General features: G+C 39.9%; 51 protein-coding genes and 1 pseudogene. 39 read left to right on the top strand and 13 right to left on the bottom strand.

Going from position 1 to position 48,022, the window contains the following annotated elements:
* The first annotated feature begins 222 nt into the window (after positions 1-222).
* Complete coding sequence (locus CES82_RS11155; protein WP_098826315.1) at positions 223-816, top strand: recombinase family protein; 594 nt, start codon at positions 223-225, stop codon at positions 814-816.
* Between the two features lie 121 nt (positions 817-937).
* On the opposite strand, the gene CES82_RS11160 is transcribed toward CES82_RS11155, so the two are convergent.
* From CES82_RS11160 to CES82_RS11175, 4 genes are all read right to left on the bottom strand, one after another.
* A complete protein-coding gene (locus tag CES82_RS11160) occupies positions 938-1,486 on the bottom strand; it encodes a cysteine hydrolase family protein (protein WP_045353555.1) in 549 nt (182 codons plus the stop codon).
* Between the two features lies 1 nt (position 1,487).
* Positions 1,488-2,927 carry a nicotinate phosphoribosyltransferase gene (locus CES82_RS11165; protein ID WP_098826317.1) on the bottom strand — a complete coding sequence of 480 codons (1,440 nt, stop codon included), beginning with the start codon at positions 2,925-2,927 and terminating at the stop codon, positions 1,488-1,490.
* A gap of 115 nt (positions 2,928-3,042) precedes the next feature.
* Positions 3,043-3,747 carry an NUDIX hydrolase gene (locus CES82_RS11170; RefSeq protein WP_098826319.1) on the bottom strand — a complete coding sequence of 235 codons (705 nt, stop codon included), beginning with the start codon at positions 3,745-3,747 and terminating at the stop codon, positions 3,043-3,045.
* 222 nt (positions 3,748-3,969) lie between these two features.
* On the bottom strand, positions 3,970-4,278 hold the full coding sequence (locus tag CES82_RS11175; protein WP_060463328.1) for a TetR/AcrR family transcriptional regulator: 309 nt from the start codon (positions 4,276-4,278) through the stop codon (positions 3,970-3,972).
* A gap of 19 nt (positions 4,279-4,297) precedes the next feature.
* On the opposite strand from CES82_RS11175, the gene CES82_RS11180 reads away from it, so the two are divergent.
* The 3 genes from CES82_RS11180 (at position 4,298) to CES82_RS11190 (ending at position 5,659) form a co-directional block, all read left to right on the top strand.
* Positions 4,298-4,498: a DUF536 domain-containing protein gene (locus CES82_RS11180; protein ID WP_225361824.1), complete on the top strand. Its 201-nt coding sequence runs from the start codon at positions 4,298-4,300 to the stop codon at positions 4,496-4,498.
* Positions 4,499-5,088: 590 nt separating this feature from the next.
* Positions 5,089-5,367 carry a plasmid mobilization protein gene (locus CES82_RS11185; protein WP_046871195.1) on the top strand — a complete coding sequence of 93 codons (279 nt, stop codon included), beginning with the start codon at positions 5,089-5,091 and terminating at the stop codon, positions 5,365-5,367.
* A complete protein-coding gene (locus tag CES82_RS11190) occupies positions 5,357-5,659 on the top strand; it encodes a type II toxin-antitoxin system YafQ family toxin (protein ID WP_003572735.1) in 303 nt (100 codons plus the stop codon). Before CES82_RS11185 ends, CES82_RS11190 begins: the two co-directional genes overlap by 11 nt.
* Positions 5,660-6,234: 575 nt before the next feature.
* Here the strand turns inward: CES82_RS11190 and CES82_RS11195 are convergent.
* Both CES82_RS11195 and CES82_RS11200 read right to left on the bottom strand, forming a co-directional pair.
* On the bottom strand, positions 6,235-6,915 hold the full coding sequence (locus CES82_RS11195; protein WP_046811108.1) for an ABC transporter ATP-binding protein: 681 nt from the start codon (positions 6,913-6,915) through the stop codon (positions 6,235-6,237).
* A 4-nt stretch (positions 6,916-6,919) separates the two neighbouring features.
* Positions 6,920-7,972 carry an ABC transporter permease gene (locus CES82_RS11200; protein ID WP_046811107.1) on the bottom strand — a complete coding sequence of 351 codons (1,053 nt, stop codon included), beginning with the start codon at positions 7,970-7,972 and terminating at the stop codon, positions 6,920-6,922.
* Positions 7,973-8,097: 125 nt separating this feature from the next.
* Between CES82_RS11200 and CES82_RS11210 the strand changes: the two genes are divergently transcribed.
* A protein-coding gene (locus CES82_RS11210) for an IS3 family transposase (protein ID WP_143466310.1) occupies positions 8,098-9,167 on the top strand; the annotation gives its coding sequence in 2 pieces (ribosomal slippage) (positions 8,098-8,326 and positions 8,326-9,167; 1,071 coding nt in all).
* A gap of 252 nt (positions 9,168-9,419) precedes the next feature.
* Here the strand turns inward: CES82_RS11210 and CES82_RS11215 are convergent.
* The 4 genes from CES82_RS11215 to CES82_RS11230 form a co-directional block, all read right to left on the bottom strand.
* Positions 9,420-10,091: a TetR/AcrR family transcriptional regulator gene (locus tag CES82_RS11215; protein ID WP_098826323.1), complete on the bottom strand. Its 672-nt coding sequence runs from the start codon at positions 10,089-10,091 to the stop codon at positions 9,420-9,422.
* 4 nt (positions 10,092-10,095) lie between these two features.
* Positions 10,096-11,343, bottom strand: a complete 1,248-nt coding sequence (locus tag CES82_RS11220; protein ID WP_098826325.1) for an ABC transporter permease — start codon at positions 11,341-11,343, stop codon at positions 10,096-10,098.
* Positions 11,321-12,064: an ABC transporter ATP-binding protein gene (locus CES82_RS11225; protein WP_003581836.1), complete on the bottom strand. Its 744-nt coding sequence runs from the start codon at positions 12,062-12,064 to the stop codon at positions 11,321-11,323. Before CES82_RS11225 ends, CES82_RS11220 begins: the two co-directional genes overlap by 23 nt.
* Positions 12,065-12,310: 246 nt before the next feature.
* Positions 12,311-12,778: a Dps family protein gene (locus tag CES82_RS11230; protein WP_003587210.1), complete on the bottom strand. Its 468-nt coding sequence runs from the start codon at positions 12,776-12,778 to the stop codon at positions 12,311-12,313.
* Between the two features lie 120 nt (positions 12,779-12,898).
* Here CES82_RS11230 and CES82_RS11235 point away from each other — a divergent pair, with 120 nt between their 5' ends.
* The 7 genes and pseudogenes from CES82_RS11235 (at position 12,899) to CES82_RS11265 (ending at position 17,969) form a co-directional block, all read left to right on the top strand.
* Positions 12,899-13,582, top strand: a complete 684-nt coding sequence (locus tag CES82_RS11235) for an IS6 family transposase (RefSeq protein WP_003589823.1) — start codon at positions 12,899-12,901, stop codon at positions 13,580-13,582.
* A 212-nt stretch (positions 13,583-13,794) separates the two neighbouring features.
* Positions 13,795-14,601 (top strand): ParA family protein, encoded by an 807-nt coding sequence (locus CES82_RS11240; protein ID WP_013729125.1) that lies wholly within the window; start codon positions 13,795-13,797, stop codon positions 14,599-14,601.
* Positions 14,602-14,614: 13 nt separating this feature from the next.
* Positions 14,615-14,863: a ribbon-helix-helix domain-containing protein gene (locus CES82_RS11245; RefSeq protein ID WP_002825834.1), complete on the top strand. Its 249-nt coding sequence runs from the start codon at positions 14,615-14,617 to the stop codon at positions 14,861-14,863.
* Positions 14,864-15,469: 606 nt separating this feature from the next.
* Entirely contained in the window at positions 15,470-16,549 is a 1,080-nt protein-coding gene (locus CES82_RS11250) for a replication initiator protein A (RefSeq protein ID WP_010014830.1), read from the top strand.
* A gap of 229 nt (positions 16,550-16,778) precedes the next feature.
* On the top strand, positions 16,779-17,060 hold the full coding sequence (locus CES82_RS11255) for a type II toxin-antitoxin system RelB/DinJ family antitoxin (RefSeq protein ID WP_010014831.1): 282 nt from the start codon (positions 16,779-16,781) through the stop codon (positions 17,058-17,060).
* Positions 17,061-17,106: 46 nt separating this feature from the next.
* Positions 17,107-17,292 carry a hypothetical protein gene (locus CES82_RS11260; protein ID WP_010620892.1) on the top strand — a complete coding sequence of 62 codons (186 nt, stop codon included), beginning with the start codon at positions 17,107-17,109 and terminating at the stop codon, positions 17,290-17,292.
* A pseudogene (locus CES82_RS11265) lies at positions 17,289-17,969 on the top strand (ATPase). Before CES82_RS11260 ends, CES82_RS11265 begins: the two are co-directional and overlap by 4 nt.
* Here CES82_RS11265 and CES82_RS11270 read toward each other — a convergent pair.
* Both CES82_RS11270 and CES82_RS11275 read right to left on the bottom strand, forming a co-directional pair.
* Positions 17,959-18,237, bottom strand: a complete 279-nt coding sequence (locus tag CES82_RS11270; protein WP_098826327.1) for a hypothetical protein — start codon at positions 18,235-18,237, stop codon at positions 17,959-17,961. The pseudogene CES82_RS11265 and the gene CES82_RS11270 sit on opposite strands and share 11 nt — an antisense overlap.
* 22 nt (positions 18,238-18,259) lie before the next feature.
* Positions 18,260-18,487 carry a hypothetical protein gene (locus CES82_RS11275; RefSeq protein WP_003555660.1) on the bottom strand — a complete coding sequence of 76 codons (228 nt, stop codon included), beginning with the start codon at positions 18,485-18,487 and terminating at the stop codon, positions 18,260-18,262.
* A 251-nt stretch (positions 18,488-18,738) separates the two neighbouring features.
* Here CES82_RS11275 and mobQ point away from each other — a divergent pair, with 251 nt between their 5' ends.
* The 19 genes from mobQ (at position 18,739) to CES82_RS11370 (ending at position 36,082) form a co-directional block, all read left to right on the top strand.
* Positions 18,739-20,799 (top strand): MobQ family relaxase, encoded by a 2,061-nt coding sequence (mobQ, locus tag CES82_RS11280; RefSeq protein WP_098826330.1) that lies wholly within the window; start codon positions 18,739-18,741, stop codon positions 20,797-20,799.
* A gap of 82 nt (positions 20,800-20,881) precedes the next feature.
* On the top strand, positions 20,882-21,211 hold the full coding sequence (locus CES82_RS11285; RefSeq protein ID WP_014216292.1) for a hypothetical protein: 330 nt from the start codon (positions 20,882-20,884) through the stop codon (positions 21,209-21,211).
* Between the two features lie 13 nt (positions 21,212-21,224).
* A complete protein-coding gene (locus CES82_RS11290; protein ID WP_098826332.1) occupies positions 21,225-21,839 on the top strand; it encodes a hypothetical protein in 615 nt (204 codons plus the stop codon).
* Between the two features lies 1 nt (position 21,840).
* Complete coding sequence (locus CES82_RS11295; RefSeq protein ID WP_024855764.1) at positions 21,841-22,176, top strand: CagC family type IV secretion system protein; 336 nt, start codon at positions 21,841-21,843, stop codon at positions 22,174-22,176.
* Positions 22,177-22,196: 20 nt separating this feature from the next.
* Positions 22,197-22,559: a hypothetical protein gene (locus CES82_RS11300; RefSeq protein WP_014216295.1), complete on the top strand. Its 363-nt coding sequence runs from the start codon at positions 22,197-22,199 to the stop codon at positions 22,557-22,559.
* Complete coding sequence (gene trsD / locus CES82_RS11305) at positions 22,528-23,187, top strand: TrsD/TraD family conjugative transfer protein (protein ID WP_003625639.1); 660 nt, start codon at positions 22,528-22,530, stop codon at positions 23,185-23,187. Before CES82_RS11300 ends, trsD begins: the two co-directional genes overlap by 32 nt.
* Before the next feature lie 11 nt (positions 23,188-23,198).
* A complete protein-coding gene (locus CES82_RS11310; RefSeq protein WP_098826334.1) occupies positions 23,199-25,214 on the top strand; it encodes a VirB4 family type IV secretion system protein in 2,016 nt (671 codons plus the stop codon).
* Positions 25,207-26,625 carry a conjugal transfer protein gene (locus CES82_RS11315; protein WP_098826336.1) on the top strand — a complete coding sequence of 473 codons (1,419 nt, stop codon included), beginning with the start codon at positions 25,207-25,209 and terminating at the stop codon, positions 26,623-26,625. The genes CES82_RS11310 and CES82_RS11315 overlap by 8 nt, the downstream gene beginning before the upstream one ends.
* Positions 26,626-27,780 carry a phage tail tip lysozyme gene (locus CES82_RS11320; RefSeq protein WP_098826338.1) on the top strand — a complete coding sequence of 385 codons (1,155 nt, stop codon included), beginning with the start codon at positions 26,626-26,628 and terminating at the stop codon, positions 27,778-27,780. It abuts the gene before it with no gap.
* Between the two features lie 14 nt (positions 27,781-27,794).
* Positions 27,795-28,412 (top strand): SadB/YajI family lipoprotein, encoded by a 618-nt coding sequence (locus CES82_RS11325; RefSeq protein WP_098826339.1) that lies wholly within the window; start codon positions 27,795-27,797, stop codon positions 28,410-28,412.
* Positions 28,399-28,767 (top strand): thioredoxin domain-containing protein, encoded by a 369-nt coding sequence (locus CES82_RS11330; RefSeq protein ID WP_098826341.1) that lies wholly within the window; start codon positions 28,399-28,401, stop codon positions 28,765-28,767. Before CES82_RS11325 ends, CES82_RS11330 begins: the two co-directional genes overlap by 14 nt.
* A 2-nt stretch (positions 28,768-28,769) precedes the next feature.
* Positions 28,770-29,240: a conjugal transfer protein gene (locus CES82_RS11335; protein ID WP_085764800.1), complete on the top strand. Its 471-nt coding sequence runs from the start codon at positions 28,770-28,772 to the stop codon at positions 29,238-29,240.
* Between the two features lies 1 nt (position 29,241).
* A complete protein-coding gene (locus tag CES82_RS11340) occupies positions 29,242-30,795 on the top strand; it encodes a VirD4-like conjugal transfer protein, CD1115 family (protein ID WP_098826343.1) in 1,554 nt (517 codons plus the stop codon).
* A 14-nt stretch (positions 30,796-30,809) separates the two neighbouring features.
* Entirely contained in the window at positions 30,810-31,184 is a 375-nt protein-coding gene (locus CES82_RS11345) for a hypothetical protein (RefSeq protein ID WP_098826345.1), read from the top strand.
* A 5-nt stretch (positions 31,185-31,189) separates the two neighbouring features.
* A complete protein-coding gene (locus CES82_RS11350) occupies positions 31,190-32,047 on the top strand; it encodes a conjugal transfer protein TrbL family protein (protein ID WP_098826347.1) in 858 nt (285 codons plus the stop codon).
* Between the two features lie 17 nt (positions 32,048-32,064).
* Positions 32,065-32,475, top strand: coding sequence for a hypothetical protein (locus CES82_RS11355; RefSeq protein WP_098826348.1), 411 nt, complete (start codon positions 32,065-32,067; stop codon positions 32,473-32,475).
* Positions 32,476-32,481: 6 nt separating this feature from the next.
* A complete protein-coding gene (locus CES82_RS11360) occupies positions 32,482-34,617 on the top strand; it encodes a type IA DNA topoisomerase (protein WP_098826350.1) in 2,136 nt (711 codons plus the stop codon).
* A gap of 121 nt (positions 34,618-34,738) precedes the next feature.
* Positions 34,739-34,954: a hypothetical protein gene (locus CES82_RS11365; protein ID WP_014564417.1), complete on the top strand. Its 216-nt coding sequence runs from the start codon at positions 34,739-34,741 to the stop codon at positions 34,952-34,954.
* Positions 34,955-34,957: 3 nt separating this feature from the next.
* On the top strand, positions 34,958-36,082 hold the full coding sequence (locus tag CES82_RS11370) for an ArdC-like ssDNA-binding domain-containing protein (RefSeq protein ID WP_098826352.1): 1,125 nt from the start codon (positions 34,958-34,960) through the stop codon (positions 36,080-36,082).
* Between the two features lie 156 nt (positions 36,083-36,238).
* On the opposite strand, the gene CES82_RS12815 is transcribed toward CES82_RS11370, so the two are convergent.
* Positions 36,239-36,328: a putative holin-like toxin gene (locus CES82_RS12815; protein ID WP_021353390.1), complete on the bottom strand. Its 90-nt coding sequence runs from the start codon at positions 36,326-36,328 to the stop codon at positions 36,239-36,241.
* A 358-nt stretch (positions 36,329-36,686) separates the two neighbouring features.
* Between CES82_RS12815 and CES82_RS11385 the strand changes: the two genes are divergently transcribed.
* The 8 genes from CES82_RS11385 to CES82_RS11420 all read left to right on the top strand — a co-directional run.
* Complete coding sequence (locus tag CES82_RS11385) at positions 36,687-37,241, top strand: hypothetical protein (RefSeq protein ID WP_042253476.1); 555 nt, start codon at positions 36,687-36,689, stop codon at positions 37,239-37,241.
* 2 nt (positions 37,242-37,243) lie between these two features.
* Positions 37,244-38,617 (top strand): N-6 DNA methylase, encoded by a 1,374-nt coding sequence (locus CES82_RS11390; protein ID WP_098826354.1) that lies wholly within the window; start codon positions 37,244-37,246, stop codon positions 38,615-38,617.
* A gap of 71 nt (positions 38,618-38,688) precedes the next feature.
* Complete coding sequence (locus CES82_RS11395; protein WP_098826356.1) at positions 38,689-40,215, top strand: type I restriction-modification system subunit M; 1,527 nt, start codon at positions 38,689-38,691, stop codon at positions 40,213-40,215.
* The gene (locus CES82_RS11400; RefSeq protein WP_098826358.1) at positions 40,205-41,371 is read left to right on the top strand and encodes a restriction endonuclease subunit S; all 1,167 of its coding nucleotides are present in this window, start codon (positions 40,205-40,207) and stop codon (positions 41,369-41,371) included. Before CES82_RS11395 ends, CES82_RS11400 begins: the two co-directional genes overlap by 11 nt.
* A complete protein-coding gene (locus CES82_RS11405) occupies positions 41,364-44,501 on the top strand; it encodes a type I restriction endonuclease subunit R (RefSeq protein ID WP_098826360.1) in 3,138 nt (1,045 codons plus the stop codon). Before CES82_RS11400 ends, CES82_RS11405 begins: the two co-directional genes overlap by 8 nt.
* A gap of 104 nt (positions 44,502-44,605) precedes the next feature.
* Positions 44,606-45,103 (top strand): TIR domain-containing protein, encoded by a 498-nt coding sequence (locus CES82_RS11410; protein WP_049176474.1) that lies wholly within the window; start codon positions 44,606-44,608, stop codon positions 45,101-45,103.
* Between the two features lie 79 nt (positions 45,104-45,182).
* Positions 45,183-46,655, top strand: a complete 1,473-nt coding sequence (locus CES82_RS11415) for an SIR2 family protein (RefSeq protein WP_098826362.1) — start codon at positions 45,183-45,185, stop codon at positions 46,653-46,655.
* 657 nt (positions 46,656-47,312) lie between these two features.
* Positions 47,313-48,022: hypothetical protein (locus CES82_RS11420; protein ID WP_143466311.1), on the top strand; the 710-nt coding region annotated here is incomplete at its 3' end.

Below are 48,022 nucleotides of genomic sequence, written 5' to 3' on the forward strand. Positions count from 1 at the left end.
AAAAAAAGAACGAGCTGAAAATTACATAAAAGAGATTATAAAAAAACAAAAAGAAAACATCAAAAAACAAAATATGACATCTACCACTATTACCACCACCACAACAACTACAAAATAATTAACAGTTAGGTCACTAGGGTATACCCTATTGGCCTTTTCTATTTCTGTGCTATACTAGGAATTACAAGTGTTCATTAGAACTGTCCAAAAGGAGAATTGGAAATGGCTAAAATCGGTTATGCGCGTGTGAGTTCCAAGGAGCAACATTTAGATCGACAGTTAGCGGCTTTAAAAGACGTTGATAAATTATTTACGGATAAATTAAGTGGGGCTAACACTAATCGGCCAGAACTGCAAAAAATGCTGGCCTATATTCGTGAGGGTGATATTGTAATGGTCACTGAATTAGATCGCTTAGGCAGAAACAACCATGATTTGACTAAGATCATGAACTCCATTCAAAATAAGGGTGCCACCCTAGATGTGTTGAATTTACCGTCCATAACAGGGATTGCTGACCCAAATTTACGTCAACTGATGACTAACTTGATTATTGAACTCTATAAGTATCAGGCCGAAAGTGAACGTAAGCGAATCATTGAGCGCCAGCAGCAAGGGATTGCCTTAGCTAAGCAGCAGGGTAAATATCATGGGCGCAAACCCCAATACACCCAAGATGATCCCCGCTTGCAACATGCTTTTAAGCTTTACCAGGCAGGCATGAGTGACATTGATGTGTCCCGAAATACAGGAATTAAACGGACAACCTTTATAAGGTATCGAAAGAAATTTAATGTTAAGGTAGATTGTATTTGAAAATAAAATGTTACCTTTTACCCTAGAAAGGTAACGCCAAAAGAAAAATTCCCAATGCATTTAGCAAAGGGAATTTTTTGTAATTAATTCGTGGTTTTTTTGATAATCATTTGAAAGTGAATTATCGAATTGTGGCCCCTAATACGTTTTTAAAATGATTCATCGCCCATTCAGCACCAGCTGGTGAGAACGTGGCCACGGCTGCTTGTGGAATCACAATGTGGTAATCCAGGTTGTAGGCACTGATTGCGGTGTGGAGGACACAAATATCAGTGCAGACACCAGCAATCCAGACTTCATCAATCCGCCGTTCCCGCAGGTAGTTATCCAAATTGGTGTTTTGGAAGGAGGAGTAACGGTTCTTATTGAATTTGTAGACATGGGAATCGTCATGATGTCGATCAAACCAGCTGCCGACTTGGCCGTATAGTTTCTGACCGGTCGTCCCAATAATATTATGGGCCGGATATAGTTTGGTTTCTGGATTGAATGGGTCATTAAGCCGGTGACCATCAGTGGGAAAGATCACATAATCATGCTGGCTTAAGAATTGATCGGCTAACCGCATAATTTCTGGGGCCAACGTCTGCGCTGGCTTGCCAACCGTTAGTGATCCCTTATCAGCCACAAAGTCGTTTGTATAGTCAATAATTAAGAGCGCTTTAGCCATCTTAATGTTCCTCCGTAAATTGAGCTTTAGTAATTAACTGTTCTTGCAATTCAGCCAATGTAGCTGTTAAGTAAACTGGGTACCGATCGGGGTTAACTAACCGTTTTGTGGCTTCTGGTAATTCTGCTACTTGATCCATTGAGAATTGCTGAATCTTAAAGAGATCATTTTCGATTGGGGAAGCATTGGAACCCAGATATTCTTGCATCAATGGCTTAGCATTAAAGTTAGTCAGAACTTGGCTGGCGTGCGTGGCTGCCGAATTAGCATTAACCACTTTCAATGGAGCCGTGATGTGCTCATCAGCCAGGGCAATCACATCGGCGATCGCTTGATGAAGGTTATCTTGCCGGTAAATCCGGTAAACTTGCTTATTACCAGGCAGGGTGATCTTTTCTCTGCTATCACTAACCTTAATTTTTGGGATCCATTGATCATTAATCTTTTCTTCGGCGAGCTTATAAACGCCACTTAATACCGGACTGGAGGAACTGGTAATTAAACGTTCCCCAATCCCAAAGTTATCAATTGGAGCTCCTTCATCCAACAACGACTTAACTACATGCGCATCAAGGGCATCTGAAGCTGTAATCTTTGCCTTGGGGAAGCCAGCATCATCGAGCATCTTCCGGGCTTTGATGGCTAATTGCGAAATGTCACCGGAATCTATCCGGATCCCGACTGGTTGGTGCCCTTGAGCGCTAACTTGCTTGAAGACCCGAATCGCGTTCGGCACTCCTGACTTCAAGACATCATAAGTATCAACGAGCAAGGAAACTTTGTCAGGATAAACCTTGGCCCAAGCTTGAAAGGCACTTAATTCATCAGAGAAGCTTTCGACCCAGGCATGTGCCATTGTGCCGGCCGCGGGAATATTAAATTTACTGGCTGCTTGTAAGTTCGACGTGCTGGTACAACCGCCGATCACCGCGGATCGCGCCCCATACGTGGCGGCATCAGGGCCTTGCGCCCGCCGCGCGCCAAATTCCATAATTGGTCGGCCTTGAGCGGCATGGTTGATTTGCCAAGACTTCGTCGCAATTAATGATTGATGGTTAATGATGTTTAGAATAAAGGTTTCTAACAGCTGGGCTTCAATCAACGGTCCACTAATTGAAATAATTGGTTCCCGTGGGAAAACAGGGGTTCCTTCTGGTAAAGCCTTAATCGAGCAGTGATTTTTAATCTTGCTCAGGTAATCCAAAAACTCGGGAGTAAATTCATTCAGGGAGGTCAGGTATTCAATATTCTCCTTAGTGAAATGCCAATTTTGAACTTGTTCTACCACTTGCTGGAGACCAGCGACAATGACAAAACTACCGTTGTCGGGAACCCGGCGGTAAAAGACGTCGAAGCGAGCTTGTCGATCATGGGGTAGGGTAGCGTAGTACCCATTGGCCATGGAAAATTCATATAAGTCGGTTAATAGTTGTAGATTCATCTTAAATACTTCCTTTTAAGTAAAAATTACTTTAATTTGGCTAAAAATAAAAGTATGGTTAACTTTTATTTACGTCTAGTATAAATACTTTGCAGCAAAATGCAAATGATGCCCTTTAGTTAAGTTGGTAGAGCTTTGGTGGCCGCCCAGAATGGTTCAAAGTGGCGGCCCCGACTTCTTTGAAGAGGTGGTTGTGAGTTTTCTTAAAGTTGGAATTATCAATCTTGTCAATTGTCGTACCTAAGAAAGCCGCAAAGACTTCGCGCGCTTGGCGCAGGGTAAAGGTATTACCTAAGATCCGAAGAATTTGGGGTTGATAGTCCAGCTTGTTTTTAATCCGATTAATGGCGGTGGTAATGATTTGAATATGATCAAAGACCAGGTGACCGGCGGGACTTAGGATAATCTCCTGTTGGTCATGGGTGATCACATAGTTGCCCTGATCTTTATCAAGCACGAACCATTGGGCATCTGTGGCCCCATACCCTGGATGCAATTTTGGGGTTGATGGTAAATAGGTCATATAGGCGAGTGCCAGTGCCCGAGTTCCCGTAACCCGCTTGGGATCTGTAAAGGTGGCCAGTTGTTCGGTTGAATTCATCGGAACTTGCAGGCCAATTTTATCGTCAATTAGACGAATGCAGGCCGTGTCGGCACTCTCTTTACTCCGCAAGAGGGTTTCGGGGAGGGCCCAATGTCCCTTTAGAGGTTCATCTGCCCGCTTAATCAATAGTAATTGTGGTCGGTGTAATTCAGTATTAAAACTCCAAATGACGTTGGTGATGGTCACCAATGGCCGGGCAATAATTTCACTATCCAATTGACGCTCCTCCCTTCATAATTGTTAACTCAACTCTATTTTAGCATTTCTCGGCCACTAGTAATTGCCCAGTTGCTTTAAATCATGTTTGACGAGGATTGCTAAATTTTGAATGGTGATCGACGTCGGCTGGGCTAACCATAAGCAAAAAGTATTCCAGAAAATACCGACGGCAATGCGGGTCATATATTCAACTTTGGTATCGTTAGTGACATCGACGTGTCAAGCAACACTGGGGTGGCGGAGATGGAAACGCCGAAAGAAAACCGGCATCGTTTGGTTAGCATTATCCAAGATCTTATAGCTTAAACCAGCTTTAACTAACAAAGCCAATTTAGCTGAGTGAGCTGGCCAGTAAGTAAAGAAGTCATCGATGACTTCTTTATAGGTTTGGGGGTTAACTTGCAAGATCCAATCAGTGTATTTCTTTAGTAAGGAAATAACATACTGATTAATCACATCGTCTTTGCTTTTGAAATTCCGGTAAAAAGTCCGCCGGGAAATATGGGCTTGGTTACTAATATCGATCACGAAAATTTCTTGGTACGGTTTGACGGTTAATAATTTTTTACAGGCTCAAACCAAAGAACAATCAGCTTTTATTGAGCTACTTAAACAGCAGTTAGAGGTTAAGGACGAACAGATTGCAACGACTAATAGGATTGCCGATCAAGCACAACAATTAGATTTAACTACACACAAACAATCACAACCATCATTACCTCAACAAACCGAATCTGAGAGAGCGTAAAATATCTTGTGTAAATGCATAAAAGATATTTTACGCTCTCAGAAGTATCAGAACAATAATAAATAACAAGCCTGAAAAAGTTTATTTTTCAGGCTTGTTTTTTTATAAAAAAATTGCTCTAATTTATAAAATTTAGCTTTTACAAAAAAATATGTTTGAAACCGCTTACAGATGTTTGGAAGTGTTATATACTTATTTGTGTTGAAAGATGAATAGCTAGTAAATTGTTACTATTAAATTAGGCGAGATTGCTAGACACTGAATGATGTATGACTATACGAAAAACTATAGTCGTGTGCATCTGTGGTGTCTGTAATCTTGCCTTTTTGGGGTCTCTGTCAAATCGTATTGGTGGAGATTTTGAACGGCACATTCACTTCGGTGAATGTGCTTTTTGTTTACTCATGAATTAAATGGATGTAAGCTGATTCCTGAGACAGCTTCTAAGAACGTTTGAATCTTTGATGGGTAAGACAACTTGTTGCATAAGCTGTTAGTTCCTTTACTTTAAAATTAATTTAGTTGCAGAAAACCTAAAAATCGAATATTATAATGTAGTACGATGGTAAACTTAAAGGAGGCGGATTAGAATGAGTAATACTATTATTAAAAACAAGACAATTTCAACTCGTGTAACACCTGACATTAGTGAACGGGCTAAAGCTAATCTAGCAAAACAAGGGTTAACCGTTTCTGAGTATATACGCTTATCGTTAGTTAAAGCGGCCAATAATGAAGTTCGATTGGTCAGCTTTTTAGATTCTCCGGAAGCCTCAGCAGCTAAAAAAGAAGCAGAAACAGGGCAGGTCAAAAATATTGGTTCATTGACTGACTTTGAAGATTGGATCGATAAGTTAGATGCAAATTAAACAGACCAAATCTTTTGAACGTGAATTAAAAAAACTAGTCAAAAAACATTTTCCAATAACTGTCTTGAAACCTTGTTTAAAAGCAATTGTTGAACAAGATGTACTTGTTTTGAAACAGATTAAAGATCATGCATTAAAAGGAAATTGGCGTGGCTATCGTGAATTTCACCCTGCCAGATATGGAAACTATGGTAAAAATTATGACAACTGGATTGTTATTTATCAGCTAGATCATGATGAATTGATTTTGTTATTGGTTGCAACTGGCTCCCATGAAATCTTGAATCAATAGCTATAGTTTAGGGGCACTTATAAAAAAATAAATTAAAATAGCCCCCAATATCTACATTATAGATATTGGGGGCTATTCTTTCAATGTTTTTGAGGGGTTATTTGTGCCTTTTAATCGCCCCTATAAAACAGCCCCCGTTATCTAGTGGATAGATAATAGGGGCTGTTTTTTTGTTTAATGGTATTATAGGTACTATATTAGTATGAATATATTGGAGAAATAACATGTATAAAAACATCAAATAAATCGTCAGCGGATTGGGCGCTTTTATAATTGCCCAATGGCTCTATCATACTCTGTCACAATATCCAAACATCAATATTTGGCTGGCTAGACTGCTTCCTATTCTTATCATTTTTATTGTGTTCTTTTCTCTGCAATGGATAATCAACACATTTGAAAAGTAACCTTATAAATTTTAGTTATTATATTGGGCTGAAACCCTTTCTACAAGCGGACTAGCAAAAATGCAAGCTCGACAAAAACATAACTAAATAATCTATTGCTCTTATGATGATATTTTACCAAACGAGAAAAACTAGTCCGGAATATCAGCATAAGAGCAAGTGTGTTAATCAGTCCGTATTAGATAGTTTTCCGTCGACAATTTTGTAGACATTATCAGAAAACTCTCGCAGACGATCATCGTGCGTGACGATGACGACTGCTTTTTCCTCGTCATGCGCAATATTAGCAAAAAGTTGGCCAACTTCTTTGACACGTGCCGTATCTAATGCTGCCGTAGGTTCATCGGCTAGGATGATCGCCGGGTCTGTATACAACGCACGGGCAATTGCAACGCGCTGTTGTTGACCGCCAGACAATTCGCCAGGGTATTTGTTTAATAATTTTTGAATGCCTAGCGTTTCAATAATTTTGTCAAATCCATCTTGACTGAGGTTATTGTTAGGCTTCACCTGGTCAACAAGTTTGAATTGGTCTGCTACGGTTAAATATGGCACGAGATTGTACGCCTGTAAGACGAAACCGATTTGTTCAAGTCGTGTTTTTTCGGCTTCTTTGGTACTCAAATCACTGATGTCGTGACCATTCAAACGAACTGAGCCGTCTGTTGGTGTCTGTAACCCGCCTAAAATGGTTAGCAAGGTACTTTTACCAGATCCTGAAGGACCAATGATAAGCGACACCTCACCAGCTTTAAACGCTAAACTGACGTCTTCTAGTGCCGTAACTAAATTGGTTTTCTGACCAAATTGTTTCGTCACGTGTTCAAGGGCTAGTTTTTCTTCACGCATCTTTTTAACCTCCAATTACTGATACCGGATCAATCTTACTAATCACACGAATCGGAATGATTGCACCCAGTAACCCGGTTACCATCAATCCGGCCGCAATGAGTCCCATCAATCCCCAATCAAATGCCATTGGTACGCTATCTGGAATCCCAAATTCAGTTAATGCCGATAGTACAGCACCAACGACGATACCAGTTGCCATAATAAAGAACGTCTCAAATAACGTATTTTGGGCCAAGAAACGATTTGGAATGCCTTGTGCACGCAAAACTGCCAAGTTAGGCAATTTTTGAACCGTTAGAATGTAGAGGAAGATGGTAATCACAATCAATGAAATGACAATCAGGAAGCCAATCATGAGACCAAACGTCGCTTTTTGCGGTGTATAACCTGGCAATTTATTGATAAAGGCTTGGTATGAATAAGTCTTTAATGCTTTATCATCGACCGATTGTGACGTTTTTGAAGTAACTACGCTACCTTGGAATTGATCTGACACGCCCTTAATGACACGCCATTGCGCTAACGCGCCATAAATAACAGGTGCGGTGTTATACGTGGCATTTTTCGCATAACCCACGATTTTATATTTCGTATCAGATAACCCAATCGAAATTTTATCCCCCATACCGTAAATATCCTTATCAACTGAGTCAGCGAGGACGACTTCGTTAGCTGCCTTTGGCAAGTGCCCCTTGGTTAATTGTAGGTTTTTAGCGATGTACTCGTCGTTATTCATCCCAACGAATTGTGCGGATTCACGTTTTCCGCCAATTTTCATATTAACTGGTGTAATGCCAAGTGTTGCGGTTTTGTCGTCGCTTAACTGATCCACCTGTTTCGTTGTCAGTAATGACTGTCCGGCATTGCCATTAGCGTCTTTGGTCATTACAAAGGACTTAGACTGCCAGCTGTCCACCGCAGCGGTGTTAGCTGTTGCCAGCCCGAGCGCCAGGGCACTTAAAATGAAAATCAAATAACTGATTAAGACGACGACTGTTAGAATCAAGCCGTACCGTAGTTTTTCTTTTTTAATCTCTCTAATTGCTAAAAACATTTGTTCCTCCTGTATTTGTTGCAGTTCAGCAAACTTACTATACACAAGTATACATGCTCTTATGATGAGATTCCGGACTAGTTTTGCTAGTTTGGTAAAATATCATCATAGGAGCATTTTTATTTATGGTTACACGTTATGAAGAGGACTTAAAAAAGTCCATTGTGGAGATGGTTAAAGCGGGACGACGATCCGATGAATTATCCAAGGAATACGGTCCTTCAGCCGATTCAATTCGGAATTGGGTTAAAGGCGCTAAATCAGTTGAGCTAGAAGACGGTACTGAAGTAACGTCCAAAGAATTCAAACAACTTCAAAGGGAAAATCAGCGATTAAAGGAGGAACTTGAAATTTTAAAAGCTGCGGCGGTGTTACTGGGAAAGCATTAGGACGAATTAATTGCCTTGTCTTCATAGAAGATCAGTTATTGCGACACCGCTTATCAATTATTCTTTCGGCACTGAAATTACCGCGCAGCACCTATTACCATTGGAAAAGATATCAACCTAGTCAACACGAACGTGTTGATAATCAGCTCAAAGAAAAAATTAAATTGATTTGGGAAAATAATTATCGTGCCTATGGTTATCCACGAATAACGATGGTGCTTCGCAAGTCAGGCATCTGTGTTGGGTTAAAACGAATTTTACGATTAATGAGGGAAATGGAGATTCACTCTTTAATGAATCGGCGATTTAAAAAACCTGGCACTCATGTGGATCATTCACAACGCCCCAATTTAATCAAACACCAGCCCAATGCAAGGATATGGCGTGCTGACATTACTTATTTGGAATTACGTCCAGGAACCTGGGTTTATCTCAGTTCTATTTACGAACCAAAGGTTCATCAAGTTCTTGCTTTCAAGATTGGTCGTCAGATGGAGGCGACGTTAGTTGTAGAAACGATTAATCAGGCGCTTGAATATCATCAAAAGCCACAATATTTTCACTCTGACATGGGTTCACAGTACACCAGCAACGAAGTTGAAACTTTACTTGAACGGCATCAGATTAGCCACTCATACTCAAAACAAGGTTATCCTTATGATAATGGGCCAATTGAAGCTTTTCACTCATTGTTGAAGAGAGAGTTTGCCTTTCAAACAACTTTTTCCAATTTTGAGGACTTGGTAATCCGAACCTCAAATTACATCAGTTGGTTTAATTCCGACAGAATTAGAACGAGTGTTTAGAAAAAGATGTGCCATTTATTGACATAGGAGCACTCCCACGAACAACTCAGCGGCTCGTCAACCCAGATCTTTACCCGGTCTACATGACGACCACACTCAGCCAGTTGCAAACTAGTTTGTTGAATAAAATGACGATACTAGCAGATTAACAAACGAACACGCGTAGCAACGACTAAAGCCACTTCTGTACTTAGCGTTCAAATGACCGCTAAGTACAGAAGTGGCTTTAGTTTATATCAAGTAACAGTTAGCTCACTGACCAGTAATTTGATCATGTTCACCCGGGGTCAATATTTTGGTCATCACCGTAATCAAATACGCTTGTTCGCGCTCAATTTCAGTTCCCGGCAATTCCAGTATTAACCGCGCTAGGTAACCGAATAGCTGCGATAACAAACTTTGCAGTATCAAATCATTCGGCCAATCCACAATCAAATGATCTGCTTTTAGTTGATTGATGACACTTCCCATCTGCTTGACCATCTTAGGCGCAATCTGGCTAAGAATCTGTTCGCGTCGTTCGGTGTCAAAAGCTGCCACTTCAAAAATGACCTTTAACTCTTTCACGTTAGCTTTAGCAAATGCAACTCGGTCCGTAAAAATTGCTGTGACGAATGCCTGTAGACTGGGATAACGCTGCCGTAATTTATCCTCTGAAAAATCACTCGCTAAGATTGGCACAATGTGCGCGGTAATTGGTGCTAAGATGGCATCCCGTAAGGCAGCCTTAGTCTTATACCGCCGATAGACCGTCCCCTCCGCAACGCCGGCCCGTTGTGCAATATCACTAGTACTGGTCTGGTCAAAACCCTTTTCAGCAAACAAATCGAGACTTGCCTGGAGGATGGCCCGTTGCTTAGGTGTAATCGTTTCATTCTGACTTAGATCCTGTTGAAAATAATCCCGTATCCGTGGTCGTTCCATATCCTCACACCTTCCGATAACGTTTCATTCCAACAATATTCAACATTGTTAGTACGACCATAAACCCTACTAATATTAACAAATTGACACCAATATCGCCAAGCCCAGCACCCTTTGTCACAACAGCCGTCAACGCATTAGCACCATAGTATAACGGCATGATGTGGGCAATTGCTTGCAACCAACTGGCCATGCCATCGACTGGAACCAACCCAGCAAAAAAGATTTGTGGTACAACAATCAGTGGAATAAACTGAATCATTTGAAATTCTGAGTTAGTAAAGGTGGAAATAAAGATACCCAAGGTCAAAGCCACTAACGCTAATAATAAGTTAGTCAGAAAGACCAGCCAAATACTACCAACTAAGTGAATCTTGAAGACCGTAATTGTAAAAACAACGGTCAGGACAGTCTGAATGATGGCAAAGCCCCCATAACCAATTAGATAGCCCATAATAATTTCACTCCGTCGAATTGGGGTTGCAAGTAGCCGGCTTAGGGTTCCAGTAGTGCGTTCATTCAAAAGTGAAACGCCAGAAATCAAGAACACAAAGAAGAAGACAAAGAAACCGAGAAAGGCTGGCAAAAAGCTTTCAAAGAACGTTGAATCACTACTACCATAAATATAATGAGACTTAGTCGTATAACTGGTTGCTTTAGCTGACTGAGTCGAACTAGACGTCGTGGCTGTGGCTTGCTTGAGTTGCTTTTGTAATTTCTCAGCAGTTGCCTGGTCACCGCGGGCCTGGGCTTGTGCAATGGCAGTCTTCAGCTTGGTCACCGTTGCTTGTGTCTGGGCTGCTGTCAGCTTCTTCAAAGCGGCTTGTTGCGATTCAAGGGCCGCGCGCTGTTTCTTAGTAACGGTCACCAGCGTCTTCATTTTCAACTTGACTAATCCTGATTGTAAACTCGCCTTAATTAAAGACGTGTTGGTTGGATTGCTATTTGAATAAGTAATCGTCAATTGACCATTTTTCTGAGTCAAATAGCCATCTAGATCATGCTGCTTAATCATTTTCCGTGCCTGTGAACTATCATAATGATGAATCGTCACGTTTTTGGTATCGATCACGTTAACCACGGATTGGTCTACATGATGAACACCCAAGCTTGCTACTTGCGTCGTGTTGTTTTGAAATAAGAAATACATCAGCGTCATAATCAGCAATGGTGCCAAAAACATCAGCGCCAAGGTACGCTTATCACGTAACATTTGCTTAAAAACTCGTCTAACGATTGCCATCGTTCGCATCTTGCATCCGCCCCGCTTTCAAAAAGACCTGTTCGATCGTATCTACTGCATACTGTTGTTTCAGTGCCGCGGGTGTCCCCTCAGCAAGCGCAATCCCGTGCCGAATCAACATGAGATAATCACACCGTTCTGCTTCGTCCATGACATGCGTTGTCACGAGCATCGACTTACCGGTATCCTTGAGCTTATTTAGTTCGGTCCAAATTTGTTGCCGTAATTCTGGATCAATCCCAACGGTCGGTTCATCTAAAATCAATAATTGGGGATCCTGAATCAGGGCAATTGCCAACGACAAGCGCCGTTTCATCCCACCCGAATAGCCACTGACCCGCTTGTCTAATTGGGACGTTAAATCAACTAATCCGGCTGCATAATCAATCATCTGTGCTAACTTTATTTTTGGAACGCTCATCAATTGCCCAAACAAGGTCAGGTTTTCACGGGCCGTTAGTGTCTCATACAAAGCGTCACTTTGGGCCATATACCCTACTTGTGCCATTACCGCCCTATTGGGCATCACCGTATCCATGACTTTAACAGTGCCACTATCCACAGCTTCCATCCCTAAAATACTCTTGATCAAGGTGGTCTTCCCAGCTCCTGATGGCCCAATCAAGCCATAAATCATTCCAGCCGGCAGTGTCAAATCAATCTGATTGAGCACTTGCTGATGACCAAAGTGCTTGCTGACCTGCTTGGCGATGACATAATCCGTTGCCATTTTAATAACCCTCTTTCTCAAAGCGAGTGTATGCTCACTCACTTAATGGCCTTAGTATAATCAGTACATCTCGGTTTGTCAACATTAAAATGAGTTATCACTCACTTATTTTGTTTCCGGCCTATTTGTCACCGCATTGCAAACAAAAATGCGCCACCCCGTTGTTGGGATGTCGCATTTTAATTAAATAGCAGCACTGATATAAGCGTTAGCAATGTTTAAGCCTACCGATTTTTTAATATTATTTTATTCATCAATTTCCGGCGCCGACCCAAGCTCTGCCTGAATCATCCAGATTTTCTTCTCAATTGCGGTTTTGAGACCAATGAAAATATCTTGGGTACTGAAGTCTTTTTCAACATCGGATACTTCAATGCCGTGTTGGTAAAGGTCTTCCAAGTAACGATAGCCATCAACTAAGTGTGCGAGGCGTTCTGGGGTTGTTTTGTCCCATTCACCAGGCCAGTCTTGAATCTTAGTGTTTTCGGCCATTTCTTTTAAGGTCGAGTAAGGACTGCCATCAAGCGCAATCAGCCGTTCAGAAATGACATCGAGTTGGCTGTCAATTTCTTCCATGAACTCATCCATCAAGGGGTGCAACTTCAAAAAGTTGGGTCCACGCATGTACCAATGCGTCTGATGGATAATCATTGACATCTGGCTCAAATCGGCAACGAGTTGATTTAATACTGCTTTGGTTTTCGTATATTTCATTAGATTGATCTCCTTTCGATATGGTCATTATAACATAGTGGTAGCTTAGGCTCTGGTGCAAAGTTTGCCTGGCAACTTCATTCTAGTATACTGAGTGACAAGAAACGAGGGATTGTGCGCATGAATTACTTTAAAGGACGCCACTTTCAACAGGATATCATTATAGTAGCCGTTGGCTACTATTTTAGGTTCAGTCTCAGCTACCGTGATATCGTTGAATTGCTACGTGATCGCGGGGTTAGTGTGCATCACACCACGGTCATGCGTTGGGTTCATCATTATGGTCCCATCTTTAAGGCTTTATGGCGCCAACATCAAACCTCCCATACCAAAAGTTGGAGGATAGACGAGACTTACATTAACGTCAAAGGTCATTGGACTTATCTGTATCGTGCAATTGATAGCAACGGTCTGACGCTCGACTTCGAACTGCGAAAGCATCGTGATTATGTGGCAGCCTATCACTTTTTGAAACGGCTTTTGACGACCAATGGTCGTCCTGATCGCTTAGTCACCGATCAATATCGAGCAACACTTAAGGCAGTGAAGCACCTGATGAAACAAGACTACTTGAGCAAATCAGCACACCAATGTTCCAAGTATCGAAACAATTTAATCGAACAAGATCATCGATTCATTAAACGACACCGGGTGCGGTCAGCAAGTTTCCAAAGCATCCGAACCGCTAGTGCAACACTCAGCGGCATTGAAGTCATCCATGCATTACGCAAGAAAACCCGACGAGAGCTAAGCCTCATCGGGTTTTCAGCCGTGGACGAATTAAAAGCGATGGTGCCAGCATAACCTACAACACCCTATCAACAACTAGGTAAAAGGCACACTCTCAGACTATTTGCACCAGAGCCGTTCAAGCCTTATCAGCCGGGAATGAGTGCTGTTGATATTGCCGAAGTACATGATTAAACCGGCCAAAATCGTTACGTTAATTATTTAATAAATTGTTTATTTGTTTGCTTGATAATGATATAATTAAGCTAGATGAAGGAGGCATCAAGATGAAGATTATTACTTTTACTGCTATCAAGGGTGGTGTTGGTAAAACAACCTTGACTTTAAATTATGGTGATTGGTTAGCCAAACATGGTAAGAAGGTTCTATTAATAGATTTAGACCATCAGTGCAATTTAACAACCGTTTTTGAAAAAACACGACGAAACAATACCATCGCTGAAGCGTTTAAAGAAAATGACAATGCTCAAAAAGTAAAAATTGACAGTGTCGGACCGAATCTAGATTTAATAGCCGGTTTTATAGACCTAGATGTTTTAGGAAGTTATCTAGAAAATAACAGTAACAAAGAAATGATGTTGTTCATGTGGTTTAAAAACAACTCCGATTCATTAAGCTTAACCGACTATGACTATATCTTAATTGATACGCACCCAGATTTTAGCACCATCACTAAAAACGCTATTGCTATCAGTAATTACCTGCTTAGTCCCATTACACCCAGTGAACATGGCTACAATGCCAAGTTTGACCTAGAAACACGACTCGAAAAATTCAGAAAATCACTTTTTGACTATCGAACTGGCGAAACTTACGTTGACGCAAAGCTTTTCTTTATCGGTAATATGATTAGACATAATACAAGCATGTCTCGCGATTTGCTAAAACACATAGAAGGCGATGAAACAGTCGCAACTATAATTCCTGAAAGAGAGCTCTTTAATAAAGCTACTGCAAGGCACGCTTCAATATTTGAATTAGCCAATCATGATGAATCCATTTTAAAGCAAAATCAAAAGTTCATAGAACAAGCCGATCATCTTTTTCAAGAATTAGCAAATAAAACCAAGTAAGGAGAGTTAGATTATGAGTTTAGATTCATTCAACCATAAAAAAGACGAAGAAATGAGAGAAAGTTACGAAACTACATTGAAAGACAACAAGAAAGATGCAGTCGCATTTTTGAAAAATATCAGCCGAAAGGAAGTAGAGCGTAAGCGATCTGTGACCTTCTCAATTACTGAAAGTCAACTTAAAAAAATGGATACGGCTGCCCGAAAAAACGGATTTAAAAATCGTTCAGAATTCTTAGCTTCAATCATAGATGCAATTTAGCAGTTAAATAAATAAATAATTAATCAAACAAGTAAATACGCAATTTGTTCGCTTGATTAATTTGTGATTAGGTAAAAACTAGTAAAGTGCACTAAACCAAATACGGTTGCCTGTAGGTAAGCGCTATGCTAGACTAAGATTAATTTAACAACCGAATAAATAGATCAAGCTAAACAGAAAAATCCCCGATTCACGAGGAATCGGGGATTTTAGGTTTAGCAAGTAGCTAATAGCGAGCTACTTAGATTCAGACGATTTAGACCGCCAAGTTAAAATCGTCTGAACATTGTTCTTAATTTGTAGGTTAATTATACCGCAAACCAGTCCTATGGGACAAGTGAAGGATAGTTAAAAACAAATTGAATCCAATGGGCTAAGTGGCTAACCAATGCTATTTAGTCCATTTTTGTTGTTAGAAATTAAAAAAAGTTGCCGTATGGGCAACCCAGAATAGACACATGCCGGTGAATTTACAAAGCCGATCACGTCCAATGTTCGCTTTGTAATTCAGTTAAAGCATATCAGATTTGTATTTTAAAACAAGTCAGATGTTTTAGCAACTCTCTTTAAGACGACGTGTGTCAGTTAAGAAAGGGAGCTTTTATTATGGATCAATCAAACTTCAACTTTACAAATGCTAAAAGGGCCTATGAAGTAAAGTTTTACGCTTTGCCGCAGATCTTACTCCAAGGGGAAAAATATAAGGATCTTAGCGATAGTGCCATTTTACTTTATTCGGTGTTACGCGATCGTCTAAGTTACTCACTAAGCAATAATTGGGTTGACGAAAATAACAACGTATATTTCATATACACAAACAATGAACTAAAAGATTTACGAAACTGGTCAAATAATAAAATCAATAAGATTAAACACGAATTAATGGACGCGAACCTTTTGTATCAAAAACATATGGGGTTTAATCCAAGATCAGGCAAAAACGAACCAAATAGATTATATTTGGCAGATTTGGAAGTAACAGCAAAAGACGTTTATATTAAGCGAGAGCCATTAAAATCGCCTGAACCCCTTGGTACAAGCGGACTTCTCAAAAAGAGAAACCCGCATGATACCGTTGAACCCCTTGGTACAAGCGGACTTCTCAAAAAGAGAAACCCGCATGATACCGTTTCTGATACGTCTGAATCCCTTGGTACAAGCGGACTTCTCAAAAAGAGACAAGATCTAGACTATACTAATAATTTAGATACTAATAGATACAATATAGATACTCAAAAGTTGGACTTTTCCACAGCCCATTTTTCACCAGCAGAACTAGAAACCCAAAACCGAGATTTGGTGACCCATGCTAATGACTTCTTAACTGATGAAGACAGTGGCTTACCGGTTTTCTTAGAACCCGAAGCTGTGCAACTACTTAGTTTTTGGTGCCGTACCCCGCAACAAATGCGCCGGTTTATTGGTATCATCTTGAATGCTAAATATCGAGTTGAAAAGGATCATCAGGACATTGGCGTCATAATTCCACTTGATGATGAGGAACTGAAGCCTTTGATGACTAAAGCCTTGAGACGCTACTTTAACGCCCTTAGAAGCAATGAGAAGCACATCAAGAACGTGGAAAACTACTTGTACGGCACCATGCAAAACCTATTTGGCGTTTGGTGGAATAAACAAGCGGCTAGAGAATATGCGGCCAAACACCCTAACGATGAGCGTGCTTAAAACTAAAAAGCTATATAAGGCCATTTAAGCTGTTTTAAACAGATAGAGCATAATTATATTAAACGAGTTTTAAAATGCGCTTACGGGCACTTTAGGAACGTTGTATAAGTGCCATTGCGGAAAGGACAGCAAACTTAAATTCACAACTTTTAAAGAAGCAGGCTAATTGAGATGATACTCAAAGATTAGTATAATGTGAGTAGTAATAAAAAGGGGGGGCGAGAAAATCATGGCAGTTAAGGAAAAGAAACGCGTACAAGTCCAGATTGACAAAGAATTGGCAGATAATACCGAAGCCGTTTTAAGCCAGTTAGGTCTAAACCCAACTACCGCGATCAATATGTTTTATAAGCGGATCGTAGCTGACGCAGCATTACCGTTTAAACCAGCCCTGAGCGAAGCCGAAAGAGCTAATTTAAGCCTTTTAAAGGCTACCAAAGAGACACCAGTAACAGAGTTCAAAGACGCTAAAGAAGTCGCTGATTGGCTCAATGATCCAGATGAGGACTAATGGCTTATCAGATTAAATAAATTAATAACTTGGAAGTGTGATGAACATGAAAGATACAATCACAATTAATGACTTTTTTGAAATTGCCAAAGAAACTGATTTAAAAGATTTACTTGATAAGTCATTACATGAGCCAGATCCAGAAAAGCGCAAAGTATATGACGCTTTATATACCTACTTTTTAGATAAAAGGCAAGATGAGGTTATTAAGCGAAAGGACTTTGTCCGTTGATAGATAAACCCCAATACATTATTGTTGCTGGTATTAACGGAGCAGGGAAAAGTACGCTATACGATACATTCCCCATCTTGTTTGACAAAACAAAACGGATTAACGCTGATGAACTTTTAAGACAAATGGGTGGCGATTGGCATAAAGATAGTGACAACTTAAAAGCCATGAAAGAAGAAATCAAACAACTACACTATGCTTTAGATCACTAGCAAAGTATTCATGTAGAAACAACACTGGCAGGTAGAGGCAAAGCTCAACTCAATTTGATTGACAAAGCTCACAAAAATGGTTTTGAAGTGACTTTATTATATGTTGCTTTGCGAGATGAAAATTTAGCTATCCAAAGGGTCAACGAACGGGTACAAAAAGGTGGCCACGGTGTTCCAGTAGCAACGATCAAGAAACGTTATCAGCAATCCAAACATAATTTGCCATTAGTGGCCTTTAAATCTGATAAGGTCATGATCTATGATAATAGCGAAAAGTTTACCTCTGTTTATGCAAGAGAGAAGGGACAAGTTTTTAAGAACGATTTGAGGCATTTTCCTTGGATAAACCAAAATATTACTTATCCAGAAAAGGTGCAAAAGCAGTTACAAAATTTTGCAGATCAAAACCCAGAAGTCAAACCAAAAAATGATCCCGAAAATAAAAACGATCGGCCTAGTTATTAGGTTGATCGTTTTTTAATTTATCCGGTTTATGGGCGTTAACATAGTCATCAAATGTTTTTAAAAGTTCTTCGGTTTCTTCGACCGATAGGTTATCAGCTTGAAAGTATTTTTCGAGCAAAGCCCCTTTTTGAATTAATCGGCGAGAACGGGCTTTGCGGGCTTGCCGATTTTCATAGTATTTAGATTGCCGTAATTTAAAATCTTCCCGCTCAATTTTTTGTTTTAAACGCGCTTGCTGTTCGACTAGTTTTTCATATTGATTAGACATGGAATTTCCCCATCTCGTATGGCTAATGATCTACGGACTTTACCTTTAAAAATTCAGAAAATTGCTTAGCTAAAAGCTTAATCTGATCGTTAGACAAATTAGCATAATCTAAATTGGCTTGACTGATGATTTGTTTACCTAGCCGTTGTTCAATCTTATTTTTTTCGTCCTTAATTTTTTGATTAAGGGCTTTTAATTTAGCTTCTTGTTTTTCTAAGTTACTTTGAGACATAACGATCCCTCCAATCATATTAGAAATAATCACCGAAACTATATCATATAAGAAACGTTAAGTCAAAGTATAAAATTTGAAATAGCGAAGCGGAAGGCATACACTAAGTTAAAGTTAAGAGAATCAGCAGGCCGAGTGAAATGAGGTCAATGCGCACTTACACGTCATCTTTGATGACGTTGTGATAAACCCATTAAAACCTGTATTAGAAGTCGCCGATGGCGACAACAAAGTCAAACCCATAAACCCAAAGAAAGGTGGTGACCGACATGGCAATTTTTCATATGAGTTTTAGTAATATTAGTGCTGGTAAAGGACGAAGTGCGATTGCCAGTGCCGCTTATCGAAGTGGTGAAAAGCTATTTGATGATAAGGAAGGTCGCCACTATTTTTATGCCCGATCGATCATGCCAGAAAGCTTTATTTTGACGCCAAAAAATTCACCTGAATGGGCGAGTGATCGAGAGCAGTTGTGGAATGAAGTTGAAAAGAAAGATCGTAAATCAAACTCACGGTATGCAAAAGAGTTTAACGTGGCTTTACCGGTAGAATTAAGTGAATCCGAACAGAAAGAATTACTGACAAAATATGTGCAAGAAAATTTTGTTGATGAGGGCATGGTAGCCGACGTGGCAATTCATCGCGACCACCCAGATAATCCGCACGCTCATGTGATGTTAACCAATCGCCCATTTAACCCCGATGGTACTTGGGGACAGAAAACAAAAACCGAATACATTTTAGATAGTCATGGTAATAAAACTAAGACCCCTGCAGGGAATGTGAGAAACCGAAAAATTTGGTTGGTTGATTGGGATAAAAAAGAAAAAATCAATCAATGGCGACACAATTGGGCGGTTAGTGTAAATCAAGTTTTAGAGCAAAAAAATATTCCCGATCGGATCAGCGAAAAATCATTTATCGAGGAGGGAATAGATGATACACCAACTCAACATGAGGGAATCAATAGTAAGCGGCATGAAAGAAAAGAATTTAACCAACAAGTTAAGAACTATCGTAAGTCCAAAGCTGGCTATAAAAACAACCAAGAAAAAGTAATTAATAGAGGTCATTTAGATAGCCTAAGTAAACACTTCTCGTTTAACGAGAAAAAAGTGGTCAAAGAGTTAAGCCACGAACTGAAAACTTATATTAGTTTGGAAAGTTTAGATGATAAGCGGCGCATGCTATTTAATTGGAAAAACAGTACCTTAATTAAGCACGCTGTTGGTGAAGATGTCACTAAGCAATTATTGACGATTAACCAACAAGAAAGCTCACTCAAAAACGCAGATGAACTCTTAAATAAAGTGGTTGATCGCACGACTAAAAAACTTTATCCAGAGCTTGATTTTGAACAGACAACCGCGGCTGAACGACGGGAATTAATTAAGGAAACCGATAGCGAACAAACAGTTTTCAAGGGTAGTGAATTAAACGAACGTTTAATGAACATTCGTGATGATTTGTTGACCCAACAACTATTGACCTTTACTAAGCGGCCATACGTTGGTTTTAAGTTATTAATGCAACAAGAAAAGGAAGTCAAAATCGAGCTTAAATATACGCTGATGATTCATGATGATAGCTTAGAAAGTCTAGAACACGTTGATCAAGGTCTACTAGAAAAGTATTCACCAACCGAGCAGCAAAAGATTACTCGCGCAGTCAAAGAATTGCGAACAATCATGGCCGTTAAGCAAGTCATTAAAACGCAATACCATGAAGTATTGAAAAGGGCCTTTCCCAAAGGCGATTTAGATGAATTACCAATGACTAAACAGGAACAAGCCTATACAGCCGTGATGTACTATGATCCTGCTTTAAAGCCATGTCAGGCTGAAACAATTGAACAGTGGCAAGCAAATCCACCACAGGTGTTCAGTCCCCAAGAACATCAACAAGGACTAGCTTATTTATCGGGACAGCTTAGCTTAGATCAGTTAGAAAATCATCACTTACAACGGGTTTTAAAGCATGATGGCACTAAACAACTCTTTTTTGGCGAATGCAAAGCCGATCCGACGATTAAGAACAGTCAGATCGAGAAAATCCAAAAGCAGTTAAAAGGGCAACAAGCCAAGGACGACCAGTACAGAAAAGCAAATATGGGGCATTATCAACCGCTAAATTATAAGCCAGTTAGTCCAGACTATTACTTAAAGACGGCCTTTAGTGATGCGATCATGACTGTTCTATATGCTCGTGATGAAGATTACCAACGGCAAAAGCAAGAACGTGGACTGAAAGAAACCGAGTGGGAAATGACGAAAAAGCAGCGGCAACACCAAACCCGGAACCGGCATGAAGATGGGGGTATGCACTTGTAAGATAAATGTAATAATTAAATGGTATCAATGCACCTATTTATGTGCTAAACTAAAGCTAAAATAAAGAAAGGAGAATCCGCATGTGGCAAACAAACAAAAATGGCATAGTTTAGCACAAGCAAGTCGTGAATTAGGACATGGGCGCAACTATGTTAGTGCTTGGTTGAGCAGACATAGAGAAGAGTTTCCGGAAGAATTAATGCTTGGTTCTGGGAAAAGCAAGTTAATATCTGATGAAGGGATAGAGTGGATTAAGAAGCATATAAAAAAAGAGGGCGTCCTCGTCAGCAGTAGAGTTGCTAACGGGGATCAGCACCTAGAAATACGCCTTCTAGGTGTCACCCTCCTAATAATCCATTTTACAGGGCGGGATAGGGGAACGTCCAGAGAACAATTATCCCGATTGATTTAAAGGAGGTGATCCAATGAAAGTAGAAAGCTGGCAGGGCATTAATGGCAAGCTAATTCATAATGGCCAGAAAGCTATCGTGGTTAAAGACGAACAAGAATTGGCGGATCAAGACAAGTTACAAGACCGATTGAAACAGGAAGGTAAACCAATTGACGAGGTACGGAAAGCATTAATCAAAAATACCGTTAAGCGTCAGATTAAGACCGACCCATTAAAAATCAGTAGTTGGTTTAATCGTCATCAAGACAGCAAGAACGCCAAAAAAACTGAAAAGCTAGTTAGTGATAAGCCAACTCATCAATATAAGCAAATTAAAAATGAAATGACCTTTTTTGGTGAGAGTTTCCTGGAAGGCTTCTTAGGTTTCTATGGCTTAGAAGTTGATAACGCCTTAGACCGTTACGAACATAATTTGCATGTCTTAGAGACCCAAGAATTAGGCCAGTCAGAAAAAGAGTATTACTTAGCCACGAGTGAAAACGGCCGCGTCAACTTAGCCACCGATCCATTACCAAGCCAGCAAATTGCCGAGGAACAAATGAACAAGTTCTATCAGCGTGAGCCAGAAGAAACGCAGGCAGAACAAATTCAATTACGAACATCAGAAGACGATAGGAAGGAGGAATAACATGAAGTTCAGCAAAGTAAAAGCGTTAGCAACTACTGGAGCTACTGCGATTTATTTGGGCTTGATGAACGCCCAGGTTGTTTTGGCGGCGGACGGTGGCGAAGTTAAAAGCAAGCTAACCAGCGCTGGTAAGACGATTCAAGGTATTTTAACTGGCTTGGTCGTTTTAGTTGGGATTTGTGTCGCGCTATTTATTATTATCAAAAGAATGCCTGACGCAGACGATCCGCGAGAGAAATCAGAAGTTTATCACGCGGTTGGCCGGGTGGCTGGTTTAGTGGCCTTAGCGGCAGCCATTATCTGGCTATTACCTTGGGTTTACAGCCTATTCACTTAATTTAAAAAGGAGCCTGCCAAATGAAGAAAGGAAAAGAATTTATCTTCCCAGAGAACGTAGATAAAGATTACGGGATCTGGAAAGACTACACCTTGAAGGATTTTGGCTATGCGGCGCTGGCAGGACTAGTGGGCTTAATTTTTATTGCAATCCCACCCTATGGTCTGATCTTAGTCCTGATAAAAATAGTGATTGTTGTCTTAGCCATGACGATTGTCATGGCTATTTTAACAATTCGGCCAGTTGCGGCGCGGAAGAATATTAAAGTGCGGGATAACTTTAAGCTGAAACGCCGCTATGCCAATGGTCAGAAACTGTTTTATTTAAAACCGAAGAAGCGAGGTGAACTAAATGCGTTTGAAGAAGAACAAAACCGCCAATAAATCAGCCAGGCTAGATTGGGATTACCAACCGCCCAAAATCAATGGTGGCAAAGAAACCATTGATGACATGAGCTTGGTGGTGGGTATGTATGGTAATTACGAAGTTACCAAAACGGGTAATCTCGTTGGTATTTTGGAAGTTAGTGGGATCAACCTGGATCTACTTAATGAAACCGAACAGCAAGACGTCTTTGAGGACTATGGCGCCTTTCTCATGAGTACGTTAGGTGAAGGGGTTGATGACACCTTACAGTTCTTAGAGCCGACAATTCCCGTCAATATGACAGCTTATCTCAATGGTCTCAAACGGCGGTATCTCGCTTTACAAAAAGATCACCCCGAGCAACAGTTCAAAATCCAGCTCATAGCCAGTTATTTGGATCACTTTACTAAAGTCCAGGAATCCAAAAACATGACAACTAAGCAACATCTGCTAATCGTTAAGGTGCCAATTAAAGACAAAAGTGTTAAGAGCTTAAACCTAGCGGTCACTCATTTAGACGAAAAGATCGAACAGGTTAAACGAGACATTGAAAATGCGTTAACGGATTTTGATGTGACGGCCAAAGTGTTGACTAGTCAAGAAGTCCAAGAGATTTTAAAGAACTTGATCAATTTTAATGGATAGGGGGAAACAAAATGAATTTTGGTGATAAAGTCATTGATTTGTTCATGCCAACCAAGAAAGAAAGTCAGCAAAATAGTGAACCAGCGGTTAATAAACAAAAACCGGAGGTTGAAGACTTTACAAAGCTGATTGATCGCGATAGCTTGCATTCACTATTCCCGTTTAGCTGGGAACAGTACCCCACCTACGTCCAGTCGGGCGAGAATTTTATTCGGGTGTTAGCGATCGCTGACTATCCCAAGCGGGTTTACGGCAACTGGTTGTCAGAATTGAAGCGCAAAAAAGGCGTTATCGATATTGTGCAATATATCGACAGCGCCAGTAACAATTCAATGATTACCTATTACAAGAAGACGATTCAAAATAAGGAAGCGCAGAAGTTAAATACGTTCGACCCGTATAAAAAGAAAATTCTGCAAAACTATATTGATTCAGCCAACATGCAACTAGATAAATACCTAGATAATTCTACCACATTTGTCTACCAACACATGCTAGTTTATTTACGGGCAAATAGTTTAGCAGAACTAGACGACTTAACCGAAAACGTTAAGAATACGTTGATTAAGTTGCAAATGAAACCTTTAGTACCAGTTAAAGCAACTTTCCAAGCTTTTTGGTCAACAATGCCGATTAATGAAAACTTAATGAGTGATTATACGTATAAGGAGAGCAATACCGAGGTTGCTAGCTCAATGTTTCCATTTGACGACGCAGAAATTCTAGACCTGAAACCAAGAAGTGATATTGAGGGTGTCAACAAGGACACAAATAGTTTAATTGCAGTTGATATGTTGGATCGTAACAAGACCTTGAACCAGAATATGGTTGTTATTGGTACTTCCGGTGTGGGTAAAACAACCTACATGATCCAGAAGATTTTAAGATATGCCATTCAAGACTATCAAATTTATATCATTGATCCAGAAAATGAATATACCAAAATTGTCGAATCCCTAGGTGGGGCAGTCCTGCACCTAACTTCTAATGCTAAGTACAAAATTAATCCAATGCAAATCTTTTCCGAGGAAATTTTGAGTGCTGATGAAGCCGTGACAAATCTTGATGAATTGGTAAAAGATAAAATTCAACGTCTGAAAGGTTTCTTTGAAGTCCTTAAAACCGGGATTACCCAAGTTGAACTGGCAATCCTTGATGATGTCGTTAAACAAGCTTACGTCAACAGTGGCGTTTTGAAATATAGCCGCTTAAAAGAGATTAAAGACGATCAGTGGCCGACCTTATCCAATGTTTATGACGAGTTGGAAAAACTGGCAGATAAGGACGCCGACAAATTCAATCGGGTTAAAGACTTCTACTACATCTTAGGTAGTTATACCCATGGTTCTAACAGCCTATTTGACGGGCACACCAACGTCAACCTAAAGGGAAAGATCATTTCTTTTGATCTAAAACCCCTACAAAGTGAACAGGAAGTCCAATCAGCGGCTTATTTGAATACCTTCCAGTATTTGTGGGACGAAATCACCAAAGATCGGCATAGCCGCAAGAAATTGTTTGTCGATGAATTTCACTTTTTGACTTTGCACAAAGCGGCTGCTACCTTTTTCCACCAAGCATACAAGCGGTTTAGAAAGTACAATGCCGGAGCGATTGCCGGAACACAGCAAATTCAAGATGTGATCGAAGGCACGACAGATACCGGGCAGAACATTGGGGAAGCAATTATTGGGAACTCCTATACCAAAGTGTTCTTTGGTCTTGACGGTAAAGGCGTTGATGATGTGATTACCAAATTGCGTATGACGTTCTCGGATAAAGAAAAGAAGCTACTAGAACGTCGTAGACAAGGCGAAGCCCTGATGATCTATGGTAGCCAGCGTGCCTTTATGCGCGTCGAATTGACCGAAGAAGAACTACGACTAATCGACCCAGAAGCTTACCAAGAAAAATACAACCGTAAGACAGCCGGACAACCGGATTATCAAAAGCGCGTGGTCTTAACACCTAGTGAGATTGACGCCTTGACCACCACCGAGGAGGAAGGAGGGACTTTAAATGAGTAAATCAAATCAGCTATTAAATATCGAGGTTGGCACGTTCAAGCGACAGGGGAACAAATTAATTCTCGAACTCAATCACAATCAGTTTCGATATGACCAGTTGAGTGAGCTAAACGAATTAAAGCAAGCTGATTCCAATTTCTTACAGTTGGTTAACGTGGTTGAGCAAGACCAGAAGGTTGTTTTAACTTATACCTTGCCGGATAAAGTCAGATCATTAAAGGACTTGCCACATGAAAATAAGGCAATCCGGTCAGCGATTGCCAAGGAAATTATGGCGCAAAAGGTGGTTGCTGATAGCCAGTATCACATTGCGTTGAACCCAGCCAACCTGTGGTATTACCCAATGCAACATGTTTGGTACGCCTACCGGGCCAATGAACTCATGCCTTATGATGACAAGCATAGCAATTTAGCCAAATACAAAGCACTGATTCTGTTTTGCTTGACGGGGACGCCCTATGAACGGCTACTAAGCAATCCCCAAGAAGCCTTAGCCAAACACCCAGATGACTATTTACAACAAGTGGCTAAAGCTACGTCGTTAAATGAGTTAACGGAAGTGGTTAACGGCATTGAGGATTTTGTGAGCTATCACGAATGGCAGGCAGTTGAAACGGCCCAACAGAAAACCAAACAACGTTTATGGTTGAGCGTGGCCGGAGTGGCGATTGTGGCCGTTTTGGCTGTCGGTTTAGTCCATAAAAGTGACGAACGGCAATATCAAAGCTTAGCTAACCAGAACCAAGCCCAGGTCACACGATTAAAATATAGCGGTCAAATTCAGACCGCTTTAAATGATCAGAAGTGGTCAGAAGCGCAAAAAGATATGAAACGGGCCGGCTATCCTTCAACTAAGCAAGTCAGTGTCTTTTTAAAGCATCGTCAATACCAGCAAGCCTTGAAGGTTGACCCAAGCCAATTGAATAAGGTTGTCAATGCAGCTTATGACAATAAAGATAGCAGTCAAGTGGCTGATTGGCAGTTGCCAACTAAGGCGACGAGTAAGCAAAAAGATCAATTGAAACTCGAAAAAGCGATTGTTAATTATGATACCAATACGCTTAATAACCAATTATCCTTTACGACGAACGCTGATGTTTTATTGAGAATGGGACAAGCTTTCCTCGCCCATAATGATACGCAAGACGCCCAGACTGTCCAAACCAAGTTAGCCGGCGTGAACAGTCCTAAAGCTAAGTATTTAAAAGCCTTGTTAAGTCTCAATGCCGCTAAGAACGAAGTTAGCGACGCCCAAAAGAAGTTAGATGACGCCAACAAGATTGACGGCAGTAAAGATAAGGACAAAGACAAGAAGGTGGATTCGGCTAAGTCTAATTTAAAGAATGCCCAAAACGATCAGCAAGCGGCCCAAAAAAAGGTCGATCAGGCCAAGCACAAAGCGGGTGATTAAATGCAGGTATTGTCATTTGAATATAAGAAAAAGAAGTGGAAGTTGATTGCTTATATTGTGGGTGGCGCCCTTCTGCTAATCATCTTGCTAATCGCCGCGCTTACTGGTCAATTGCAAGAAAACAGTTGTGATAATTCGACGACCACAGAAACGCAATTAGATAGTAAGAGCATGACGGAAAATGCCAAAAATATTTATGCACACTGGAAACAAAAGTATGGTGCCACCCCACAAGCGGCCGCCGGTATCTTGGGGGTCTTACAACTAGAAAGTCGCCTTGATCCCAAGTCCGTTAATTCCAGTTCCGGGGCCACGGGCTTAGCCCAGTGGTTAGGTGGTCGAAAAGATAAACTGGAAGATTTAGCCCATAAAGAAAATAAACCAGCGACCAATCTCGGGGTGCAGTTGGATTATCTCGACCAAGAATTGAACAGTAGTTACTATGCGTCAAACAAGCAGATTTTTAAATATACGGACGTGCATAAAGCGACCAAATCCTGGTTAATGGATTACGAGGGTATGAGTAAGAACCCGGAACAATGGTATTTAAGCCAAAGATACGGTTATGCCGATCATTGGTATTCCGTGTTGGGTGCAAGTGATCCCGTGGCCGGTAATACGTTAGATAATGCAAGTTCCGGCAATCTGACCGAACTAGGTTGTGATAGTGACCCGAGCTATTCCGGTGGCAGCATTGTTAAAAACGCGGAAAGTATGAAGGGCGACTTCTATTATGTTCAAACTCACCCTAGCCCCGATTTAGGTAGCGATTTAAAGAATCCTAACAAAACCGGTGGGACAGATTGTTCAGGCTTTGTCTGGTTAGCGCTTAATAAAGCTGGTTACAAGGTACCGGTCAACATGGGCTGGTTTACCGGCACGATGGCCAGTGACGCCAAAGGCAGCCATCAATATCTGAAACAGATCAGCGAAAATGACGCGAAAGCCGGCGATATTGTCATCGTCAATCAAGGTGCGGGAGCCGGAAACAACGGGCATACTGCCATTCTGCTAGGCAAATGGCAAGGTAAAGCCACTAAGATCATTGAACAAGGTGGCGTAGGCGACAAGGTTAACGAAAGCACCTTTGGCACCGCCTTTTATAGCTTACTAAGTGGTAGCGATGTAACGTTAGCCCGGCCAATCAAGAAGTAAGGAGGAACCAACAAATGAAGCGTAGCGTGGTATTAAGTATTGCGCTTGGTAGTTTGATCTTAATCATGTCATTAGGGGCGAATGCCTATCAACATAGCCAAGTTAAACAGGCACAACAGCAGATCAGTCGTTTACAAAAACAGAAGCGCCAAGTTAACCAGCAATTGACTAAAGCCAACCAACAAAAGCAGTTATTGAGCACCCAAATTGACAGCTATAAGACCTACCAAAATAATAAAGACAAAAGTCAGGCTGAACTTAGCTTTAATACGGTAGTCACCAAGTTCTTTAAGGTCATGAACAACTTTAAGCCCAAGACCTACGGCCAGCGTAAAGATGGCGTTAAAGACTTGATTTCCGACAAGCTATATCAGCAATACTTTTCAAATAAGGGCACGTATGGTGATAGCAATAGTGTTTCAGCTAAGTTAAATCAACTGAACCTGTATACGCAAAGTAAGCAGGGGCAAAATATGAAAGGCTTGGCCGTTGTCAGTTACGAAAGTAAGAGTGGCGACAACGACTGGCAAAAGGCGACGGTACTTTATCAAGTGACTTTCGATACCACCACGGATCGAATCACTGATGTACAGAATCTTGGGAACAGTTTTAAAGCGAGTGACCTTGATTAAAAAAGTAAGCAAAGCCCTAGCGGTGATCGTGGTGATATTTGCAGTATTAGGCTTTGCAGGTCATAGCTATGTGAACCATGTTGAGAAAGAGAAAACAGTTGTGACGCTGGCTAAGCATTCTGATAAAGTTCTGTTCTTTTACCGTGATGATTGCCCGGATTGCCAAGCTATTTTTCACCAGATTTATTGGCATAACGTCATCAGTCACAACATCATTTTGATTAATATGAATCAACCGAAGAATCGGCATTACATTCAAAAATATCAGCTAACGGCGGTGCCTACCTTGATTAGTGGCAATCAACGGTATATTGGTACCAAGCAGTCGCAAATTAAACGAATCGTAGGTGATTAGAAATGAAAGATAGAAGCATAGCTGTGATTAAAGCTAGTTGGCCGTATCTACTAACGCTAATCATTGGCTTGTATTTAGCGGAGATTTTAGCCGGAGCAGTCATGGCCTTGTCGCGCTATAAACTAACTTTTGCGGATCATATGCCAACGGTGTTAAAGCAGTTAGTCTTACACCCCTGGCACTATTACAACTTGTATTTGGGTCAAAAGAACCCGGTATTAATTATCGTCAGTATCGCTGTGGTCCTATACACCATTTATTTTGCTTTGAAACGCAATAGCAAGCACAAAGCGTGGGAAACTGCGGACACTGAAACCCACGGGAGTGCGACCTGGGGGAATTTAAAAGAATTGAGTGACCATTACTTTAGTATCAATGCCAAAGACCTCACCACAGCATTTAACAAGAGTACTAAGGCAGAAATTCTCAAATCATTAGTGGATCGAGAAAAGTCAGCGAAAGGGGGAGATTAACATGAATGGGACGATTTTAGGGATCGTGGATAAACGGATTGTTTACCAGAATAACAGCACCAAACCCAATCGGAATATCTTTGTGGTTGGGGGACCTGGATCATATAAGACCCAATCAGTCGTCATTACCAACCTGTTTAACGAAACGGAGAACAGCATTGTCGTGACCGATCCGAAAGGTGAATTATACGAAAAGACGGCCGGTATCAAACTAGCCCAGGGTTATCAAGTACATGTCGTCAACTTTGCAAACATGGCGCATAGTGATCGCTACAATCCTTTTGATTATATTCAACGGGATATTCAAGCTGAAACCGTGGCAACAAAGATCGTCCAGAGTGAAAATGCCGAAGGTAAAAAAGACGTGTGGTTCAGTACCCAACGGCAACTTTTGAAGGCACTAATCCTGTTTGTCATGAACCACCGGTCACCAAAGCAACGAAATTTGGCGGGCGTAACGCAAGTCTTACAAGAAAACGATGTGGAAGCCGAGGAAAAGGGTGCAGATAGTCCGTTAGACACCTTATTTCTTGATCTAACCATGTCTGATCCAGCGAGACGCGCTTATGAGTTAGGTTTCAAAAAGGCCAAAGGGGAAATGAAAGCCAGCATTATTGAAAGCCTGTTGGCGACCATTTCGAAGTTCGTCGACAAAGAAGTGGCCGATTTTACCAGCTTTTCAGATTTTGATTTAAAAGAGATTGGCAACGCCAAAGTTGTTCTATATGTAATTATCCCCGTCATGGATAACACTTATGAAAGCTTCATCAATCTGTTTTTCTCACAATTGTTTGATGAATTATACAAATTAGCCGCCGATCATCACGCTAAATTGCCCCACCAAGTCGACTTTATCCTTGATGAATTTGTCAACTTAGGAAAATTCCCAAAATATGAAGAATTTTTAGCTACCTGTCGGGGGTACGGTATTGGCGTGACGACCATTTGTCAGACCTTAACCCAGCTCCAAGCTTTGTATGGCAAGGATAAAGCCGAAAGTATCTTAGGTAATCATGCCGTTAAAATTTGCTTGAATGCCGCTAATGACGTGACCGCTAAATACTTTAGTGATTTGTTAGGTAAATCGACCGTAAAAGTGGAAACCGGTAGTGAGAGTACCAGTCATAGCAAGGAAGAAAGCCACAGCAAGAGCGATAGTTATAGCTATACGAGCCGTTCACTCATGACACCCGATGAAATTATGCGTATGCCCGAAGATCAGAGCTTATTAATCTTTAGCAATGCGCGACCAGTCAAAGCTACAAAAGCGTTCCAATTTAAACTATTTCCAGGGGCTGATCATTTGGTTAACTTGTCACAGAATGAGTATCAAGGACAACCAGAAGCCAGCCAGGAAACCAACTTTCATCAAAAAGTAGAGAAATGGAAAGCAAAATTAAAGGAGACTGCTCAAAAAAAAGCCGCAAACAAGATGTCTCAAACAGAGGAGGAGCAACAGCAGGACAACCTAGACAGCGACTTAGAGAGGGTTTCAAATAAAGATAGTCAAACAGAGGAGCCAGAAGAGGACGACGATAACAACTTACTTGGCTAATGGAGGACATATTAATGAAAAAATATCAGAAATATATAATCGCTGTGATGACAGTGTTGCTGATTGCTGTTGGTCTAACCGCTTGTGGGAAGTCTACAGCACAAGATTTGCAAAGTAACAAATGGTATCTCAACCAAAAAGGTCAAAGCTACAAAACCCAATTCAATAAAAAAACAATGATTATTGAAAGCCCTTTGATGAATGTAAATGCCACTTATTCAGTCAGCAATACTTCCGGTAAAGAATATTTAAAAGTAAATACTGATGATGAGAAAAATCAAAAGTTTGAATTAACTCAAATTAGCGATGGTTATAAGGCTAAAGCAATTAATAAGTCTGCTAAAGCAGATAACGGATTAGGGAGTTTTGAATTGCAAAAAAGGAAGTGATAGAGATGTTTGTTTTAGGTGACATTTCAGGATTGGTTCAGGGAGCGATTGCTAAATTTTTTGAATGGCTACTGTCTGGTTTGTTAGATGGTTTATTCAACATCTGCAAGGCCATCATTGACCAAGCCAATCAAAGCTTGCCGATTGTTAAAACGTGGTATGCCATCTTCCTGTCCTTTGCGACATCGTTAGTCGTTGTGGTTGTCCTTGGGCGTATTGTGATGACAATTATAAAAGAGGCGGACGAAAGTACCGATGTGACTTGGGCTAATATCATCATGGACGGGATTAAATCAGCGGCCGTGATTCCGGTTTTCGTGTTTTTACAGGGATTTATTCAAGGTTCAATTACCTTACCCCTGCTAAAGTATATGTTTAGCTCTGATCAGAAATTCACTGCTAAATCAATTACCGGCATGAATAAAGTTCCTGGGCTAAAAGATGTTGGCATTTCGCTACCCTTACAGATTTTGTTTCTGCTAATCTTCACTGTCGTAACCGTCGTGTTCTTTATCAAGATGTGTGTGTTTGTGGCTGATATGGCTTGGTATAACCTGACAATTCCTTTAGCTGCAATGAGCATGGCGACCGAAAGCTTTGATTACAGTGGTACGTGGTGGAAGAAGTACATTTATTACAACGCCTCCATTATTAGCCAGGTGCTTTGTATGTCATTATCAGTATGGTGTTTCACTAATATGGCTAAATACGGGTTTATCGCTTTTATTGCTTCAATCGGATTCGGCTTTCTGGTGGTCAAAACACCTGACGCCGTTAAAGATTTTTGGGCTTCAACCGGTGTGACTAAGAGTGCTGGTATGGGGGCTATGAGAATGTTTCAAAATTATTTCCGTAGCCATTAGGGGGGGAGAAATAAGTTATGAAGAAAATCGCACACTGGCTATTGGAAAAAGCCAAAAAAGGTATGCGAACCGACCCTTTTACAACACCTTCACGGCGGACTAAGTTGTCTTACTATTTTGATAACTTAGTTAGCATGGTCTTCTATATAATGGGAATTTACCTCATGTTAATGGATTTATACCAAGAGCTTTTCACGGCGAACCATACCGATTTTTTAGGAACTGCGCTAATGGCCTTAGTTTTACTGCTGGGTGGCTTATTATTCCGTTGGTCAGCCTATGCAAATCTCAAAGCCATCAACCGGTATCAACATTATTTGAAGCAACAATCGATAGAGCAACAACAAGCATTACGCCGGCAAGAATGGTTAAAGTCGGCTGAACAAGGCAAAACAGAATTAGAACAAAAGCTGAATCATAAGGAGTGAACGAACATGACCACTGTTATCTTAGCTGAAAAACCCAGTCAAGCCCGTTCATACGTCCAAGCCTTCCAAAAGAGCACAAAAAAACAGGGTTACTATACGGTTAGCGACCCTGTTTTGCCCGAAAATACGCTTGTCACGTATGGTCTCGGACATTTAGTTGAACTAGCCACACCGGATAAATATGATCAGAAATATCAGCAATGGGCCCTATCTAATTTACCGATTTTCCCCAACAAATACAAGTTTGAAGTGTCAGCTAGCAAAAGAACGCAATTCAAGATCGTTAAAGACCTGTTAACGAAGGCCGATACCATTATTGTTGCCACCGATAGTGGCCGAGAGGGTTCTAATATTGCCTGGTCGATCATGAGCCAAGCCCAGATTGATGTTAAAAAGAAGACCATTAAGCGTCTATGGCTGAATAGTTTGGAAAAAGACGCCATTATTACCGGCTTTAAAAATCTTGGTGACTGGCACAAAGACTATTTGGCTTATAAAGAAGCCCAAACCCGTCAAATTAGTGATTGGTTGATCGGTATGAATGGTAGTCCTTTATATACTTTGTTATTAAGACAAAACGGGGTACGCGGGGTATACTCAATTGGTCGCGTGCAGACGCCAACCTTGTATATGGTCTATCAAAGAGACCAGGCAATCAAAAACTTTAAGCCGGAACCCTATTTTGAACTAAATGCTGAAATTCTTGCTAATCAGCAAAAATTCGTCGCAAAATTAGACCCCTATCAGCGATTTAAAGATGAAGCAGGACTAATAACATTCATGCAAGCTAAGCACGTTCAGAAAGGCTCACAGGCCTGTTTAATCAAGGACGTCCAAAAACAAGACAAAAAGCGTGCTAGTCCCCAACTATTCTCACTATCCAGTCTCCAAAGTGCCATGAATAAACGTTATCACGCCAGTGCCAGCCAAACCTTAGCGGCCATTCAAAGTTTATATGAAGCCAAGTTGCTGAGTTATCCCCGAACGGATTGTGCTTATATCACTGATGAAGAATTTGATTATTTAGTGGCTAATCTGACGAAGTATCTGAATTTGGTCTCTAAGCCAGTCGCTTTAACCAATACCACTCCGAACAAACGCTATGTTGATGGGAAAAAAGTTGAAGAACACTATGCCATTATTATGACTAAAGTCGTGCCGACGAAAGAGAAACTAGCCAGCTTGCCTAAATTACAGCAACAAGTCTATGACCTGGTTTTAAGGACGACGTTAGCGATGTTTGCTGATCCGTACGAGTACGAGGAAACCACCATTATTACCCAAGTTGGTGACGCCAATTTTAAAGCAACCGGTAAGGTCCCAACTAAGCAAGGCTGGCAAGCTTTATTTGATGAAACCAAAACCGAGCAGCAAGAAGTAGCAACTTTACCGATCGTTCACCAAGGCGACCAAGTTCAAGCGAATCTGCAAACGCCGCAAAAGGAAACAACACCTCCGGTACCCTTTACCGAAGGTACCCTGATTACGGCCATGAAGACCGCTGGCAAAACGCTTGATGATGAAGTAGCCCAGGCGATTCTCAAAGATGTGCAAGGCATTGGGACAAGTGCGACCCGGGCCAATGTGCTGGAAGTGTTAAAGAAACGCGGCTATCTCGTCACCGAAAAGAACAAGCTCCACGTCAGTGAGGCCGGAATCACTTTATGTAAAGCAGTCGAACTCGAACCCTTGCTAACTAGTCCAGAAATGACAGCTAAATGGGAGCAAGCGTTACAGCAAATCAGTACCGAAGAACGCACTCCGGATAATTTTTTGAGCCAAATCAAGAAGTTTGTGGCGAAGTTAATCGCTGATGTTCCCACACAATTAACCGGCAATGCAGCCATTAAGCAACAAATCAATCACCAACAGCAAGCACAAAAGTCCGCCGAGGTCTTCTTAGAAACACCGCAAGCGACCGTTTTAAATAAACAGAAGTTTTATATTGTAAAGCCTAAGCAAGGCGAAGACTTTACCCTGCCCAAGAAATGGAGCAGTAAGACCCTCGGGAAGACCGCGATCAAAGCACTGGTCACCAAAGGGGAAACCAGCAAACTAAAGGGTTTCAAGAGCAAAAAAGGAAAGTCGTTTGACGCCAAGTTAAAGCTTGACGGCCATAAATTAAGTTTTGATTTTGATTAGAACCTGCCTACCGCCCTACACTACGTTCCGGTTGGTTAACCCGTCATTTAGGTTCACTTTTACAATCCCAAAAGTAAACCTGAACAACGGGTGAGATTAACAAAGCAAAGGAGATCATAAAATGAACAACGAATTAGCAGTTTTAGCCAGTGAATTACCCGTTTTGCAAGCTAAAGGAACCTACAAGTATTTAAAAGAAATCACTGGTAACGGCGCTTATTATCAAGTGGCTTGGCAAAAATTAGCCGATGGCTACATCGCCCTTTATGGCACGACCCCAATTCAAATCAACGTAGCCCCTATATTGAATGATATTTTTGAAGATGAGGAGGGGTAGGCAATGCCGAGTAAAGCAGACGTTAAAGCCTGGAAAGCACAATTAGTCGCCCAAGCCGAACAACAAATCCTAAAATTAACCGATAGTGACCGATTTAAACAGTATCTTAATACCCTGGCTAAATTTCATCATTATAGCGCCAGAAACATTGATTTGATTTATGCGCAAAATCCGCAAGCCACTCAAGTCGCGGGCTTTAAGCAATGGCAGACGGCTTTTAACCGCACCGTCAAACGAGGCGCAAAAGCGATTCGGATTGCGGCCCCGATTATTAAGAAGTTAACACCAGCCGAGAAAAAGCGTCTTGATACCACCGATGAACGCGCCATTGTCGGTTACCGTTATCTACCCGTCTTTGACGTGTCACAAACTAGCGGTGAGCCAGTTTTAAGTGCCAAGGATTTTGTCAAAGAAAATTTAGCCGATCATCAGAATGTAACGAGCTTGTATAACGCGTTCAAAGACTATCTCAACCAGCAACCCGACCTTAAAGTCAGTGAAGTGCCTTTAGCGACGCTAAATGGGGCTAAGGGGTATTTTCAACCCAGCACTAATGAAATCGTCATTGGTGGCGATGAGCCCAATAATGCTTTAAAATTGAAGACGTTATATCATGAATATGCGCATAGCCAGCTACACGGATTAAAATCAGCCTTTAAAGATCGGCCACGAGCTTATCAGGAAACCCAAGCCGAAGCGGTCGCATATGTTGCCATGCAAAACATTGGGGTTGATACAGGCAATTACTCCCTCGGGTATGTAGCTACCTGGGCCAAAGATAAAGCCGTGATCCATAGTGCTTTAAGTGAAATCCAGCAAGTTAGCAACAAAGTGATTGAGCTTAGTGACGGGTTAACCAAACAATTAGGCTTACAAGAAGCACAAAAAGAACCTGAGCATGATTTAAAAAAGCTATCAGCCCAGGATCTTAATAAGTCCTATCAAAGCTTGCAACAACAAGTTCAGCAAACGACTAATTCACAACAAAAAGCACAATTTAAAAACCAGTTACATGAGATACACGAAGAAATCAGTGAGCGAACGCAAAAGCAGCTACAAGCATTTGCTGAACAGCATCCAGAAATCAAACAACCAGATTCTGAACCTGATCAAAGCCTAAAACGTTAGCCAGTTTTTAAGGGACATGCTATAATGGAAACAGAAAAGGAAGCCCCGCCGAAAACAGGACTTCCCACGCAAGCCGCTTCAAAGGCGGTGGCATAATTACAAAACTATATTAATGTCGTCCCGTAACTCGCCAAAGTTATAATCGGGGCGGCTTTTTTATTTGTGGTGCTTGTCGATATAGCTGAGTAGCGCGATTAAAAACGTGCCAAACAGCAACATCAACGAGAGTGTCTGGAAGACGCTCATTGACTGTGAAACCTTCCTGAAGATTATTCCATGTTCCCATGGGCCTCACCTCGCAAGGGAAAAGACAGCCACCGCCCTTAAAACTTCTTACTTGATCTATTATACAAGGAAATTGAGCGATGCCCAAGTAAAAGAATGATTTGCATTGAATGAGAAATGAATGATCAAGATATTTACTGAACTTGGTTGTATATATTACTGTTAAAGTGATACCACCATGGCAGATTTCCCTGTTTGGTGGTATTATTTTGCCCTTCCAATATTGTAATTCTCAATAATTACATTTGACGTTTTATGAATTACCTGATATGATTGCATCATTCCATAAAGTAATTCACTAGAATAACAGGAGAAACAAATGAAATTTACAAAAAGTAAGCTTGGTAACCTTGCGGATTTTACCACTGGAATCTTATTACCAAGAATCAAAGATCCTATTGATGAAAAACCTAGTCAGAGAATGATATACAATCCATTGTCGAGGTCAGTTAGATATATCCATGGTGATTCTGAGTTGCCGTTAATCACCACAGATCAAATTGGAATTTCAATGCTGCAACGAGAAGCCTATCTAGTGGAGAAAAAAGCTTTTGTAGACGAGCAAATATTGACTGCAAACTTTACCGCAGTAACACTAGATAGTCGAGTAAAACAAAGTTACTTTGTTTGGTGGTTTAACCACAGTATTGAAGCACAACGTCAACTGGAAGCATTGGGACAGCTAGGACGTCGAGTAATATTAAAAGATTTACGTGAAATGACTATTTCTATACCAAACTTGTCGTTGCAACATGACATTGGGGAACTTTATGTTCTGAGTCAAAAACGATCAATAGCGTTAAAACGAAAGGCTGATTTGACTGAAGAACAAGCACTACAATTCATTAGGCAGCATATGATGGAGGAAGGTTAACTATGGATTATTCACAATCAGTTGAAACAGCGAAAAGAGCTATCTTGAGTATTAGCAGTCAATACCGGGACCTATTTGACGCTAATTCGATTGTAACAACTTTATTTGATCTCGTTTATTTATACGAAATAAATCCAGCGTATGCTCAACTCCTTAAGCAGAAGGGCATGCATATTGAGGCACTTAACAAGCAGCTACATGCTATTGCTAAATCTGATGAAACTCAATTGGCAGTAATTGAAGATCTTAATGAAAGCATTCAACGGATATTGTTGCTAAGAATCGGTAAGGACAAGCAACTGCAAGTCTTTAATGAAATTTGTGAAAGCACATTACGTTTGGTTAGACAACAATCTGATCGCTTTGTATTACTTAAAGCCATGCAAGATGCATACGTTGACCTTGAATCAAGGCTAAATGGGAGAACTAATACGCCTGATCAGATTAATGTTCTGATGGCTCAGTTAGCAAATCTATCTTTTGACGGGGACGAACCAGTTAGAATATATGATTCTACTTCTGGATGGGGCGGCTCTTTACTTGAAATGAGACGTGTTATACCGAATTCACGGAAAGTTAGATTGTTAGGACAAGAGTTAAATGCCAAAGCATATCTTTTCTGTGAAATGGTGCTAGGCCTATTAGACGATGACAATACAAGTCATGCACTGAATAATGGTGATGCACTTGTTGCCGATTGGCCATTTGGTGATTCAGGTGCCGACGTTATTATTAATGATCCACCTTACTCAATGAGGTGGAATCCAGACCCAAACCTTCTTGAAAGGGGTATTTATCATAAAATTGGAGTATTACCACCAAAATCTAGAGCAGACTTCGCCTTTGTACTGCATGGACTGGCCCATTTAAATGACAATGGAACAATGGTGATTCAGTTACCGCATGGTGTTCTATTCAGAGGATCAGCGGAAGCAAAAATTCGTCAGTACTTGCTTGAACGCAACTATATTGAAGCAGTGATTGGTTTGCCAGCTAATTTACAAAGCACAACTGCAATCCCAACTATGATTTTAGTATTACGGAAGAATCGAAAACGCAAAGACGTATTGTTCATTGATGCAAGTGATGATGAGGTTAAAAAAGCACGTTCACGTGATTTGTTGTCAACTTCAGCAGTTAACAAGATTGTTGAGACATATCACAAATTCGTTAGCATTCAGCGATATGCGTATGTAGCTACACCGAAAGAGATCATTGAAAATGATTATAATTTAAACATTCCACGCTACGTAGATACTTATATCCCGCCTAAGCTAATTTCTGTGTCTGAGTTGGAAAATAAAATAGTAAAGATCGATCAGCAATTATCAACCCTAGAAGCTGATAGCCGACTTATCATGATGAAGTATCAGTAGAATAGTGCGACTGTAAATGTATTAGTTTTTAGAAGTTTAACATTTAAAGAAAAACATTGGAGGAACTATTAATGCCAGTAAAGAGTAATGAATTAGGAATTGAAGACAAGCTGTGGAGTGCAGCAGAAAAGTTACGAGGCTCAATGGACGCATCAACGTATCGAAACGTTGTTTTGGGATTGATTTTCTTAAAATATGTATCAGATACATTTGAAGAATTGCATGCAGAATTGTTAGCTTCTAATTATCCAGAAGAGGCAGAAGAACGCGATAGTTACGATGCTAAAAATGTTTTTTGGCTACCTTCAGAGGCACGTTGGTCAGTAATTGCTGCCGCTGCTAAAACACCAGAAGTTGGCACTACAATTGATAAAGCAATGGCTGCAATTGAGCGTGAGAACGCTAGTGTAAAGGGGGTATTACCTAAAAATTATGCTTCGCCAGATTTGGCTAAGGAAAATCTGGGTGAAGTCATCGATTTGTTCTCGGACGTTCAGGTTGGAAATGAAGAATCTCGAAAAAATGACGTATTAGGCCGCGTATACGAATTCTTTTTACGTAAATTTGCAACTAATGGAGATGGTGAATTCTATACGCCGCGTTCCATTGTTAGAACACTCGTCGATATGATTGAACCGTTTAAAGGCTCGATCTATGATCCTTGTTGCGGTTCTGGTGGCATGTTTGTGCAATCTGAAGAGTTCGTACGTGAACACCAAGGAACTATTCTAGACTTGTCTGTTTATGGACAGGAATGGAATCCAACCACTTGGCGCTTAGCTAAAATGAATTTAGCTATTCATGGCATTGATAACAACTTAGGCCCTCGTAATGGTAATACACTATTAAATGATTTACACAAGGGCGAACGCTTTGATTTTGCCTTAGCAAATCCGCCGTTTAACGTAAAAGACTGGGGAGCTGAGAAGGTTATTGACGACTCACGCTGGCATTGGGGGACTCCTTATGATGGAAATGCCAATTATGCTTGGATTGAACACATTTTGAGTAAATTGACTCCCGATGGTAAGGCTGGCATTGTTTTAGCAAATGGCTCGTTATCAACATTGACTAGTGATGAGAAGGCTATTCGTCAATCACTGCTCGAGGATCATAAGGTTGATGCTATCGTGGCAATGCCAAGTCAAATGTTTTATTCCGTATCTATTCCAGTTTCTTTATGGATATTTGATATGAATCAAGCATCGCCTAATGAACGTGACCGCCAAGGAGAGACTTTGTTTATTGATGCCCGTGAATTGGGATCAATGACAGATCGAACCCATCGCGAATTTACGCGTGCTGATATTAATGAGATTGCCGATACCTATCACGCTTATACGGGAACCTCTAAAAAAGCGTATCGAGATGTCCCCGGCTTTTGCAAAGCTGAAAAGTTGGAAAATATTAAGGCTAATGATTATGTTCTAACACCTGGTCGATATGTCGGATTAGCTGCAGAAAAGCAAATGTCAGAAGAAGAGTTTGATGCTGAAATGACAAAGTTAAGCGGTGAATTGAAAAAACAATTTGATAAGAGTGATAAGCTGCAGAACAAGATTTTGAATGTGTTAAGAGGTATTGGGTATGGAGACTAAAACTGTGAGACTTGGTGATTTTGCAACTTTTGTTAATGAAAAATGTTATTTGAATGAAGCCTCAAGAAACACTTATGTGAGCACAGAAAATTTAAAGCCAAATAGGTTAGGTGTATTTTTCCCAATTACTAAATTGCCACGAACTAATAAAGTAAATACTTTCGCTAAGGGGGATATTCTTATTGCGAATATTCGTCCGTATTTTAAAAAGATTTGGCACGCTAATATAGCGGGTACCCATTCGACAGATGTATTAAACATTAGGTCTAATTCAAAACAGTTATTACAGTCTTATCTTGCGGTGGTATTATCAGATGATCGTTTCTTTGACTATATGATGGCAACATCAAAGGGCACGAAGATGCCACGTGGAGATAAAAAAGCAATTATGGATTTTAAATTTGAATTGCCAAGTTTTAAAGACCAAATAATAATTTCTGACTCCATCTCTATTATCAATCAAAAAATTGAATTGAATCAGCAGATCAACAAGAACTTGCTGCAGATGATGGAAACTAAATGGCGAAAACAATTTGAAGGACTCGATGCTAATCAAGGGCATTTCACTGACTTAGCTGATGTTGTGGCTGGTGGCACTCCAAGTAAGAAGCAATCTGAATATTTTGGTGGGAATATTGCATGGATTACTCCAAAGGACATGTCTAAAACAACAAGGGTTTTTATTGAGCATGGAACATTAAATATCACTAAAATAGGCCTTAATAATAGTTCTGCAAAACTTATACCAAAAGGAACTATTTTATTTAGCTCACGTGCTCCTATTGGTTATATTGGAATTGCAGCAAACCCAGTTTCTACAAATCAAGGTTTCAAATCTCTTGTTCCAAAACGAAAAGAATTCACTGAGTATTTATATTTTTTATTAAAGAGATTAACCCCGTTAATTGAAAATATCGCAAGTGGTTCGACTTTCAAAGAAATATCTGGTGCGGGAATGAAATCTGTAGACTTTCCATTACCAACTTCTGATATGATTGAAGCTTTCCATCATGAAGCAAGATCATTATTCGACTTAATTAAGTGTAATGAAAAACAAAGTCAATATCTAAATTTTATTCGGAATTTGATTCTTCCCAAGTTACTGTCCGGAGATATCAATCTATCTGGTATTGAGGAGGCGATAAAGAATGCCTAAAATTCAGCCGTTTACTAATGAACAAGATGTTGAAGAAGGAGCAATTGACCTTATTGTCTCTCTTGGCTACACAGATTTACGTAGTGCTGAATATAATCGGCCTAATATTCAGGTAGATAGCGAACGCGATAGTGACCATCAGAAAATTGTACTTGAGCCAAGACTAATGGCTGCATTCAAACAAATAAATCCTGGTCTGCCGCATTTTGTTTATACAGAAGCATTACGTCAGTTTAAAAGCATTCCAGACGGACCAGATTTAATGGCAAATAACCATCATTTCCACAAGTTACTGATTGAAGGCGCATCAGTAACTGAAAATAAAAATGGACAACCACACACTTATTCTGTAAAGGCAGTTGATTTTAACAATATTGCAGTCAATGATTTCATGGTGACAAACCAGTTCACAATAAAACAAGGAGGCCGTAATCGCAGACCTGACATTACGATCTTTATTAATGGATTGCCTGTAGTGACTTTTGAGCTGAAGAACCAAGCTAACGAGAATGTTGGGATTGAAGATGCTTATAATCAATTACAGACCTATAAGCAAGATATTTCTGATTATATGGCCTACAACGAAGTCCTAATTGCTTCTGATGGCGTTAATGCAAGAACAGGCTCCCTTTCAGCCGGGTTTGATCGGTTTATGCAATGGCGATCACCAGATCATCGCGATTCTGATTTGCCGGATTCATATGAACTGGAAACTATGATTACCAATATGCTGAAACCCGCTGTCATTCTAGACTTAATTCAGAATTTTATTATTTTTGAATCTAATGACGCGAAAACATCTAAAATCTTGGCAGCCTACCATCAATATTACATGGTTAATAAGGCAGTGGCTCGTGCTGCTAAGACTTTGCAAGACCCAAAAAATAATCGCATCGGTGTCGTGTGGCACACACAAGGATCAGGTAAATCGTTGTCAATGGTCTTTTTCTCAGGGATTGTCAGCCGAAAAATCGGGAATCCAACAATATTGGTCATCAATGATCGCAACGATCTGGATGATCAACTGGAACAAACCTTTTCAGCAGCGCATGATTATCTACGGCAAACACCTAAGCAGGCTAAGTCACGGACAGATACACGTGATCTGCTAGCAACCAATAGTGGAGGTATCATCTTTTCCACCATTCAGAAGTTCTCACCTGAAGATGGTGAAGATGCTATGCCAGTATTGACTAGCCGCAGTAATGTCATTGTCATATCAGATGAGGCACACCGTTCGCAATATGGTATGAAAGCTCGTTATACCAAAGACGGAGTTAGATATGGTTTCGCACAATATTTACGTGATTCGTTGCCAAATGCTTCGTTTATTGGCTTTACAGGGACACCAATTAATATCGATGATAAGTCAACAACAGGGGTGTTTGGTGATTATATCGATGTTTATGACATGACACAGTCAGTTCGTGATCATACAACCGTTCGAATCTTTTATGAAAATCACGTTATTCCCTTATATGCTGACCCAGAGGTACAGCATAAGTACGAAGCTTTAATAGACAAAGCAGGGCAAGACGATCCTGAAGTTACTGATGATCAGAAAAGAAAAGCTGATTTTACCAGCTTGGAACGGTTAGCTGGGGCAACTAGCCGTTTAAAGGCCTTAGCAAAGCATTTTGTGCATCATTTTGAGACTCATCAAGCAGTACAATTTGGCAAAGCTATCATAGTTGAAACGTCAAGGCGTAATGCAGTTAAACTTTTTAATGAGATTGTTAAGTTGCGGCCACTGTGGTATTCAGATGATTTAACTAAAGGAAAAATCAAAATTGTTATGACATCAGATACCGCTGCTGACGGTCCTGAATTAGCCAAGCATCATACTAATGCTAAACAGCGAAGAGCCCTCCAGCAAAGGATGAAAGATGATAATGATGAACTAAAAATCGTTATTGTCGTAAATATGTGGCTAACAGGTTTTGATGCGCCTTCGGTTAATACAATGTATGTTGATAGACCAATGCATGGGCACAATTTGATGCAGGCTATTGCACGAGTTAATCGAGTTTTTCGAGATAAAGACGGCGGACTAATTGTTGATTACATTGGGATTGCTGATAGTTTAAATCAAGCGCTTAGACATTATTCTAAAAATGATCGTGATCAAGCTGGAATTAACGTTGATAAAGCAGTGTCATTAATGAAATCTAAGTACGATATTATCATCAATGATTACCTGTATGGTGTTAATTATAGTGGCTACAATAGTGATATACGTGGTAAGCGTCAAGAATCTTATCGATTAGCACTTGATGCTGTAGTTAGCTTAGATAAAGAACAGCAAAAAAAGTTTGCGGATACTGTGGTGCAACTACAAAAAGTTTACGCACTTGTGGTAACAAGCAAGCAGGCACAAGCAATTTCTTCAGAAGTAGCTTTCTTTGGTGCTGTCAAAAGTGCATTGATGAAGATTTTGCAAGCAGTGAGTCCACATGATAATCCTGTCACAAATAGAGAACTAAATTTGCGATTAGATCAGCTTGTAAACCAATCAGTAATAGCTAAACAGCCTGTTGATTTATATAAAGAATTAGGGCTTGAACGACCAGAACTAAGTTTACTGTCCGAAAAATTTTTAGATAGTATCCAAAATATGCCAGAACAAAATTTGGCAGTGAAGTTATTAGAGCGATTGCTTAAGGGTAAAGTTAGAGCATTGACTAAGGTTAATCTAATTCAATCACGGAGGTTTGGTGATATGCTTGAAAACAATATTGAAGCATTAAATCAACGTGGGGTGACGACTGAGATTGTTATTCGAAAATTGATTGAATTAGCTAAAAATATGCAGGAAACAGAAGCAGCTGGCGAAAGCTTAGGACTGAGTGCTAATGAACAAGCGTTTTACGATGCATTATGTGATCAAAAGACCGCTGTGCAAGTTATGGGTGAAGATACGTTACAAGAAATTGCCAAAGAATTGGTAGGAACTGTGCGTAAATATGCATCTACTCCTGACTGGGTTCAAAGGAAGACGACACAAGCCGCTATGCGGCAAGCTGTCCGCCGTATGTTAAAAGATCATGGGTACCCGCCAACATTTGCACCTGCTGCAGTAGATACCATTATTGAACAGGCACAGACAATGGCATTTGACAATCACAACTAGATACATTCATATGAACAGATAATTTCGTGCAATCATGTTATTGATAAGTAGCAAATTACAAAATAGGTGAAAACATACCTAATAAAAATTGGAGAGTGATTACAATGATTAAACATCAAGTATTTTTCAGCTTTGAATATAATAAAGATAATTGGCGGGCTAGTCAGGTGAAGGAAATGGGAGCTGTAAGTTCATCATCTACGTTTTCTTCAAACGATTGGGAAGAAGTCAAGCAAAAAAATGACGCAGCAATTAAAAAGTGGATCGATGACCAAATGGCAATGAGGGCATGTTTAGTCGTTCTTGTAGGGAAAACTACTTCGTCAAGAAAATGGATTAAATACGAAATTGAACATGCAATGTCTTTAAATAAGGGGATTGTTGGCGTATATATTCATGGGCTTAAAGATATATTAGGAAACCAGACCACTAAAGGCGCAAACCCTTTTTACAACGTACAAACAATTAATGGTGATCGACTTTCGAAATATGTTCAATGTTATGATACTCCCTACTCTACTAGTAAGTATGTTTATTCTGACATCGAAGAGAATTTGCCAGATTTAATAGATGAAGCAATTAATAATCGCTTTGATTATTGAAATGAATTTTATGAATCAACCAAGTGTTGTTTAAACATCTTTAAATGATGCTGATTACTTTCAGGAGGGGATATCAAGAATGGCAGATATTATTGGTGAAATTTCAAAGGAAGATTTTGTTAAGGGATATGCATTAAATATTCAAAAAAAAGAAGCAGCTATTTTTGTCGGTGCAGGGACATCTATGCCTTCTGGAAACCTCAGTTGGATGGAGCTTATAAAACCTCTTGCTGATGCTTTGCAAATTAACATAAATTCTTACAACGATTTAGTGGATATTACTCAATACTTCTTGAATGACCAAGCAGGTAATCGTAACTTTATTAATGACAGAATTTTAGACTCCATATCTGATCAGCAACATGATAATAAAACGTTACAGGCAATTGCTGAATTGCCGGTTTCTACCTTTTGGACAACTAACTATGATCACCTACTAGAAAAATATCTTGAAAAATCTGGCAGAAAAGTAGACACCAAAAGGAATGATGCTTCTCTTACAAATAGTATTAGGGGGCGCGATGCTACTGTGTTTAAAATGCACGGTGACAAAGATGACGTTAATGATACTGTAATTACTAGAGATGACTTTATGAGCTATGATGAAAAGCACCCCAACATGTCCACCGCACTACGTGGAGATTTTATTAATAAAACCTTTCTTTTTATTGGTTATAGTTTTAATGATCCTAATTTAAACTATATTCTAGGAAAGGTAAAGAGAACAAATACTACAAATCAACGGCGACATTTTTGTATTGTTAAAAGAATTCAGAAAAATGATCCTATATATCAAGATAATGATCAAAAGTTTCAGCAGGATGAAGTATTGCAAAAATATAAAGTGGCTGATTTAAATGGTTATGGAATAAAAACGGTGTTTGTTGACTCTTATGATGAGATACCTAGTATTCTTCAAGACATAAAATTAAAATCACTTTGTAACAATGTTTTTATATCTGGAAGCATTGAGGACTACAAAGACTTCGATAAATCAAGTGCAGACAAATTAATATTTAAGTTAGCTTACTCTTTAGTTGAAAAAAACTTTAAAGTTATTTCTGGTTTCGGTTTAGGGGTTGGCGATAATGTTATAAACGGTGCTTTACAAGCAATTGATGACTCTGATCATAGGTCCTTAGATGATAATCTAAGCCTTTTCCCTTTTCCGATGGCAGATACTAATGAAAGAACTGATGAGATAAGAGCGCGTTGGGCAAAGTATAGAAACAAAATAATATCTGAATCAGGCATTTGCTTATTTCTATTTGGAAACAAAAAAACAGTCGATGGTAAGACTGTTCTTGCCGATGGTATGATGGAAGAATTTGAAATAGCCAAATCAATGAATAAATTCATAATTCCCGTTGGCTTCACAAAATCTGTAGCTCAAAAATTATGGGATAAATTTAACCATGAGTTGCCAAATTATTTAAATCCAAAGGATTTTCAGAAACTTGAAAAAATTACAGAAATATCAGAAAAATCAATAAATGAATCTGTTCAGACCATTTTGAAATTGATTGAACAACTTAACCCTCAAAATAGCTAAGATGAAAAATAACAAGTCGATCAAGTAACAAACGCTAAAGAAAAAGATATTAAAAAAGTACCAGTTGCAGAATTTAACAAAACTTACTTAAAACTGCAAAATGATTTACAACAAACTGCTAATCAAGCGTAAAAAAATCAATTAAAGAATCAGCTTAATGACGTACACCAAGAAATAAGCAACCGTACACAAAACCAGTTAAAAGATTTTGCTAAACAGAATCCCAAAATCAAGTAATCTACACCAAAGGTTAACCAAGTCATGACGCGTTAGCCAATTTTTATAAGCCATGTTGTAATGTGAGCAAGAAAAGGAAGTCTCGCATGAACAAGTCTTTCCATGTGAAGCCGTGTAAGGTAGTTGCAGATTTTAATGATATTTGATAACCGCTAGTTTGCCAGAGCTAAGGTGTTTATTTTTTTGTTGGCTTTTAATCAGCTCAACAATTAAGGTCACGATAAAAGTACGAAAGTTAAAGTTAATACGGACACTTGAGCTACTCCTTTCGTTAGAATTTATGGTTTTAAGGAACTCTCCAATCAGGGAATAGATACTGCCTTAATCCTTCTATAAACTTTAATTATACAAAAAGCTGAAGGGCAAAGCCAATTGTCTTCTCAAAGTATCTAAATTTATTATTACTGGGAGTGTTAGATTTTGAAAATTCAATTGAAAAATCTTAAATTTGAAAAATGGTGCACTGGCATTATATTTTTAATTTTAGTCATTTTTTTGCTAATTAACAACAAAGAAAAATTGGGGGTAGGTTCCATATTGTCTGTCCTTATCAGTCTGATTTCGGCAAATTTTCTGTTTCTTCAAAATAAATATAGTGATACTGTTGACAAAATAAATGGCGTAAAACCTATATGGAAAATTTTAGCTGTTGATTCGGAAGTAGAGTATTTTTCATTAGACAAAAGCAAATCGGTTTTAGATAACGTTAGATATTATTCATTAATAGTAAATGACCAACATAAAATTGAGTCTATAAATAAACTGAACAACAAAAAAGATGAACTAATAGAATTTTATCTCTCTCCGAATGCACTTGTAGAAAGTGAAACAGTTTACGATATTGCGGACTCTCCTTTGTTCAAGAGAAATGGTTCAGCCAGTTTTGAAAGCTTAAATGTATATAAAGACGTTAATAAATATAAGTTAGTTACTATTATCAAGGCAATGACGATATTTGGTGACGAGACATACTTCTTTGAGGGAGACGAATTGTCTGGAGGACTTACTTTAATAAAAGGGAAGTTAAAACCATATTCTGGTAATTGGGATCGAACTTGCTGTGGGGATGAAAAAAAAGAACGAGCTGAAAATTACATAAAAGAGATTATAAAAAAACAAAAAGAAAACAT

Origin of the sequence: Secundilactobacillus silagincola (assembly GCF_002583405.1) — a bacterium.
Taxonomy (GTDB): Bacteria; Bacillota; Bacilli; order Lactobacillales; family Lactobacillaceae; genus Secundilactobacillus; species Secundilactobacillus silagincola.

Excerpts from the sequence above, each read along its gene's own strand:
- CES82_RS11185 (WP_046871195.1), top strand. The coding sequence starts at position 5,089 with ATGAGTAATACTATTATTAAAAACAAGACAATTTCAACTCGTGTAACA.
- CES82_RS11320 (WP_098826338.1), top strand. The coding sequence starts at position 26,626 with ATGCAGGTATTGTCATTTGAATATAAGAAAAAGAAGTGGAAGTTGATT.
- CES82_RS11200 (WP_046811107.1), bottom strand. The coding sequence starts at position 7,972 with ATGTTTTTAGCAATTAGAGAGATTAAAAAAGAAAAACTACGGTACGGC.
- CES82_RS11315 (WP_098826336.1), top strand. The coding sequence starts at position 25,207 with ATGAGTAAATCAAATCAGCTATTAAATATCGAGGTTGGCACGTTCAAG.
- CES82_RS11240 (WP_013729125.1), top strand. The coding sequence starts at position 13,795 with ATGAAGATTATTACTTTTACTGCTATCAAGGGTGGTGTTGGTAAAACA.
- CES82_RS11245 (WP_002825834.1), top strand. The coding sequence starts at position 14,615 with ATGAGTTTAGATTCATTCAACCATAAAAAAGACGAAGAAATGAGAGAA.
- CES82_RS11290 (WP_098826332.1), top strand. The coding sequence starts at position 21,225 with ATGAAAGTAGAAAGCTGGCAGGGCATTAATGGCAAGCTAATTCATAAT.
- CES82_RS11220 (WP_098826325.1), bottom strand. The coding sequence starts at position 11,343 with ATGCGAACGATGGCAATCGTTAGACGAGTTTTTAAGCAAATGTTACGT.
- CES82_RS11400 (WP_098826358.1), top strand. The coding sequence starts at position 40,205 with ATGGAGACTAAAACTGTGAGACTTGGTGATTTTGCAACTTTTGTTAAT.
- CES82_RS11260 (WP_010620892.1), top strand. The coding sequence starts at position 17,107 with ATGAAAGATACAATCACAATTAATGACTTTTTTGAAATTGCCAAAGAA.
- CES82_RS11360 (WP_098826350.1), top strand. The coding sequence starts at position 32,482 with ATGACCACTGTTATCTTAGCTGAAAAACCCAGTCAAGCCCGTTCATAC.
- CES82_RS11235 (WP_003589823.1), top strand. The coding sequence starts at position 12,899 with ATGAATTACTTTAAAGGACGCCACTTTCAACAGGATATCATTATAGTA.
- CES82_RS11410 (WP_049176474.1), top strand. The coding sequence starts at position 44,606 with ATGATTAAACATCAAGTATTTTTCAGCTTTGAATATAATAAAGATAAT.
- CES82_RS11365 (WP_014564417.1), top strand. The coding sequence starts at position 34,739 with ATGAACAACGAATTAGCAGTTTTAGCCAGTGAATTACCCGTTTTGCAA.
- CES82_RS11335 (WP_085764800.1), top strand. The coding sequence starts at position 28,770 with ATGAAAGATAGAAGCATAGCTGTGATTAAAGCTAGTTGGCCGTATCTA.
- CES82_RS11355 (WP_098826348.1), top strand. The coding sequence starts at position 32,065 with ATGAAGAAAATCGCACACTGGCTATTGGAAAAAGCCAAAAAAGGTATG.
- CES82_RS11385 (WP_042253476.1), top strand. The coding sequence starts at position 36,687 with ATGAAATTTACAAAAAGTAAGCTTGGTAACCTTGCGGATTTTACCACT.
- CES82_RS11160 (WP_045353555.1), bottom strand. The coding sequence starts at position 1,486 with ATGGCTAAAGCGCTCTTAATTATTGACTATACAAACGACTTTGTGGCT.
- CES82_RS11295 (WP_024855764.1), top strand. The coding sequence starts at position 21,841 with ATGAAGTTCAGCAAAGTAAAAGCGTTAGCAACTACTGGAGCTACTGCG.
- CES82_RS11310 (WP_098826334.1), top strand. The coding sequence starts at position 23,199 with ATGAATTTTGGTGATAAAGTCATTGATTTGTTCATGCCAACCAAGAAA.
- CES82_RS11300 (WP_014216295.1), top strand. The coding sequence starts at position 22,197 with ATGAAGAAAGGAAAAGAATTTATCTTCCCAGAGAACGTAGATAAAGAT.
- CES82_RS11390 (WP_098826354.1), top strand. The coding sequence starts at position 37,244 with ATGGATTATTCACAATCAGTTGAAACAGCGAAAAGAGCTATCTTGAGT.
- CES82_RS11340 (WP_098826343.1), top strand. The coding sequence starts at position 29,242 with ATGAATGGGACGATTTTAGGGATCGTGGATAAACGGATTGTTTACCAG.
- CES82_RS11230 (WP_003587210.1), bottom strand. The coding sequence starts at position 12,778 with ATGAAATATACGAAAACCAAAGCAGTATTAAATCAACTCGTTGCCGAT.
- CES82_RS11405 (WP_098826360.1), top strand. The coding sequence starts at position 41,364 with ATGCCTAAAATTCAGCCGTTTACTAATGAACAAGATGTTGAAGAAGGA.
- CES82_RS11350 (WP_098826347.1), top strand. The coding sequence starts at position 31,190 with ATGTTTGTTTTAGGTGACATTTCAGGATTGGTTCAGGGAGCGATTGCT.
- CES82_RS11325 (WP_098826339.1), top strand. The coding sequence starts at position 27,795 with ATGAAGCGTAGCGTGGTATTAAGTATTGCGCTTGGTAGTTTGATCTTA.
- CES82_RS11345 (WP_098826345.1), top strand. The coding sequence starts at position 30,810 with ATGAAAAAATATCAGAAATATATAATCGCTGTGATGACAGTGTTGCTG.
- CES82_RS11275 (WP_003555660.1), bottom strand. The coding sequence starts at position 18,487 with ATGATTGGAGGGATCGTTATGTCTCAAAGTAACTTAGAAAAACAAGAA.
- CES82_RS11155 (WP_098826315.1), top strand. The coding sequence starts at position 223 with ATGGCTAAAATCGGTTATGCGCGTGTGAGTTCCAAGGAGCAACATTTA.
- CES82_RS11370 (WP_098826352.1), top strand. The coding sequence starts at position 34,958 with ATGCCGAGTAAAGCAGACGTTAAAGCCTGGAAAGCACAATTAGTCGCC.
- CES82_RS12815 (WP_021353390.1), bottom strand. The coding sequence starts at position 36,328 with ATGAGCGTCTTCCAGACACTCTCGTTGATGTTGCTGTTTGGCACGTTT.
- trsD (WP_003625639.1), top strand. The coding sequence starts at position 22,528 with ATGCGTTTGAAGAAGAACAAAACCGCCAATAAATCAGCCAGGCTAGAT.
- CES82_RS11215 (WP_098826323.1), bottom strand. The coding sequence starts at position 10,091 with ATGGAACGACCACGGATACGGGATTATTTTCAACAGGATCTAAGTCAG.
- CES82_RS11255 (WP_010014831.1), top strand. The coding sequence starts at position 16,779 with ATGGCAGTTAAGGAAAAGAAACGCGTACAAGTCCAGATTGACAAAGAA.
- CES82_RS11270 (WP_098826327.1), bottom strand. The coding sequence starts at position 18,237 with ATGTCTAATCAATATGAAAAACTAGTCGAACAGCAAGCGCGTTTAAAA.
- CES82_RS11415 (WP_098826362.1), top strand. The coding sequence starts at position 45,183 with ATGGCAGATATTATTGGTGAAATTTCAAAGGAAGATTTTGTTAAGGGA.
- CES82_RS11395 (WP_098826356.1), top strand. The coding sequence starts at position 38,689 with ATGCCAGTAAAGAGTAATGAATTAGGAATTGAAGACAAGCTGTGGAGT.
- CES82_RS11165 (WP_098826317.1), bottom strand. The coding sequence starts at position 2,927 with ATGAATCTACAACTATTAACCGACTTATATGAATTTTCCATGGCCAAT.
- CES82_RS11195 (WP_046811108.1), bottom strand. The coding sequence starts at position 6,915 with ATGCGTGAAGAAAAACTAGCCCTTGAACACGTGACGAAACAATTTGGT.
- mobQ (WP_098826330.1), top strand. The coding sequence starts at position 18,739 with ATGGCAATTTTTCATATGAGTTTTAGTAATATTAGTGCTGGTAAAGGA.
- CES82_RS11225 (WP_003581836.1), bottom strand. The coding sequence starts at position 12,064 with ATGGCAACGGATTATGTCATCGCCAAGCAGGTCAGCAAGCACTTTGGT.
- CES82_RS11250 (WP_010014830.1), top strand. The coding sequence starts at position 15,470 with ATGGATCAATCAAACTTCAACTTTACAAATGCTAAAAGGGCCTATGAA.
- CES82_RS11190 (WP_003572735.1), top strand. The coding sequence starts at position 5,357 with ATGCAAATTAAACAGACCAAATCTTTTGAACGTGAATTAAAAAAACTA.